At 29.2% G+C, this 57,671-nt stretch carries 57 protein-coding genes, 1 tRNA gene and 1 riboswitch (1 of these 59 only partly in view); of the genes, 4 read left to right on the top strand and 54 right to left on the bottom strand.

The window, feature by feature from the left end; all coding sequences use genetic code 11:
- Window positions 1-225 carry the 3' portion of a tyrosine-type recombinase/integrase gene (locus tag KGF46_RS00535; RefSeq protein WP_227434090.1) on the top strand. It extends 342 nt beyond the left edge of the window, so the window shows 225 of its 567 coding nt (coding positions 343-567); its start codon lies off the left edge, out of view; it ends in the stop codon at window positions 223-225.
- A 130-nt stretch (window positions 226-355) separates the two neighbouring features.
- Here KGF46_RS00535 and KGF46_RS00530 read toward each other — a convergent pair whose 3' ends face one another.
- The 9 genes from KGF46_RS00530 to KGF46_RS00490 all read right to left on the bottom strand — a co-directional run bounded on the left by KGF46_RS00530 (window position 356) and on the right by KGF46_RS00490 (window position 8,681).
- Window positions 356-1,558 (bottom strand): homoserine dehydrogenase, encoded by a 1,203-nt coding sequence (locus KGF46_RS00530; protein WP_227827081.1) that lies wholly within the window; start codon window positions 1,556-1,558, stop codon window positions 356-358.
- Between the two features lie 103 nt (window positions 1,559-1,661).
- Window positions 1,662-1,768: riboswitch (SAM riboswitch) on the bottom strand.
- Between the two features lie 93 nt (window positions 1,769-1,861).
- Entirely contained in the window at window positions 1,862-2,230 is a 369-nt protein-coding gene (locus tag KGF46_RS00525) for a YhbY family RNA-binding protein (RefSeq protein ID WP_227434088.1), read from the bottom strand.
- Between the two features lie 29 nt (window positions 2,231-2,259).
- A complete protein-coding gene (gene obgE, locus KGF46_RS00520) occupies window positions 2,260-3,537 on the bottom strand; it encodes a GTPase ObgE (protein ID WP_227827472.1) in 1,278 nt (425 codons plus the stop codon).
- Between the two features lie 110 nt (window positions 3,538-3,647).
- On the bottom strand, window positions 3,648-3,938 hold the full coding sequence (rpmA, locus tag KGF46_RS00515; protein WP_003419086.1) for a 50S ribosomal protein L27: 291 nt from the start codon (window positions 3,936-3,938) through the stop codon (window positions 3,648-3,650).
- A 13-nt stretch (window positions 3,939-3,951) separates the two neighbouring features.
- Window positions 3,952-4,269 carry a ribosomal-processing cysteine protease Prp gene (locus KGF46_RS00510; protein ID WP_227839894.1) on the bottom strand — a complete coding sequence of 106 codons (318 nt, stop codon included), beginning with the start codon at window positions 4,267-4,269 and terminating at the stop codon, window positions 3,952-3,954.
- A gap of 14 nt (window positions 4,270-4,283) precedes the next feature.
- Complete coding sequence (rplU, locus tag KGF46_RS00505; protein WP_003419082.1) at window positions 4,284-4,595, bottom strand: 50S ribosomal protein L21; 312 nt, start codon at window positions 4,593-4,595, stop codon at window positions 4,284-4,286.
- A 100-nt stretch (window positions 4,596-4,695) separates the two neighbouring features.
- A complete protein-coding gene (locus KGF46_RS00500) occupies window positions 4,696-6,117 on the bottom strand; it encodes an Rne/Rng family ribonuclease (protein WP_227854594.1) in 1,422 nt (473 codons plus the stop codon).
- A 19-nt stretch (window positions 6,118-6,136) separates the two neighbouring features.
- Window positions 6,137-6,835 (bottom strand): TIGR03936 family radical SAM-associated protein, encoded by a 699-nt coding sequence (locus KGF46_RS00495; protein WP_227827078.1) that lies wholly within the window; start codon window positions 6,833-6,835, stop codon window positions 6,137-6,139.
- A gap of 1 nt (window position 6,836) precedes the next feature.
- Complete coding sequence (locus KGF46_RS00490) at window positions 6,837-8,681, bottom strand: TIGR03960 family B12-binding radical SAM protein (RefSeq protein WP_227827077.1); 1,845 nt, start codon at window positions 8,679-8,681, stop codon at window positions 6,837-6,839.
- Between the two features lie 317 nt (window positions 8,682-8,998).
- Between KGF46_RS00490 and KGF46_RS00485 the strand changes: the two genes are divergently transcribed.
- A complete protein-coding gene (locus KGF46_RS00485; protein ID WP_227861748.1) occupies window positions 8,999-10,192 on the top strand; it encodes an FprA family A-type flavoprotein in 1,194 nt (397 codons plus the stop codon).
- Between the two features lie 143 nt (window positions 10,193-10,335).
- On the opposite strand, the gene KGF46_RS00480 is transcribed toward KGF46_RS00485, so the two are convergent.
- The 26 genes from KGF46_RS00480 to polA form a co-directional block, all read right to left on the bottom strand.
- Window positions 10,336-10,749: a methylglyoxal synthase gene (locus KGF46_RS00480; RefSeq protein WP_227827075.1), complete on the bottom strand. Its 414-nt coding sequence runs from the start codon at window positions 10,747-10,749 to the stop codon at window positions 10,336-10,338.
- A gap of 40 nt (window positions 10,750-10,789) precedes the next feature.
- Window positions 10,790-11,920, bottom strand: coding sequence for a rod shape-determining protein RodA (gene rodA, locus KGF46_RS00475; RefSeq protein WP_227827074.1), 1,131 nt, complete (start codon window positions 11,918-11,920; stop codon window positions 10,790-10,792).
- A gap of 84 nt (window positions 11,921-12,004) precedes the next feature.
- Complete coding sequence (gene minE / locus KGF46_RS00470; RefSeq protein ID WP_054273171.1) at window positions 12,005-12,289, bottom strand: cell division topological specificity factor MinE; 285 nt, start codon at window positions 12,287-12,289, stop codon at window positions 12,005-12,007.
- 17 nt (window positions 12,290-12,306) lie between these two features.
- Window positions 12,307-13,104, bottom strand: coding sequence for a septum site-determining protein MinD (gene minD, locus KGF46_RS00465; RefSeq protein ID WP_227434079.1), 798 nt, complete (start codon window positions 13,102-13,104; stop codon window positions 12,307-12,309).
- Between the two features lie 23 nt (window positions 13,105-13,127).
- Window positions 13,128-13,811 carry a septum site-determining protein MinC gene (gene minC, locus KGF46_RS00460; RefSeq protein WP_227827073.1) on the bottom strand — a complete coding sequence of 228 codons (684 nt, stop codon included), beginning with the start codon at window positions 13,809-13,811 and terminating at the stop codon, window positions 13,128-13,130.
- A 98-nt stretch (window positions 13,812-13,909) separates the two neighbouring features.
- Complete coding sequence (locus KGF46_RS00455; protein ID WP_227827072.1) at window positions 13,910-16,888, bottom strand: penicillin-binding transpeptidase domain-containing protein; 2,979 nt, start codon at window positions 16,886-16,888, stop codon at window positions 13,910-13,912.
- Between the two features lie 11 nt (window positions 16,889-16,899).
- Complete coding sequence (gene mreD, locus KGF46_RS00450; protein WP_227434076.1) at window positions 16,900-17,388, bottom strand: rod shape-determining protein MreD; 489 nt, start codon at window positions 17,386-17,388, stop codon at window positions 16,900-16,902.
- Between the two features lie 15 nt (window positions 17,389-17,403).
- Entirely contained in the window at window positions 17,404-18,297 is an 894-nt protein-coding gene (gene mreC, locus KGF46_RS00445; protein ID WP_227827071.1) for a rod shape-determining protein MreC, read from the bottom strand.
- 9 nt (window positions 18,298-18,306) lie between these two features.
- Window positions 18,307-19,368 carry a rod shape-determining protein gene (locus KGF46_RS00440; RefSeq protein WP_285891643.1) on the bottom strand — a complete coding sequence of 354 codons (1,062 nt, stop codon included), beginning with the start codon at window positions 19,366-19,368 and terminating at the stop codon, window positions 18,307-18,309.
- A 70-nt stretch (window positions 19,369-19,438) separates the two neighbouring features.
- Window positions 19,439-20,098: a RadC family protein gene (gene radC / locus KGF46_RS00435; RefSeq protein WP_227827470.1), complete on the bottom strand. Its 660-nt coding sequence runs from the start codon at window positions 20,096-20,098 to the stop codon at window positions 19,439-19,441.
- 44 nt (window positions 20,099-20,142) lie between these two features.
- Window positions 20,143-20,727 carry a Maf family protein gene (locus KGF46_RS00430; protein WP_227827070.1) on the bottom strand — a complete coding sequence of 195 codons (585 nt, stop codon included), beginning with the start codon at window positions 20,725-20,727 and terminating at the stop codon, window positions 20,143-20,145.
- 219 nt (window positions 20,728-20,946) lie between these two features.
- Window positions 20,947-21,918 carry an RnfABCDGE type electron transport complex subunit B gene (locus KGF46_RS00425; RefSeq protein WP_227827469.1) on the bottom strand — a complete coding sequence of 324 codons (972 nt, stop codon included), beginning with the start codon at window positions 21,916-21,918 and terminating at the stop codon, window positions 20,947-20,949.
- A gap of 15 nt (window positions 21,919-21,933) precedes the next feature.
- Window positions 21,934-22,509 carry an electron transport complex subunit RsxA gene (gene rsxA / locus KGF46_RS00420; RefSeq protein WP_054269663.1) on the bottom strand — a complete coding sequence of 192 codons (576 nt, stop codon included), beginning with the start codon at window positions 22,507-22,509 and terminating at the stop codon, window positions 21,934-21,936.
- A gap of 14 nt (window positions 22,510-22,523) precedes the next feature.
- On the bottom strand, window positions 22,524-23,117 hold the full coding sequence (gene rsxE / locus KGF46_RS00415) for an electron transport complex subunit RsxE (protein ID WP_227827069.1): 594 nt from the start codon (window positions 23,115-23,117) through the stop codon (window positions 22,524-22,526).
- A 12-nt stretch (window positions 23,118-23,129) separates the two neighbouring features.
- Window positions 23,130-23,699, bottom strand: a complete 570-nt coding sequence (locus KGF46_RS00410) for an RnfABCDGE type electron transport complex subunit G (protein WP_227434072.1) — start codon at window positions 23,697-23,699, stop codon at window positions 23,130-23,132.
- A complete protein-coding gene (locus KGF46_RS00405) occupies window positions 23,699-24,676 on the bottom strand; it encodes an RnfABCDGE type electron transport complex subunit D (protein ID WP_227827068.1) in 978 nt (325 codons plus the stop codon). The genes KGF46_RS00410 and KGF46_RS00405 overlap by 1 nt, the downstream gene beginning before the upstream one ends.
- Window positions 24,677-24,698: 22 nt before the next feature.
- Entirely contained in the window at window positions 24,699-26,036 is a 1,338-nt protein-coding gene (gene rsxC / locus KGF46_RS00400; protein ID WP_227827067.1) for an electron transport complex subunit RsxC, read from the bottom strand.
- A gap of 215 nt (window positions 26,037-26,251) precedes the next feature.
- Window positions 26,252-27,196 carry a hypothetical protein gene (locus KGF46_RS00395; protein WP_227827066.1) on the bottom strand — a complete coding sequence of 315 codons (945 nt, stop codon included), beginning with the start codon at window positions 27,194-27,196 and terminating at the stop codon, window positions 26,252-26,254.
- Window positions 27,197-27,305: 109 nt separating this feature from the next.
- Window positions 27,306-28,589 (bottom strand): C40 family peptidase, encoded by a 1,284-nt coding sequence (locus tag KGF46_RS00390; protein ID WP_227827065.1) that lies wholly within the window; start codon window positions 28,587-28,589, stop codon window positions 27,306-27,308.
- A gap of 131 nt (window positions 28,590-28,720) precedes the next feature.
- Window positions 28,721-29,092 carry a VOC family protein gene (locus tag KGF46_RS00385; protein ID WP_227434067.1) on the bottom strand — a complete coding sequence of 124 codons (372 nt, stop codon included), beginning with the start codon at window positions 29,090-29,092 and terminating at the stop codon, window positions 28,721-28,723.
- 233 nt (window positions 29,093-29,325) lie between these two features.
- Window positions 29,326-29,925, bottom strand: a complete 600-nt coding sequence (locus KGF46_RS00380; protein ID WP_227841990.1) for a hypothetical protein — start codon at window positions 29,923-29,925, stop codon at window positions 29,326-29,328.
- A 201-nt stretch (window positions 29,926-30,126) separates the two neighbouring features.
- Window positions 30,127-30,339 (bottom strand): heavy-metal-associated domain-containing protein, encoded by a 213-nt coding sequence (locus KGF46_RS00375; protein WP_227434065.1) that lies wholly within the window; start codon window positions 30,337-30,339, stop codon window positions 30,127-30,129.
- Window positions 30,340-30,417: 78 nt separating this feature from the next.
- Window positions 30,418-32,136 (bottom strand): ABC transporter substrate-binding protein, encoded by a 1,719-nt coding sequence (locus KGF46_RS00370; protein WP_227827062.1) that lies wholly within the window; start codon window positions 32,134-32,136, stop codon window positions 30,418-30,420.
- Window positions 32,136-32,690: a lytic transglycosylase domain-containing protein gene (locus KGF46_RS00365; protein ID WP_227827061.1), complete on the bottom strand. Its 555-nt coding sequence runs from the start codon at window positions 32,688-32,690 to the stop codon at window positions 32,136-32,138. Before KGF46_RS00365 ends, KGF46_RS00370 begins: the two co-directional genes overlap by 1 nt.
- A complete protein-coding gene (gene coaE, locus KGF46_RS00360; RefSeq protein WP_227827060.1) occupies window positions 32,683-33,285 on the bottom strand; it encodes a dephospho-CoA kinase in 603 nt (200 codons plus the stop codon). The genes KGF46_RS00365 and coaE overlap by 8 nt, the downstream gene beginning before the upstream one ends.
- An 8-nt stretch (window positions 33,286-33,293) precedes the next feature.
- Entirely contained in the window at window positions 33,294-35,942 is a 2,649-nt protein-coding gene (polA, locus tag KGF46_RS00355; protein ID WP_227827059.1) for a DNA polymerase I, read from the bottom strand.
- A 339-nt stretch (window positions 35,943-36,281) separates the two neighbouring features.
- Here polA and KGF46_RS00350 point away from each other — a divergent pair.
- Window positions 36,282-36,364, top strand: a tRNA-Leu gene (locus KGF46_RS00350).
- Window positions 36,365-36,595: 231 nt separating this feature from the next.
- Here KGF46_RS00350 and KGF46_RS00345 read toward each other — a convergent pair.
- A complete protein-coding gene (locus KGF46_RS00345) occupies window positions 36,596-37,471 on the bottom strand; it encodes a LysR family transcriptional regulator (protein WP_227827058.1) in 876 nt (291 codons plus the stop codon).
- 136 nt (window positions 37,472-37,607) lie between these two features.
- Here KGF46_RS00345 and KGF46_RS00340 point away from each other — a divergent pair, with 136 nt between their 5' ends.
- Entirely contained in the window at window positions 37,608-37,955 is a 348-nt protein-coding gene (locus KGF46_RS00340; protein WP_227827057.1) for a cupin domain-containing protein, read from the top strand.
- Window positions 37,956-38,175: 220 nt separating this feature from the next.
- On the opposite strand, the gene KGF46_RS00335 is transcribed toward KGF46_RS00340, so the two are convergent.
- The 18 genes from KGF46_RS00335 to KGF46_RS00250 form a co-directional block, all read right to left on the bottom strand.
- Window positions 38,176-38,619 carry a hypothetical protein gene (locus KGF46_RS00335; RefSeq protein ID WP_227841991.1) on the bottom strand — a complete coding sequence of 148 codons (444 nt, stop codon included), beginning with the start codon at window positions 38,617-38,619 and terminating at the stop codon, window positions 38,176-38,178.
- A gap of 2 nt (window positions 38,620-38,621) precedes the next feature.
- Window positions 38,622-38,819 carry a helix-turn-helix transcriptional regulator gene (locus KGF46_RS00330; protein WP_227434059.1) on the bottom strand — a complete coding sequence of 66 codons (198 nt, stop codon included), beginning with the start codon at window positions 38,817-38,819 and terminating at the stop codon, window positions 38,622-38,624.
- A 150-nt stretch (window positions 38,820-38,969) separates the two neighbouring features.
- Complete coding sequence (locus KGF46_RS00325; RefSeq protein ID WP_227827055.1) at window positions 38,970-39,842, bottom strand: AraC family transcriptional regulator; 873 nt, start codon at window positions 39,840-39,842, stop codon at window positions 38,970-38,972.
- Between the two features lie 333 nt (window positions 39,843-40,175).
- Window positions 40,176-41,045: a nitroreductase family protein gene (locus KGF46_RS00320; RefSeq protein WP_227827054.1), complete on the bottom strand. Its 870-nt coding sequence runs from the start codon at window positions 41,043-41,045 to the stop codon at window positions 40,176-40,178.
- Window positions 41,046-41,555: 510 nt separating this feature from the next.
- Window positions 41,556-41,777 carry a hypothetical protein gene (locus KGF46_RS00315; RefSeq protein ID WP_227827053.1) on the bottom strand — a complete coding sequence of 74 codons (222 nt, stop codon included), beginning with the start codon at window positions 41,775-41,777 and terminating at the stop codon, window positions 41,556-41,558.
- A 506-nt stretch (window positions 41,778-42,283) separates the two neighbouring features.
- Window positions 42,284-43,264, bottom strand: coding sequence for an SPASM domain-containing protein (locus tag KGF46_RS00310; protein ID WP_227827052.1), 981 nt, complete (start codon window positions 43,262-43,264; stop codon window positions 42,284-42,286).
- Window positions 43,265-43,427: 163 nt separating this feature from the next.
- Window positions 43,428-44,300, bottom strand: coding sequence for a metallophosphoesterase (locus KGF46_RS00305; RefSeq protein ID WP_227854598.1), 873 nt, complete (start codon window positions 44,298-44,300; stop codon window positions 43,428-43,430).
- Between the two features lie 163 nt (window positions 44,301-44,463).
- Window positions 44,464-45,015 carry a helix-turn-helix domain-containing protein gene (locus KGF46_RS00300; RefSeq protein WP_227854599.1) on the bottom strand — a complete coding sequence of 184 codons (552 nt, stop codon included), beginning with the start codon at window positions 45,013-45,015 and terminating at the stop codon, window positions 44,464-44,466.
- Window positions 45,016-45,035: 20 nt separating this feature from the next.
- A complete protein-coding gene (locus tag KGF46_RS00295) occupies window positions 45,036-45,938 on the bottom strand; it encodes a glycyl-radical enzyme activating protein (protein WP_227827049.1) in 903 nt (300 codons plus the stop codon).
- Window positions 45,939-45,952: 14 nt separating this feature from the next.
- On the bottom strand, window positions 45,953-48,325 hold the full coding sequence (locus KGF46_RS00290) for a glycyl radical protein (RefSeq protein ID WP_227827048.1): 2,373 nt from the start codon (window positions 48,323-48,325) through the stop codon (window positions 45,953-45,955).
- Window positions 48,326-48,540: 215 nt separating this feature from the next.
- On the bottom strand, window positions 48,541-49,164 hold the full coding sequence (locus KGF46_RS00285; protein WP_227827047.1) for a hypothetical protein: 624 nt from the start codon (window positions 49,162-49,164) through the stop codon (window positions 48,541-48,543).
- Complete coding sequence (locus tag KGF46_RS00280) at window positions 49,142-50,524, bottom strand: ATP-binding protein (RefSeq protein ID WP_227861747.1); 1,383 nt, start codon at window positions 50,522-50,524, stop codon at window positions 49,142-49,144. The genes KGF46_RS00285 and KGF46_RS00280 overlap by 23 nt, the downstream gene beginning before the upstream one ends.
- Window positions 50,518-51,231, bottom strand: a complete 714-nt coding sequence (locus KGF46_RS00275) for a LytR/AlgR family response regulator transcription factor (RefSeq protein WP_227861746.1) — start codon at window positions 51,229-51,231, stop codon at window positions 50,518-50,520. Before KGF46_RS00275 ends, KGF46_RS00280 begins: the two co-directional genes overlap by 7 nt.
- A 243-nt stretch (window positions 51,232-51,474) precedes the next feature.
- The gene (locus KGF46_RS00270; RefSeq protein WP_227850132.1) at window positions 51,475-52,029 is read right to left on the bottom strand and encodes a DUF2812 domain-containing protein; all 555 of its coding nucleotides are present in this window, start codon (window positions 52,027-52,029) and stop codon (window positions 51,475-51,477) included.
- Between the two features lie 101 nt (window positions 52,030-52,130).
- Entirely contained in the window at window positions 52,131-52,922 is a 792-nt protein-coding gene (zupT, locus tag KGF46_RS00265) for a zinc transporter ZupT (RefSeq protein WP_413840768.1), read from the bottom strand.
- Between the two features lie 163 nt (window positions 52,923-53,085).
- Window positions 53,086-54,249, bottom strand: a complete 1,164-nt coding sequence (locus KGF46_RS00260) for a M20 family metallopeptidase (protein WP_227827042.1) — start codon at window positions 54,247-54,249, stop codon at window positions 53,086-53,088.
- A gap of 63 nt (window positions 54,250-54,312) precedes the next feature.
- Complete coding sequence (locus KGF46_RS00255; RefSeq protein WP_227827041.1) at window positions 54,313-55,500, bottom strand: hypothetical protein; 1,188 nt, start codon at window positions 55,498-55,500, stop codon at window positions 54,313-54,315.
- Between the two features lie 336 nt (window positions 55,501-55,836).
- Window positions 55,837-57,537 (bottom strand): ABC transporter ATP-binding protein, encoded by a 1,701-nt coding sequence (locus KGF46_RS00250; protein ID WP_227841996.1) that lies wholly within the window; start codon window positions 57,535-57,537, stop codon window positions 55,837-55,839.
- Window positions 57,538-57,671: the final 134 nt, after the last annotated feature.

The raw sequence follows: 57,671 nt of genomic DNA, 5'->3' as shown, positions 1-57,671 counted from the left end.
ATCCAGAAACAATTGAGGATAATTTGTAAATACTTAAATTTGTATAACATAAGCACACATAGCTTCAGAAAGCTCTATGCTACTACTCAATTTGAAAAGAGTAACAATAACTTAGAATTAGTTAAAGAACTCTTAAACCATAGTTCTGTAGCCACTACACAGCGATATATAAGGGTAACCCAGCAAGCTATTAACGAGGCTAGTGAAAATTTTTTTATTGAATAAGTAAAATGTTATAATCTATCTATTTTTCTATTATCTTATTAAGTCACCAGATGTTAAAAAGGTGAAGAAAAACAAAATAAACGTTTGTTTTTCTTCACCTTTAAATTTTTACAATCATTACATAGATGTTTTAATCTACTTTTAATAGTTTTTTAACTGACTTACTATAGTCATTTCTTTTTACATCTTCTAAGAACCTGTCAATTTCATGCTCTGATTTTGCATTTACAAAAATAGCAAGCTCCTCTTCATCTATAATATTATAGCTATCTACATACTTATCTAAACATTTTAAAATGCCCTCTCTATTATATTCACTAAATCTGACTACCGCACTACATTCATCTTCTATAAGACCACTCAAATCCAATTTACCTTTTGAAAAAGACTTTATATTTGAACTCCTATTATCTATTATATCTATGATATCAGCATAAACAGCACTTCCTGTTGCACCTCTTCCAGCACCCTTACCTACAAAAGAAAGTTCTCCTACTGAGTCTCCCACTATAATTACTACATTAAATTCATTATCTATTTTAGACAGCATATTATCATTATCCACCAATGCTGGTCTAACAAATCCACTTACTTCACCCAATTCATATTTACTTCTAGCAACTAATTTTATCTTACAATTTAATTTCTTAGCATATTCTATATCCTTTTCATCTATTGAAGTTATTCCTTCTAATAATAAATCTTTCCAATATACTATTTTCCCATAAGATAAAGTAGATAATATAGATAATTTTCTAGCACTATCATATCCTAAAACATCTGCATCTGGATTAACTTCTGCAAAGCCTAGCTCTTGTGCTTGTTTTAAAGCTACATCATATGGTAAATTTTCATCATACATCTTTGATAATATAAAGTTGCATGTTCCATTTAAAATAGCATTTATACTTTTTATACTATTACCTTCTAATGATTCTATTAATGGCTTTAAAACTGGAATACCACCTGCTACTGATGCTTCAAATTTAATGCTAACATCATTTAAGTTAGCCAGCTCTATAAGGTCACTACCTCTTTCAGCTAATAAATCTTTATTTGCTGTTACTACATGTATTTTTTTATTTAGAGCTCTTGTTACATAATCAAGAGCTGGATTTAGTCCTCCAATTACTTCGACTAATATATCAATATCTTTGTTAAATATATCTTCTATATCTGTTGTTACCTTATCAAAATATCTCTTTGATTTATGCTTCTCTTTATTTTTAACTAAAATTCCAACTATTTCTATTTCTCTTTTTGAAGTATTATTCTCTATTAAATCTATTAATCCACTTCCTACTGTTCCATACCCTAATATTCCTATCTTCACTGTTACATACCCCCATCATCTTTGATTATATTAATTTATTTATATATATAAATATGCCAATTAAAAAAGCTTGAGTATAAACTCAAGCCATATGACGGGTTTATACTCATCTTTCAGCGTAATTGCTGCAGGATTTAGCACCAATGTATATTAAAATATACTGGTTGCCGGGCTTCATAGGGCCAGTCCCTCTGCCTCTCTTGATAAGATTGCTAATTTAAATTTATTGTTAATAGTATAATACAATTTTTTCTAATTGTCACTATATTTTTTAACTTATTATTTCTAAAATAATCTAATTAATTATCTAACTGCTCTTTTAGTTGGTTTACCTTTTTTTGTAACATTGTTATTTTTAACCTTAGCTTTTGCCTGTTCATGCCCTGGGAAAAGTATCTTAGGCTCATCAATATTTCTCTTGTAAATAGTAAATTTAAAACCAATAGCTTGAACAAACTCTGCTCTTAAAGCTTCACATACTGCATTAGCAGTTTCTTTAGCATCAAGACCTGCATTTTCTAGTATAGTAACCTTTACTAGTTCTCTAACTCTTAGCATATCCTCTAATTGCTCTAAAAAGCTTTCTGTAACGCCTTCCTTACCAATTTGTGTAGTAGGCTTTAAAGTATTTGCTAAAGATCTTAAATATGCTCTTTGCTTTCCTTTTAACATATTATCACCTCTATAATTCTATATCAAAATTAATTGTAAAATTCAAATTCTAATTCGTAAATTCTAACTACATCCCCATCTTCAATTCCCATCGCTCTAAGCCTGTCAAATACACCTTGACCTTCCATAGCTTTTTGGAAATATTGAAGTGATTCCATATCATCAAAATTCACAGAATACATTATTCTTCTAAGTGCCTTACCTGTAACTACATATACACCATCTTCAACATCTATGTTTAATTCTTCCTCTGTTCCAATATCAAGTTCTGGTCTATACATTTCTTCTTCTGAAACTAATTCCACATCTTCTACTTCTTTTAACATTTTAGAAACATAGGCAATTACATCATCTATTCCTTGACGAGTTGCTGCAGACATCTTAAATACTGTATATCCTCTACCTTCTAATTCATCCTTAAATTTTTCAAATTGGCTTTCATCTTCCAATATATCAAATTTATTTGCAACTACAACCTGAGGTCTTGTTGAAAGCTTCTCATTATATAATTTAAGCTCATCATTTATTTTGTCAAAATCCTCAATCGGGTCTCTACCTTCTAGTCCAGATATATCTACAATATGTATCAATACCTTAGTTCTTTCAACATGTCTTAAGAATTCATGACCTAATCCTATACCTTCAGAAGCACCCTCTATAATTCCAGGTATATCTGCCAATACAAAACTATCTCCAAACTTAGTTTGAACAACACCTAAATTTGGTGTCAATGTTGTAAAATGATAGTTTGCAATTTTTGGCTTAGCTTTAGTTACAACTGATAAAAATGTTGACTTACCTACATTTGGAAATCCTAAAAGACCTACATCTGCTATCATTTTAAGTTCAAGAGTTATCCATCTTTCTTCTCCATCTGTACCAGACTTTGCAAAAGCCGGAGCTTGTCTTACTGCATTTGCAAAGTGTTGATTACCTTTACCACCTATACCACCTTTTGCAACTACTGCTGTATCTCCTTCTTTCTTTAAATCTGCTAATACAAGACCTGTCGCTTCATCTCTTATTACTGTACCTGCTGGTACTTTTAATATTAAGCTTTCTCCATTTTTACCAGCTCTTTTACCTTTGCTACCGTCGCCACCATGTTGAGCTTGATATTTTTTCTGGTATTTAAAGTCCATTAATGTTCTAAGACCTAAATCAACTTCAAATATGATGCTCGCTCCACGACCACCATCTCCACCATCTGGCCCACCAGCTGGAACATATTTTTCTTTTCTAAATGCTACCGAACCATTTCCACCATTTCCAGCTTTAATAAATATTCTCGCTTTATCTATAAACAAATTCTTCACCTACTTAATTAAAAACTTTTAATTAGCATTACCAAAAATACTATTATAAATTCATCAGTATTATAAGAAAAAGGAGTGCCTCAACACTCCTTTTATGTATATTACTCAGCTATTGCTACTGGATATATACTAACTTTTTTTCTCTTCTTGTCTTTTCTTTCGAATTTAACAGTACCATCAACTAATGCAAATAAAGTATCATCGCTACCTTTTCCAACATTAGTTCCTGGATGTATTTTAGTTCCTCTTTGTCTAACTATTATACTTCCAGCAGTTACTAATTGCCCATCGAATCTCTTAACACCTAATCTTTTAGATATAGAATCTCTACCATTTTTAGAAGAACCTACCCCTTTTTTAGATGCTAATAATTGTAAATTCATGTTTAACATATGGAGTCACCCCCTACTTTTTTAAAATTTTTATATTTTTTGGGTATTCCCGTTTAATTTCTTCAACCGCTAATTGAAAGTGATTTAGTAATAACTGTGCATCTTTTAGATATGTATCTTTAACTATACATTCGATATGCCCCTCTTCTCCTACTACTTTTTCAAATTCAATCTTTTGTAACTTGTCTAAAGAGTTTATAACTGCAATAGCATTAGACGTAACTGCAGCACAGACTATATCATAGCCTATTTCAGCAAAATCAGCATGTCCCTTTAAACAAAAACCTTGCAACAAGAAATCATCATTATAATAATATTTAACCTTTATCATAACTAGTCCAATAACTAAGCGTTGATTTTTTCTACAACTATCTTAGTGTATGATTGACGATGTCCTTGTTTTCTTCTGTAATCTTTTTTTGCTTTATACTTGAAAACTATAACTTTCTTAGCTTTACCTTGCTCAACAACTTTTGCTTGAACAGATGCTCCTTCTACTACTGGAGAACCTAATTTTAATTCTCCATCTTTAGAGCAAGCTAATACTTCGTTTAAAGTAACAACATCACCTGCGTTAGCTTCTAACTTTTCAACGAATAATACATCACCTTCAGAAACTTTATATTGCTTTCCACCAGTCTTTACTATAGCGTACATTAAATACACCTCCTCGGCCTCAAACTCGCCAGTACAAGGTACTTCATTAGAAGATTTAGACCTTTACTGTGCGGCATTACAATTATTAATTATAAAATATTTACATTTTATTGTCAACTACTTTATCAAAAATAACATTTGTTTTGTTGTGTTTTAATGCACTGTTTGCGTTTAAAGAAATTTTTATATTATATTTTTCACCAATTTTATCAATTATATCCATATAATCTTCTTTTATTTGTTTAAAAACAAAATCATTGAATTCTATTATTATGTTTTTGTAAACTGTATGCTCACTTATTCTCATAATTTCTTTTTCGACACTATCTACTATATGATGTATAGATTTTATAGTTTTCATTCCATCACAGCATGGGCAAGCCATTAAATAATACTTATCAACAGACTCTTTTTCTCTTCGTCTTGCAACTTCCACTAAGCCAAGTTTTGTCATTCCTAACACTTCAGCTTTTCTCTTATCTTTACTAAACTCTTCCTCTAATATGTGTAATACCTCATTTTGATATTTCTTTTTATACATATCAATAAAATCAATTATTATTATTCCAGCTATATCTCTAATTCTAAGTTGTCTTACAATTTCCTTTGCAGCTTCAATATTTGTTTTATAAACAGTCTCATCAAGTTTACCAGTTCCAACAAACTTACCTGTATTTACATCTATAACTGTAAGAGCTTCTGTCTTTTCTATTATTAAATAACCACCACTCTTTAACCATACTTTTTCATTTAATAATTTTTCTATTTGAGATTCTATTCTATATAAATCAAATACATCTTTATTTTCTTCAAGGCATAATTTATCAATATAATCATTATTTATAAGCTTCAAAGTAGGTTTTAATTCACAATATTTATCATAATTATTGGTAATTATAGACTCAATCTCATCATTTACATTGTCTTTTACATATTTAGTTGCAAAATCTAAGGACTTATATAATAACTTTGGTCCTATACCAAGTTTATATTCTTTTAAAATATTATCATACTTCAACTTCAACTCTTCTATATCTTTTTTTATTTCATCATGAGTACATCCTTGAGCTTCAGTTCTTATTATTAACCCCAAATTTTCTTTATTCACTGCTTTGGTAATTTTTTTTAATCTAAATCTTTCTCTTTCATCAGTAATTTTATTTGATATCGTCGTTCTGTCGTTGGAAGGTATATAAACAATATACCTTCCAGATATACTAATTTCAGTATTTAATTTTGCACCCTTAGTACCAATTTCTTCTTTATTTACTTGAACCAAAATATCTTGACCAGATTTTATGGTACTTTCTTTTTTTAACTGTAAATAAGCAAGTTTCTTAAATCCAATATCTACAAAACATGCTTCTATTCCTGGTATAACTTTTTTTACAATTCCACGATATATATTGGATACAGTTTTTTTATTTAAATTATCTTCAACAAAAAGTTCTACTAACTTTCCATCTTCAAGCACTGCTGTTTTCTGAGACCCTATTAAGGACTCAATAACTATCTTCTTCACAACTTCACCTCTCACGAACTTACATAGGAGTCACTAATTCCCCATCTTCTAATACATATAAATCTCTTCTCAATATATCAACTTCTAATGGGTCAATATCCAGTTCAAACATCTCTAACATTTTAGGAATAAGTATATTAGTATTTAAATTAGTTTTTGAGCCTGTAGCTATAGTAGCCGTAAGAGTAATATGGTCATCTTCTAAATTTAAAACATCAAAAGTTCTTATCATAGGTCTTATATCAACTTCAACCATTTTTCCTTTTTTATTCTTTTTTGTTATGATTATTTCTTTATTATTCATAAAGTCAATTACTTTTCTTTTTACAAATTCTTTAGTCAAAGGTCTTTTTAAATCTATATTAAACAGATACTCTCCATAATCTATCACAGAAGAAAGAGAAGGTGTCTGTCTATCAATTTCCTTTGCTTTAATAAATTCTATCCCCTCTGGAAGTTGAACTGACACTTTACCTAAAAACTCATCTACCGATAAATCATCTTCTATCTCAATATCTACATACTCGCCTTGGCTTTCTGTTCCTAATGCTAAAGCATTACCATAACTCATCTTAGGATGAGGGTTAAACCCTTGAGAATGTGATAAATTTATTTCAGCTCTCCTAAATGCTCTTTGTAATAATCTTTGAAGGTCAAGGTGTGATATATATATCATATCACCTTCTTTTTTAAATTTGACTCTCATTATTTTACTCATATTAACAAAGCCCCCTTCCTATATCATGTATATTTATTCCACAACCATTACAATTATGTCTGCAATCAGAAGTGATTTTTTCTTTTTTAGCATTTTCATCTTCTCTAATCAAGAATTTTTTACTTACACCTACATCTATATGGTCCCAAGGGAATACCTCTTCATACCCTCTATTTCTATGTGCATAGAAATCTATAGAAAGATTATTTTTTTCCATAGCTTCCTTCCATATATCTAAACTGAAGTGTTCTGCCCAGCCATCAAATTTTGCACCTAATTTAAATGCGTCATATATAACTTTTCCTATCTTTCTATCTCCTCTAGCTACTACAGCTTCCATTAAGCTAGTCTTTGAATCATGGTAGTTATATTTTATATTGTTATTTCTCAATTTATTGACTAAATGTCTTTGCTTATCAACTACTTCTTCTGTCGTATCTTGACCATGCCACTGGAAAGGTGTAAATGGTTTTGGTACAAATGTAGATGTACTTACTGTAACACCAAAGCTTCTCTTTAGCTTTCCTCCATTTACATTTCTGTAAATATCAATAACTTTATAAGCTAATTTGGCTATTCCATCCAAATCGTCATAAGTCTCAGTTGGCAATCCAATCATAAAATATAGTTTAACACTATTCCATCCCATTTCAAAAGCTCTTTCTGTTGCATTTTCTAAGTCTTCTTCTGTAACACCTTTATTTATAACGTCTCTAAGTCTCTGAGTTCCTGCCTCTGGAGCAAAAGTAAGTCCAGACTTTCTTACTTGTTGTATTTTATCAGCAATCTCCATTGAGAAATTGTCTAATCTAAGTGATGGAAGTGAAATTCCTATATTATTAGATGCATATTCGTCTACTAAATAATCAGTAAGCTCAGACAACTTACTATAATCACTTGTACTAAGTGATGATAATGATATCTCATCATATCCAGTATTTTTAACTAATTTGTCAAGTATCTCTTTAAGTCTTTCAACACTCTTTTCTCTTATTGGTCTGTATATCATACCAGCTTGACAAAATCTACATCCTCTTGTACAACCTCTAAACAATTCTAACACTATTCTATCATGAACAGTATCTATATAAGGTACTATTAATTTTTCTGGATAATCTACAGTTTCAACATCTTTTATTATCCTCTTAGTAGGACTCTTAATAATCCCTTCTCTATTAGGAGTTACACTTTGAACTGTGCCATCTTCATTGTATTTAACATCATAAAAACTTGGTATGTATACTCCTTCTATACTTGATATTCTGTATAAAAAATCATCTCTAGTTGTTTTATTTTTCTTCCACTCTTTATACTCATTTACTACTTCTAAGTTAACTTCTTCACCTTCACCTAATATTACTACATCTACAAAATCTGCTAAAGGTTCAGAGTTATAAGCACAAGGACCACCAACCATTATAAATGGGTCTTCCAATTTTCTTTCTTCTTTTAATATTGGTATATTGGCTAAATCTAATATATTTAAGATATTAGTGTATGAAAGTTCATATTGAAGTGTAAAAGTAACAAAATCAAAGTTTGTTATAGGCTCTCTTGACTCTAATGCAAATAATGGTATATTTTTTTCTCTCATTATATTTTCCATGTCAACAGCAGGAGAATACACTCTCTCACAAGATACATCTTCACTTTTATTTATTACATCGTATAATATATGGCTCCCTAGATGACTCATACCAACTTCATACAGGTCTGGAAAGCAATGTGCATATCTTATCAATTCACTATTACTAGTATCTTTATGAATTGAATTTATTTCATTCCCAAGATATCTAGCAGGCTTTTCTACTTTTTTTAAGATTTTTTTCAAGTCTACTTTATTCATTTATTAAAATTCCTCCAAACAAGTTCTTTATTTTTATTCTTATTTATAAGTAATATTATACACGATAAAATATTTTCTATCAAAAATATAACTAAAATATTGAATTTAAAAGCTATATTATTCACAAAATAGGATATCTAAAAATATTTAATAATATTTTCTATTAAATTTTTATTAAAATACAGATTTTTTACTAAATATGATATATTATAAACATAAAACTATGTTTTTAGTGACTTATAATGACATCTTTTGTTTCACTAACCTCAAAATGGGGTATGTTATTTATATAATGATAATTTTTAGGAGGGTTAAAAATGAGTAAAGTTTTTGAAGTAAAAAAAGATATCTACTTTACTGGTGTAGTAGATGAAGGTTTAAAAGTATTTGATATAATAATGGAAACTGAGTTTGGGACAACTTATAATTCTTACTTAATAAAGGACGAAAAAACGGTTTTATTTGACACAGTAAAAGCAAATTTTAAGGATGAATTTTTAAGTAATTTATCAGAAGTTACTGATATAGCTAAAATTGACTATGTTGTAGTCCATCACACAGAGCCAGACCATGCTGGTAGTTTAAAATACTTATTAGATTTAAATCCTAATATAGAAGTTTATTGTACTAAAGCTGCTAAATTATACTTAGATGGTCAAATAAATAGACCTTTTAATTGTCATGTAATAAAAGATGGTGAAGTTTTAAATATTGGTAAGAGAAATCTTAAATTTATAACTGCTCCATTCTTACATTGGGTTGATACAATGTTTACTTACATTGAAGAGGACAAGACTCTTTTAACTTGTGATGCATTTGGTTGTCACTTTGCAAGTGTTGATGCAGAAGTGGTAAACAGTGAAGATTATCTAAAATCAGCTAAACATTACTATGATTGCATAGTTAAGCCATTTGCTAAGCACGTTTTAAGTGCTGTAGATAAGGTTGTAGGAATGAACATAGAATTTGATACTATATTGACTTCTCATGGTCCAATGCTTACTAAAGACCCAATGGCGGCTGTAAAGAGATATGTTGAGTGGTCTACAGAAGCTATTAATACAACTAATCAAAATCAAGTTTCTATATTCTACTTATCAGCTTATAGCAACACTTTAGAAATGGCTAAAAAGATAAAAGAAGGACTTGATAAAGAAGGTGCAAAAGCTGAATTATATGATTTAGAAAATATGACATTGACAGAGATGCATGATACATTAGTAGTATCAAAAGTAATACTGTTAGGTTCTCCAACTATAAACAAAACAATGGTTAAACCTATGTGGGATTTATTCTCTGTTATAGACCCAATGGCTAATCAAGGTAAGATAGCAGGAGTATTTGGTTCATTTGGTTGGAGTGGTGAAGGTATAACTATGGCTGAAACTTTACTTAAAGCTATGACATTCAAAATGCCTGTAGAATCTCTTAAGAAAAAATTCTTCCCTAGTGAAGAAACATTAAACGAATGTATGGAATTTGGTGCAAAATTTGCAAAATTAGTTGAATAGTTATTTTTATTTAAATGACATATATCTATAGTCCATCATTCAAATTATATAAAAAACTTATATTAGAGTTTTTATCTTATAGAACAAATTAAAATGAGGTAGCTATTTTAGCTACCTCTAATTTTATATACTATTTATTTTTATTAGACACGCTGACTTTTGTTCTTCCTAACTTCTCTCCATGATAGTTCTCCCCTATCAAGAGCTTTTATAAATATTTCCGCAGAAGCTAGATTTGTAGCTATTGGAACGTGGTACACATCACAAAGTCTTATCAAAGCTTGTATATCTGTTTCATGAGGTTGAGATGTAAGTGGGTCTCTCAAAAAAATAACTAAATCTATCTCTTGTGTCACTATTAAAGAACCTATTTGCTGGTCTCCGCCTAAAGGTCCAGATGCCAATCTAGTAATCTTTAATTCTGTTTCATCCATTATTCTTTTTCCTGTAGTTCCAGTTGCATATAGTCCATATTTTTTTAAAATCGCTTCATAACCTATACAAAATCCTACCATAGTATTTTTCATTTGGTCATGTGCTACTAATGCTATATTCATTCTACTCAATCTCCTCAATTTATGTTTAGAAGTCTTACACTTAGAAATTTATTTTCTTTCTTCTCATACAAACATTTAGTACTAATCCTAAATTGGCTAAAGATGTTAATAGTGAACTTCCTCCATAACTTACAAAAGGTAATGTTACTCCTGTTACTGGAATTAATGCAACAGTCATAGCAATATTTTGGATTATCTGGTAAGCAAACATACCCATAACACCAACTACAATGAGGGTTCCATAAAAATCCTTAGCATCTCTTGCAATTGCTAAAATCCGTAATAGAAATATTGCAAATAAGATTATAAGCACTGCCATTCCTATTACACCAAGTTCTTCACCCACAACAGCAAATATAAAGTCACTGTCTTGTACTGGTAAGAAATCTTCTTGGTTCTGACTTCCATTATATAGACCTTTTCCAGTCATACCACCAGAGCCTATTGCTATCAAAGATTGCATAACCTGATAATTTCCTTTTAAGGTTACATCTTCTGGATTTAGGAAGGCTTCTATTCTTACTTTTTGATGGTCTGCCATCATTAAATACATCAATGGCATCGATACCAATAGTATTATTATTCCTCTTTTTATTAGCTTAGAACTAAGACCTGCTGTAAACAGCATTGCAAATACCATACAACAAAATACAATTCCTGTTCCTAAGTCTGGTTGAGCAAGTAGTAATCCAATGAATGGAAGAGAATAAACTACAACAGGTATAACCTCTTTTAATGTATTTAATTTATCTTTTTTTGTCTCAAGTATCTTTGCATAACTAAGTACAAATGTTAATTTTACTATTTCAGAGGTCTGCAAATCAAGTGGACCTAAGTTAATCCAAGACCTCGCACCACCTTTTTCGGTACCAATTCCAGGTAATAAAACTACAGCTAATAAAACAAGGCTTATTATATAAAGAGCTTTGTAATACCTTCCTAGAAGATTATAATCAAAAAATAGTATGACTATAATCATTCCTATTCCAAGCACAAAAGCTAGTCCTTGCTTAACTAATTGATTATATGAACCTGTAGAATTAGCATGTGTTGCACTACTAAGTATAACAAGTCCAAAAATAAAGATAGCTAATACTGTAACTATAAGTTTCCAGTCTAACTGTTTTATCAACTTAATTGTCGACTTATAATTAATATTGATTTTTTTCAAAGAATCACCGTCTTTCTATCTTTAAACACATAATTAAATAAAAGGGGCATATACCAATAAGGATATCCCCCTTTTAAGCACTAATTACATACATCTATCTTTAATATTCTTTAATGGTATATTAGCAACTAATGCAGATACAGGTTTGTCATCATGTTCACCTCTGCATTTAGACATTTTTATTTCAAGGCCATCTTCTTCTATTTCTGCATAGTTGGCTATTACTTTTAAAATATCTGTTTTTATCATCTCTAAAAGTTGTGGTGAACAATCTACTCTATCATGAACTAAAACTAGTTTTAACCTCTCTTTAGCAACAGATTTACTAGTTTTAGCTTCGTTAGAAAAAACTCTAAATAAATCTAACACAGATGTATCCTCCTTTGCTACTTAGCCATGCTAAACATTTTTTTTAGTCTACCAAAGAATCCATCTTCAACTTCAAGTTCAAGTAGAGGAACTTCTTCATTTAGTATCCTTTTTGCGATATTTTTGTATGCTTGACCAGCAAGAGATTTTGAATCAAGTATTGCTGGTTCCCCTTTATTTGTTGATATAATTATACTCTCATCATCAGGAACAAGACCTAATAAATCTATTGCTAGTATTTCTATTATATCTTGTTTGTCCATCATGTCTCCACGCTTAACCATATCATTTCTAATTCTATTTATAACTAATCTTATTTCTTTTATTTCATTTGCTTCTAATAGACCTATTATTCTATCTGCATCTCTTACTGCTGATATCTCTGGATTTGTAACCACGATAGCTCTATCTGCACCTGCTATTGCATTTTTAAATCCTTGTTCAATACCTGCTGGGCAGTCTATTATTACATACTCGAAAGATTCTTTTAATTTTTCACATAGGTCAACCATTTGCTCAACTGATACAGCATTTTTATCTCTAGTTTGTGCTGCTGGTAATAAATATAGATTATCAAATCTTTTGTCTTTTATTAGAGCTTGCTTAAGCCTACAAGTTCCTTCAACAACATCTACTATGTCGTAAACTATTCGATTTTCAAGACCCATTACTACATCTAAATTTCTAAGTCCAATATCTGCATCTACAACTACAGTTTTTTTATTTTCTAGGCTTAGCGCAGTTCCTAAGTTTGCTGCGGTAGTAGTTTTTCCAACTCCACCTTTACCGGATGTTATAACTATAACTTCGCTCATAATACTACCCCCTATTTTTCTTTCTATTTGTCCAACTTTGACAAATAGCTTTCGATTACAATTCTTCCATTACTCACAAAGGCTATTTCTGGGCTAATTTCTGATTCAATTTCATAATTTTCTTCATCATCTGGAGCTTCTGCAATATTATCTGCTATTTGCAATATTTTTGGATTAAGATTTCCAGCAACAACATAGGCAAACTCATTACCCTCTGAACCTGCATGCACAAAACCTTCTATTTTACCCATTACAAAAACATTTCCTCCTGCTACAACCTTAGCGCCAGCATTTATATCTCCCATAACAACTGTATTTGATTTTGAAATGACCTTTGAACCAGGTCTCATATCATTTAATATGACTACATCACCTTCAAATTCAATATTTTCACCAGATCTTAGGGTATTGACATATTTTGTTTGAAAATTATTATCTTCTTCAATTTTTTGATCTTCAACAAATTCCACATCAAATCTAGAAGTAATTCCTTCTTTTAATTCTAGAATCTCCATGTCAGTCAAATAATCACTGTTAATTTTACTAATTTTAGCACCATTAAAAAAACCAACATATGCTTCCAATTTGTTTATTATATTTTCTTGTATTTCTTCAAATGGAGCTTCTCTTTTTATATTTACTATTATCCCTCTTTTATTACCCTTGAACTCTACTAGTTCTTGACTACAAATTTCTCTTAAAGACATAACAACCTCCAGAGTGATATATCATTTATATTCTTCAAATGCGCTTTAAACCCTTTTATTTTTTCTACATAAAGCTAAAGTTTATAAATGGATTTAGCTTATCTATTGATTTGTGACTCGAAATTTATATTTTCGTCAGAAGAATTATTAACATCATCCGTCTTGTTGTCTTTTTTGCCATTAGTTGGCTCTAATCCCATATATGTTCCAATAACTTCTCTAGTTGGTAAAAGTGAGAATACACTTGAATCCCCTTGAGGAATTACACATACAACAGCTATTTCTGGGTCATCTGCTGGTGCAAATGCAACAGTCCATGTAAAAGAACCATAATCTGCTTTAAACTTATCTATTTGGTCATCTGTTATTTTTGGATTTAATTCTTTTATAGCTTTTCTTAAATATGAAGAATTCACTTTATCAGTATCCTCTAATTTAACTTTTACTCCATCTTCTAATTCTTCTTCTAATTTCTTTCTTTCTTCGTCTTTTAAATCTTTATTTTCTAATTTTTTCTTTATTTCTTTTTCTTTAGCTAATGAAAGTTCTTTTTCTTTTTCTGCCTTCATCTTATCAGCCATTTTAATTGCATCATTTAGATTAACATTATAAGATGACATATGACTCTTTAAATATTCATATTCATTATCTGTAGGTATTTTACCACTTTTCTCAGCTGTACCAGTCTTTGCTGCTACATCTATTGGGAAATCAGCAAAAGCACTTTTTGCTGTACCTTGTCTAGCAACCAATTTCATACCTTTTGTTAGTTCCTTTAGATTATCAGGATTTTTGAAAGCTATTTTTTCCACTTTCTTTTGGTCATTGATTTTTACTGATGAATAATCACTTGAAACAGCTCTATCAACTACAGATAATTCTACTAAATTACCTCCATTTGCTATAGCAGCTACGTATCTTGATATTTGAGCTGGTGTATAGGCATTTTCACCTTGCCCTATAGCTAAGTTGAATGTATCAGCAGTACTCCATTTTGCAAAGTTAAAGTAACTAAATACTGCCATATCTGCTACATCTTCCACTCTATTTTCTTTAACGTCCAATTTTTTCAATCTATTCATTGTTTCTACTCTACCAGGAGTTTTCTTTTCAGCTGCCCAACTTACAATTTCATCGATTCTTTTTTCGTATTCTTTAGGATTTTTATCTCTAGTTATATCAACAAAGTCATTGGCCATTTCTCTATCTAAAGCTGATTTTAACAATGCTTGTGTTGATTTTAATTTATCCTCTGTACTAGGCACCTTACCTGCTCTTTCTTCTACTTCGTCTTCAAGCCCAGTATTTTCATCTAATCCAAATAATTTTGCATACTCAAGTATCTTATTTGCATTCATATCTATGCCAATACTTTTTCCATCTGGCCATGTCTTACCTGTACCAATAGTTGCCATGTATATGTTACAAGACTCTTGTATAGCTTTATATAAATTTGTCATACCATGATTTCCTCTACCATGGTTCCACACATAGTCCCCAAATGATTTTTTCCCTAGCATAATAACTCCAGGGTCATTTATAGTGAAATTTGGATTTAGGCCATTTTCTAAAGCTGCCATTGAGGTTACCATCTTAAATGAAGAACCTGGCTGGAATTCCCCTTGTGTAACCAAGTTTAATAGTGGACTTCCTGCTAGTAAGTCATTTGGATTCTTTGGTTGTAGTGCTTTATAGTCTTCTGTAGAAATACCTTTTGCAAATTTATTTGGGTCATAGTCAGGATAACTTGATGAAGCTAAAACTTCTCCATTTTTAACATCAATAGCTATAAGAGCTGCTGATTGTGCCTTTCCTGCATATGCACTAATTGGCTTATCCCCAAACTTACTTTTAAAAGTACCTCCTTTTGAAGCAACTTCTATTATCTGTTTCAATGCATTATCTGAAACCTCTTGTAAATCTTTATCTAATGTAAGGTATACAGTATCTCCTGATTTAGGTTTTTTAGATTCAATCTCTTTGCTGATTCTACCCAATGCATCAACTTTAACCATTTTATAACCATCAGTTCCTCTTAGCTTGCTTTCATTACTTTTTTCTACTCCTGCAAGACCTACCATATCTCCTGTTTTATATCCTTTTTGTAGATATGATTCTATTTGAGTTGATGGCATTTTTCCTACATACCCTAACATATGTGAAGCTAAAGTTCCATTAGGATAATATCTCACTGGTTCAACTGCTACTGAAACACCAACAAGGTCCATAGCACTTTCTTCAATCTGTGCAATGGTAGTTTCTCCTACATCTTTTGCAATTGTTACTGGATTATATTGAGAATATCCTTTTGATTTTATTAAGTCTCTTACAACCATTATTTTTCTTGCATCTTCATTACTTAAACTTTTATCAATCTTAAATGCATCACTATTTCTTACTTTTTCAAACGCTTTTTCAGCACTTAAATTAGTCTCTTTTATTTTATAACTGGCCAACCAATCTCTCTTATCTCTCTCTGCTGTAAACATCCATTTACTAACTAAAATAGGAGGATAGTATCCATTTTCATTTAGTTTTGCTTGTAATTTTGTTGCATCTAGCCTTTTATCTTCTTGAGACAAGATTCCTGCTGATATAAGTTTATCTACCAAGTAATAAAAACTCTCTTTAGCATTATAATCACTTGGTATTCCATTTTCTGATTTATATTCTCTAATCTCTCTGTCATATGTATAATAGTACTTTCCATTTTCTACATATATAGGAAATTCATCTACATATTCTTCACCATTTTTCTCAAGTAAATTTATAAGCTTCAATGATATTTCATTTGCTCTTGAACGCTTATTAGCATCTTTTTTATTAATATCGTTACCTGAAACCTGAACCGTAAATAAATTTTTATTTCCTGCTAGCAATCTTCCATATCTGTCTTTTATTTCTCCTCTTGGAGCTTCGATTGCCAATTTTTTATATGTTTTATTTTCAGCTAACTCATTGTAGTATTCATATTTAAATGTAGTCATGTAGACTATTTTTACTAAAATAGCTAAAAATATTAAACTTATGACTATTTTCATTATTTTCAATCTATCAACTTGTTTATTTTCTTCCATGAAATCACCAACTAATCTTCTTTAAGTTTTAAAACTGCTCTTTTAGACAAGCGATATATTATTAAACCAATTAAACTATTCACTATTGGTGCTACTAGTAGACCCTTTACTAAAAGTGTTGATATGCTATAGCTTTGATAGATTATACTAGATGTACCTATATTGACAATTGAATCAATTAAACTTCCTATTAAAACCAAAACGAAAGTAATAATATAGCTACCTTTATATAGTTGATCCCTCATGTGCCCAATCGCATATGCAATAACAAACAAAACTAATGCATTTACACCAAGAATTCCACCAATGGTTATGTCCTTAATAAGCCCTATTATGGCTGCTATAATTCCACCCTCTAATTCATCCAAATAAAGAGAAATTATAGTCACATATATAAGAACTAAATTAAAGCTTATACCAAAAATATTTATATAATTTGTTATACTATTCTCTATAGTCATAACCACAATACCCAATAGACAAAGTAAAACTTTTTTCATTGTTTTTTATCCCCTTTATCCTATATTTCTTGGTTCTATGACTACAACGTCATCTATATTCTTAAAATCAACATAAGGTTTTACAACTACATATTTTAGTGATTTATCTTTATCATCAATTACCTTTTCAACCTCACCAATTGGTATGCCTTCTGGGAAAAATCCAAGACCAGATGTTGTTACTATATCTCCTTGAATTACATTATATGATGAATCAAACATATAACCTTGTAAGTAGCCTTTACTATTATAACTATCCTTATTGTCTAAAGTAGTATTTTGAGTAATCGCGCCTTTAGCACTAGCATTTTTTGCTAATTTAAAACTTACAGATGATTTAGAATCTAATAGTGAAATTGCCTTACTATAATCGTTAGAAACTTCATAAACTATACCAACTAGACCACTGCCATTCATAACTATACTTTCTTTTTTTACACCTGAATTTTTTCCCGCACCTATTATAAAACTCTCATACCAATTTCCATCATTTTTACCTACAACACTTGTAGAGATACTTGTTGCTTTATATTTTTCCTCTACAAAGTTAAGTGTCTTCTTTAATTCTTCTAATGATTCTGTCTTATCTAATTTGGTATTCAAGGCTATAACATCTTTTTTAAGTTTTTCATTTTCTGATTCTAATTTTTTTACCTTCTCAGAGTTATCTCTATAATTTAAGATATCTTTAAAACCATTTTTTATAAATGAAAATCCATCATTTACTCCTTTTCCTACACTTGTAATAGCATCTGATGCTATTCCTAAATTTACTGGGCTTCCATTTGAAAACTTACCAATTGATATACCCACAATTCCAATTAAAGTGATAGCAACTACGCCCGTTGCTATCACTTTAACATTAATCCTTTTTTTCTCATTTTTATTCTTGTCAAATCTCAAGGCCATCACCAACTTCTAATTTTTAGCATTCATCATTAATACTTTTTCAAAAATTTCTTGGTCTTCAACAGATTTTCCTGTTCCAAGTGCAACACAATCAAGAGGAGCTTCTGCTATTTGAACAGACATTCCTGTCTCTTGTGTAATAAGTTTATCAAGGCCTCTAAGCATAGCTCCCCCTCCTGTTAGCATTATTCCGTTTTCCATTATGTCTGATGCTAATTCTGGTGGAGTTTTTTCTAATGTAGATTTTATAGCATCTACTATTGAACTCACAGGCTCTTTTAATGCTTCTCTAACTTCTGTAGAACATATTTCTATTGTTTTAGGTAATCCTGATATTAAATCTCTACCTCTTATTTGCATATTTATTTCTTCATCATCTTTAAATGTAGATCCTATGCTAATCTTAACATTTTCAGCAGTTCTTTCACCTATCATAAGATTATATTCTTTTTTTACATAGGCAACTATAGACTCATCAAATTCGTCTCCACCAATTCTTATAGATTTAGCAGTAACAATTCCTCCTAGAGATATTACAGCTATTTCTGAAGTACCTCCACCGATATCAACTACCATATTACCTTCTGGCTCTTCAACCTTTAATCCAGCTCCTATAGCCGCTGCCATTGGTTCTTCTATAAGGAACGCATCTTTAGCACCAGCTTGTCTTGCAGCCTCTTCTATAGCTCTCTTTTCAACTTCTGTAACTCCAAAAGGAACACATATAGCTATTCTTGGACTTACAACACCTTTTTTGTCAGCTGCTTTTTGTATAAAGTAACTAATCATTGATTGAGTTATATCAAAGTCAGCTATTACTCCATCTTTCATTGGTCTTATAGCCACTATATTTCCTGGTGTTCTACCTATCATTTTTTTAGCTTCTTCACCTACTGCTAAAACTTCTTTACTGTCATCTCTTATTGCAACAACTGAGGGTTCTCTAACAACAATACCTTGTCCTTTTATGTAAACTAATGTATTTGCAGTCCCTAAATCTATTCCCATATCCTTTGTCATCTTGTTAAAACTAAAAAAACCTCTTTTTTCTTTCTTTTTTTCCTTAGCCATGATTTTACTCCTTCCTACTAATTAAGAATCATGTTTAAAACATTCTCCTACTATTTTATCACATATAAAGTCAAATTATCATATTTTCTTTAAAGCTAAAGTATAATCCATCTCCAATTATTATATGGTCAATTATTTCAATCCCAATTATTTCTCCACATTTAATAAGTCTGGATGTAATATTTTTATCTTCCTTTGATGGTTCTACACTTCCTGAGGGGTGATTATGCATCACTATTATTTTACTTGCACTTCTCTTTATAGCTTCTTTAAAAACTTCTCTAGGATGGACTAATGATGAGTTTAAAGTCCCTACAGATACATCTACATCAGATATTATCTCATTTTTTGTATTTAAAAGAACTGCCTTAAAAACCTCTTTTTTCAAATACCTCAGACTATTCATATAATATTTATGTATATCCCAAGGATTTTTTATTTTATACTTCATAGGTTTAAAACTAGCTACTCTAAAGCCTAGTTCTAAAGCTGCTTTAATTTGGGCTGATTTTGACAATCCAATTCCATCTATATTACACAGCTCCTCTATTGTCATTTCTTCTAAATGTCTAATACCCTGAATATCTCTATTTATTATATAGTTAGCTAACTCGATGGCGTTTTTATGTTTGTTACCAGTTCTTAAAAGTATAGCCAACAATTCAGCATTTGATAAGCTTTTTACTCCTTCAGCAAGCATCTTTTCTCTGGGTCTTTCCTCTAGTGCCATTTCTTTTACCTTAATGGTTGAATTAAATGACTTTTTCAGATAAATCACACTCCATAAAAAAGATTTATATTAAAATGTTCCTTTAGCAAGTCACCTAACCTTGAAATTGGAAGTCCAACTATATTAAAATAATCTCCTCTAATTTCTTCAACTAGCAAGGCTCCATATCCTTGTATTCCATAAGCTCCTGCTTTGTCAAATGACTCTTTAGTTTTCAGATAATCCTCAATATCTTTTTCTGATAACGTTTTAAATTTTACATCGCTGATTACATAGTCAATTATTTTTTTATCTCTGCACAAGTTTATTAAGCTAATACCTGTTATGACTTGATGCTCTCTTCCAGATAGTCTCCTTAGCATGTCTCTTGCACAAGACTCATCTTTAGGCTTTCCTAAAATAGCATTATCTAAAACAACAACAGTATCAGCTCCAATAACAACATCTTCCTTATGTTTAGATGCTACAGACATACTTTTTTCAAAAGCTAATCTCATAACTAAATGTTTTGGTGCTTCACCTTCCAATATAATCTCATCAATTTCACTTTTAATTATATCAAATCTTACATTTGTATTCTCTAGAATTTCTTTCCTTCTTGGAGAGGCTGATGCCAAGATTATATTCATTTATTCACCTCATTTGTACGTAATTTGTACCTATTTAGTCTATCACTATATTGTAAAAAATTCAACAGAAATGTCGAACCTTTTTTGTTACACTATTGTTATATTTATTACCAATAAAATAAATATACATAAAATAGAGGTATGGAAATTATTCCATACCTCTGTTTTATGTACTCATTAGAGATATGGAAATTATTCCATATCTTTATTTTGTCCATATTACAAAATTTTAATAGCTTTCTTTGGACATTTTTCCATACATAAATGGCATCCTACACATTTGTCTGCATCTACCTTATGTTTTTCTTTTAATTCACCTTCTATTGCATCAAACTTACATTGTTTTTTGCACACTGTACATCCTACACAAAGTTCTTGGTCAATAGTAACTTTCTTTCTCTTAGCTATATCACCTGAAATTACTTTTGTAGGGCATTTTTCTACACATTGCATACAACCTACACACTTGCTAGGGTCTATTTTAGCTATTTTGTTTTCAAATATTATTGCATCAAATTGACAAGCTTTTACACACATTCCGCAACCAATACATCCAGCAGTACATTTTTCTTTAACAGCTTTACCAAATTCTTTGCTATTACATTCTACAACTATTGATTGGCTTTCTGGTTTTGTAATTATTATACCCTTAGGGCATGCTTCTTTACATTTTCCACAGTTAACACATTTTTCTTCATCTATTACTGCTACTCCATCAACTATAGAAATAGCATCAAATTTACAAACAGTCTTACATGTTCCAAGACCTAAACATCCAAACTTACACATTTTAGCTCCTGAATTTAAAACATTTGCTGCTCTACAATCAGATATTCCTTCATACACGTATTTATCTTTTGCGCTTGAACAAGTTCCTTTACAAATAACTTTTGCTACTTGTTTTTCACCTGCTTCAGCACTTACTCCCATTATTTCTCCAACTTTTACACCAACATCTGCTCCACCTACAGGACAACCATTAACTGGTGCTTTTCCTTCAACTATTGCACTTGCAAGACCTCCACATCCTGGAAATCCACAACCACCACAGTTAGCACCTGGAAGTACTCCTAGTATAGCTTCCACTCTTTCGTCTACTTCTACAGCAAACTTTTTAGAAGCAAAATCTAATACTATCCCGAAGATTAAGCCCATAATTCCTAAAACTACTACAGCCGTAAGTATCACTATTTTCACCCCTCTTTTTTATAGCTTTATAAGTCCTGTAAATCCTAAGAAAGCTATTGACATTAAACTTGCTGATATAAGTGTTATAGGGAAACCTTTAAACGCTTCTGGTATATCAGCTAATTCTAGTCTTTCTCTTATACCTGCGAATATTACTATTGCTAAAGTAAATCCTGCTCCTGCTCCAAATCCGTTTATTATTGTTTCTACTAAGTTATAACTTTTTTGAACATTAACTAGAGCTATACCAAGAACTGCACAGTTTGTAGTTATAAGAGGTAAGTAAACTCCTAATGCTTGATATAAAGATGGACTCATCTTTTGAATTACCATTTCAACGAACTGAACTATAGAAGCTATAACTAAAATAAAAGCTATTGTTTGTAAAAATTCAGTTCCAGTCTTTACTAATAAAATTTGTATAAAATAAGTTATAATTGAAGCTAGAGTTAGAACGAATGTAACTGCAACTCCCATCCCTACTGCTGTATCAACTTTCTTAGAAACTCCTAAGAAAGGACATATACCCAAGAACTGAGATGTTATAACGTTATTAACAAGAACGATACTTAAAAATAAAAGTATTAAATTCATTTATTACACCTCCACTACGCTTTTTTACTTCTTAATTTATTAAATCCTGCAAATAAGAATCCTAATGTTAAGAATGCACCTGGTGGTAATATAAATATTAATACTGGTTGGAAAGATGCTCCAAATAAAGTCATTCCAAATAAACTACCATTTCCAAGTAATTCTCTAACTGCACCTATTATTGTAAGTGCAACAGTAAATCCAAGACCTTGACCTACACCATCAACAATTGAAGCTAGTGGACCAGTTTTAAAAGCAAAACTTTCTGCACGAGCTAGTATTAAACAGTTAACAACTATTAATGGTATATATATACCAAGAGCCTTATCAAGAGCAGGAACATATGCTTTTAAAACCATTCCTACTATTGTAACAAATGTAGCTATAATTACTACAAATATAGGTATTCTTATCTTATCTGGTGTAATTTTTCTTATTAAAGATATAACTAGATTTGCACATATTAAAACTGCTGCTGTTGAAAGACCCATACCAATTCCATTTATTGCTGAAGTTGTAACGGCTAGTGTTGGACACATACCTATAACTTGCACAAATGTTGGGTTCTCATCTATTAGCCCATTTTTAAATACTTTAGCTAAATTCATAATTAACCCTCCTTATTTATTAAGAGCACTATTGAAAACATCTATTGCAGCATTTACTCCTGTAGTAACTGCTGTAGATGTAATAGTTGCACCTGATATTGCTAATATTTGATTCTCTGCTGTTGTGCTTCCTTTTGCTACTTCAAGAGGTTCAGCAGTTTTTCCTTTGTATTGACCTTTAAATGCATCATCCTTAGCTTTTGCTCCAAGTCCTGCTGTTTCTGACATATTACCAATATCAACGCCTGTAACTTGGCCATCAGCTGATATACCTACCATAACTTCAATTTCTCCACCATATCCACTTGGTTTAGCTTTTAAAGTATATCCTACTACCTCAGAACCATCTAACCCTTCATATACCTCAGCTATAAGGCCATCTCCAAGGTCTTTATAAGTACTTTCCTTCATTTCCTTAAACTCTTTTGCTTCTGGAAGTACTGCTTTTCTAAGTTCATTGTTTGCTTGTATGTTTCTTTGTTCTATTACTGGAGCTGTAACTTGATTTGTAGCTCCAAGTGCTAATGAGGCTATTGCACTTATAGCAAGTAAAGTTCCACCTAGTCTTACCATACTATTCATTATTTAGCCACCTCCCCAAACACTCTGTTTCTAACAAACTTATCTATAAGTGGTGCAAGACAGTTTACTAGTAGTATTGAGTAAGATACACCTTCTGGATATCCACCATACATTCTTATAACAGTTGTTATAAGACCTGCTAATACAGCATATATGATTTGACCTTTTTTAGTCATAGGCGAAGTTGTATAATCCGTAAGCATGAAGAATCCACCTAACATAAGTCCTCCAGCAAACAGTTGATATATTGCAAAATTTATATTAAATCCACCTAAAAGGAATGTTAATATAAATACAGTTGCTATGTAAAATACTGGGATAACATAATTTATTATGCCTTTATACATTAGGTATACTCCACCTAATAATAATAATATTGCTGATGTTTCACCTATACATCCACCAATATTACCAATCATCATATCAGCAAGGCTGATTCCATTACTAGAAAGGTCAGCTAATCCTGCTGCTCCATTTTTCAAAAAACTTAATGGTGTTGCTGTAGTAACTGCATCTAAATTTTTACCTATCCAATTAACACCTGGTTGAGTCCAAGCAGTCATTGCTACTGGAAATGATGCTAATAAAAATGCTCTTGCAGCAAGTGCTGGATTGACAAAGTTACATCCAATTCCACCAAATACCATTTTAACTACTAATATTGCAAATATTCCTCCTACTAGACACATCCACCAAGGAAGTGATGCTGGTACGTTAAATGCTAATAATAATCCTGTTACAACAGCTGAAAAATCTCCTATAGTACTTTTATGCTTCATAAATTTTTGATATAAAAATTCAGTACCTACTGTACCAAGTATACAAAAAAACATAGCACTCAATGCATTAAGTCTAAAGAAGTATACTCCTGCTACTGCTGCTGGAAGGAGTGCTATAATAACTTGTTTCATTATATATGAAGTATCTTCATTACTTCTCACATGAGGAGAAGATGATACTATCAACTTATTTTCCATCGTTTTTCCCCCTTAACTTTCTTTATTTCTGAGCAGCTTGCTTTCTTCTCTTTGCTCCTATTTCTCTTTTTGCTGATCTTATAGATTGAAGTAATGGTCTTCTTGCTGGACAAATAAATGAACAAGACCCACATTCTATACAATCCATAGCTCTATGATATTCAGCTGTGTCATAATCTTCCTTCAAAGAATATGCACTTATGAAAAGTGGTTGTAAGAATGATGGACATACATCTGTACATCTTCCACATCTTAAACAATTTTGAACATCTGGTGTACGTGATTCTTCTTCATCTAAACATAAAATTCCTGAAGAACCTTTATTAGTTGCTATTTCAATAGTATATTGAGTCATACCCATCATAGGTCCACCCATTATAACTTTACCAACTTTTTTACCTTCTTTAAAACCACCACATTGGTCTATTATTTCTGAAACTAATGTACCAACTTTTGTTATTAGGTTTTTAGGTTCTTTGATACAACTACCTGTTATTGTAGTAATTCTTTCTACCAAAGGCATACCTGTTTTAATAGATTTAGCTATTTGAGCTGCTGTGGCAACGTTGTCAACAACTGCACCTGCTGCTATTGGCAATCCGCCTGATGGAACTTCCTTACCTGTACACGCATAAATAAGTTGTTTTTCTGCTCCTTGTGGATATTTCACTTGAAGGCCAACAACTTCGATTTCACTATAATCTTTAGCTACATTTTGAATTGCTTCTATAGCATCTGGTTTATTTGTTTCAATTCCTATAAATCCTTTTTTAACATCTAATACTTTCATTAATGCTCTTAAACCAAATACAACATCTTCTGGGTTTTCCACCATTAATCTGTGGTCTGCAGTTAAATATGGCTCACATTCTGCCCCATTTAATATAACTACTTCTGCTTTACTATCTGGTGGAGGAGATACTTTTACATGGTTAGGGAATGTAGCTCCACCCATACCTACTATTCCTGCCTCTTTTATGATACCTACTATGTCTTCTTTGCTCAAATCCTCTAACTGACCTTTTGGTTGAACACTTTCATGTAATTCTTCCTTGAAGTCATTTTCTATAACTACACATTGAGCTGAACCACCTGGTACTTCATGTTGTTCAATAGCAATAACTTTACCTGATACTGAAGAATGAACGTTACATGAAACGAAACCTTGCTGTTCACCTATTTTTTGCCCAAACTTTACTTCATCACCAACTTCAACAATAGGTTTAGCTGGTGCCCCTATATGTTGTTGAAGAGGAATGTAAACTATCTTTGGAGCTTGAGCTTTTTCAAGTGCCTTTGTGTTAGAGTACTCTTTTCTATATGGAGGATGTATCCCTCCCTTAAAAGTTAAGAGTTTCATTGTTTTACCCCCTTATCTATAAAAAAACATTTTTTCTGCCTTCTATAAGTATACTATATATATTAAAAAATCTTAACAATTGTTAAAAAAATATCCCTATTTTTATAATTTATTTTATAAATCAATGCCTCTTTATTAAGTTAAAACGAGGAAAAGGATTGTCTTATTAAACAATCCTTTTCCTATAGCTTTCTAAAGTCTAAATTTTCTGTATTTTATTTTATAGAATTTATAAACAAAGAATACTCTTGCATAGATGATAAAAGTAGACTTTTACTTACACTATATTTTTCTTCATTTGCTGCTTTTGAGGCAGTATCAATTTTTTCGTTTATGTTGTTTACATAACCAATTAAATTATCTTTAAATAAACGCATTTCAGAATAATCAATCTTTTCCGCTTCTTTTGATATATTTTGTGATATTGCCTTTCTATTTGTCAAAATAGTATTATATTTTTCCATATCTACATTATTTTCATCATTCGACCAAAAACTTGATTCTTCTTTAAAGTTTGTTATTAATTTATTTAACTCTTTTGATATACTATCTATATAAGCATAATTACTTGTATATTCTAAAGATAGCATAGGTGCATCTAAATGAGATAAAAACGCATCTGGAAATACTTTTCTTATAGAACTCATATGTTTTCTAACTTCATTTTCATCAAAAGAAGAGTATGTTTGTATTTTTTTTACTCCATCTTTCTCCATAACTGAAAAAGGTATATCGCTACTAACTAATGATGTTTGTATTTTTTTCAAATCATCATCATTATCTATTGCAGCAACTTGGATAGTATATATATCCCATCCTTCAATAGTAGCTAATTTTACTTTTTCTGGTTCCTTAGTATTATTTACTGCTTTTTCTGAACTATTATTTTGATTATCCTTTGAATTGGTTTGCGATTTAGATTTTTTTCCATTTTTTATGGCATTTAATTCATCAGATATATCTTTATAAGTTATATCTGATGAACTATTTAGAAATGGTATTTTAGCTGATATATACTCTAACATCTTGCTATCTTTTATTTTTGTATAAGAATAATAGCCAATTAAACATAAACAAGCAATAGTTATTATATACTTACGCACATCTATCTTATGTCTATTATTATTAAATCCTCTGTATATCGTCTTTCTTCTATTCATTAGTTTGTCCCCTCCCAAAATTATATTATTAATAAAGTATATTTTTAAGAGTCTCAATTTATGAATAGAAAACTTATTTATTTTAATTTTTTAATAAAAATTATATCTACTAAGCAAATCTTCTTGCTCCAAGTAATGCTTTAGACCAATATGAAGTAGTCAAATTGTCCACTTTAACCTTATTAGGATTAGTTTGAGTTCCACTACAATGTATAAACTTACTATTGCCTACATATATACCGACATGGTTCGTTGCTCCATCTCCATCAGTATCAAAGTAAACTAAATCTCCTGGTGCATAGTTACCCATAGAAACTGCACTTCCAAATTGAGCTTGCTCTCTAGAAACTCTTGGGATAGAAAGTCCAACTGAGTGTTTAAAAACATACTGTGTAAATCCAGAACAATCAAACTTATCTGGACCTGATGCCCCCCATTGATATGGTATTCCAATAAGGGTATATGCAAAGTCTACTACTTTTGAACCATTCACAGTCGATTTATCTGAATTTCCAATAGATGAAGAGTTTGAATTACTATTAGATTGGGAATTACTATTAGACGATGAGCTAGAGTTTTCTTTTAATCCTTCATTAGTCTCAGAAATATAACTAGAACTTACCCATCCAGTTGTCCCATTTGATAATTTCACTTTATACCATCCATTATTTTTAGCTTTTAGCTCAACAACATCTCCACCACTTAATTTTCCTATTACAGAATAGCTTGTCCCAGGGCCGCTTCTTACATTTAAACTTACAGTAGATGTTACTTTCCCCTTCTTGCCTTCAAGCGATACTTCACTAGATTGATTTTTATCAGTGTCGTTATTATTGTTATTAGTATTACTTGAATTAGAATTATTCGTTCCAACATCTTCTGATGTTTTTGAGATATACTGACTACTAGCCCATCCAGTAACTCCATTTGATAGTTTTATTTTATACCATCCATTACTTTGTTCTAATAGCTTTACTACATCTCCATTATTTGCTTTACCAACTAATGAATAGTTTGTACCTGCACCACTTCTTATATTTAATCTAGAACTGACATTTACTTTTCCATTTCCACTAATAGATGTTCCACTTGATGTTGAATTATTTTGGTTTGAAGTGCTTCCAGATGAACCACTTGTCGATATGTATTTTGCACTTCCCCAGCCAACAACAGAACTTGATACTCTTACTTTATACCATCCATTAGATTTTTCTAAAATTTCTACAGTTTTTCCCTTGTATAACTTTGCTACTTTGTCACAATCAGCACTTGGCCCGCTTCTTATATTTAAAGCACTAGCTGTCACAACTCCCTTTTCAAGAGCACTTGCATGTATAGAACTAACAGATACTGCTACTGCTCCAATCCCTAAAGCCGTTATAGCTTTCTTCACTACTATCACTCCCCCCAACATATTTTTATAATCATAAAGTCATACCACTATTATCCATTTTTAAGAACTATATTTTAATAATAACTTATTCTATTATTAATTGTAAAGAAATTATAATTATATTCTTAAAATTAATGATTCTTAGGAAGTATTTCAATCCAATAATTATCTGGATCCGCTATAAAATAAATTCCCATACTTTCATTTTCAAAACATATACAATCTAAGTCTTTATGAAGTTTTTTTGCCTCATCAAACTCTTCAACTTCTAAAGCCAAATGGAACTCATTATCCCCTAAATTATATGGTCTATCCCAATCTCTAAGCCAAGTTAACTCTAATGTATGGCTAGTAATCCCATCTCCTAAATAAACTAGTATAAAACTTCCATCTTCTGCTTCTTTACGCTTTACTTCTTTTAGACCTAAAGCTTTATCATAAAAATTCAAACTTTTTTCTAAGTTAGTAACATTAAAATTGTTATGGCAAAAACTAAACTTCATTTTGAAATCACTCTCCAATTTTTACTTTTTTTATATTATATCATTATTATAACTTTATTTAAATCAAATTAAGTTAAAAATTTGAATAATGCTGTGTAATACCTAAGTAGCATTAAATTATTTAAAAGAATATGTCAAAAAAAGAATAAGTTCTATTAAACACATGAAAAAGTTGTACTCAAGTTATCTTGATTGTGTAAAATAATAGAACTTATTTTTTAAAATTTTTATATTTAATTTTTAATTTTTTCTTTTATAATATAGTTTATTACTTTTTTTCTAATATCTTCAGCACTATAATCTTCCTCTATTTCTATATCTAAAAGTTTTGCTATTGATTTCATATCTTCTCTAGTTTTTGACCTATAGCTTGATATCAATTCATCTTTTATTTTCTCAGGTTCTAAAAAATATTCTTCATCTCCTCTTTTGAAAGTAACGTATTTTTGAGCATATGAATTTCTATTATAGTATATATACCTTGATATTTTTCTTAAAATCTGATTATATGAAAGTCGCTTATTAACATTAAGCTTTAAGTACTCTGAAAAAGCAAATAGCTCTTTTTTTGATTTAAATAATGTTTCTTTTTTGATGGTTCTTGATATCGAAGTTACACTTTCTTGATATGCACACTTTTTTAACATTTTTAAATATACTCTATTAAGACCAATACTTTGATTGAATTTTTTTATATTATTATTAATAACTTTATCCAAATTACCTTCAAAGTATTTTTTTGCTCCTTTTTGTGATACATAACTCTCAAGTTCTTTGTGGGCCATATCAAGTATCATTTTTTTTAAATCTTCTTTATATCCTCTAGACTCCATGATACTCCCTCCCTTAGCTATTTATAGTATATTCAAAAAGTTTAAGAAATGTGAATCTTTCTCGAAATTTTTTACTTTTTATGTATATATTAATTTAAAAGGGGAGATAATAGTAATGTAAAATCAAACATACTCAATCTCCCCCATTTTTAGACCTCTATTACTCCCCCAATAGAGGTCTTTTTTTATTTTATTATTTTTTTATTCAATTCCTTTTAATTCAAAACCTAACTCTGCTATTACTTCTTTTAACTTATCAACTGACACATCATCTTTCATGTCTACAGATGCACATTTATTTTCTAAATCTACATCTAAAACTTCAACACCATCTATATCTTCTGTTAATGCAGTTTTAAGATGATTTACACAGTGTCCACAACTCATACCTTCTACTAATAGTTTCTTTTTCATATCAATTACCTCCTTATACCCTACAAGGGTATTTTATCATACAGTTTAAATTTTTTAAATATAAATTAATCATTTAATTTATTTTGATTCATTTGAGCTTATATCTAAGTTAGAGATTCCCTCATATACATCAAATTCATTTGGAGTAATTTTTCCTTTTAGTCTACTATTGCTTACAATATAGTTGTTTCTAATAGCTAAACTGATAAATGTTGCATTGTCTCTAACATACTTCTGTACAACTTTATATGCTTTCTTTGTTTCAATTTCAGATGCAGAACTTGTCAGTGCAGACATATATCCATTTAACTTATCATCAGTATATCCACTGCTTGCTATTATACTACTTACATCTGGTACGCTCGATAAATTCCACCCTACCAATGCTAAATCGTAATTTTTAGAATTAAGCGCACTTTCCATTTCTTTATCTGATAACTGATTTATTGTATTGTTTATTCCTATAGCTTTTAGGTTTTCACTTATTATATGTGATGTTTTTAGCCTCTCACTATTATCTTTATTTACTATTATTTTTAAATTCATTTCAGAAAGTCTTTTCTTTACTTCCTCTTTTTCTTTATTTTTTTTATCTTCAGCTTCTTTTTTTACTCTCTCAGCTTCTTCTTGTTCAGCCTTTTTTTGTTCTTCAGCAGTAAGTTTTTTTGTATTTTTTTTAGCTGATTTTTTTTGTTTTTTATCTACTTTATCATTTTTTGTATTCACTGCATTTATATTTGCATATTCTATTTTATTAAGATACTCAATTGCTTTATCTTTATTGTATTCTAAATCTTTCACATCACTGCTATAATATTTTGATTTTGAGTTAAGTGGAAAATTAACAGGAGTTGCATCATCCATATAACCTTCACTAATAATTCTATTTTTATTTATAGAATGTGCAATTGCTTTTCTAAAATTGACATCCTTAAAAAAAGAATTATTGTAATTAAATAATACACATTCATAATCCCTACCTTGATATTTTGTTATATTAAACTCTTTTTCTTGAAATTTGCTCAAATCATTCAGTGTAACATTTGTTATATCACTATCAAGAGCCATAACCATAGATGTTCTAGCATCTTCATTAGGAACCATTCCCACTTTTACATTTTTCATAGCTTTAGGAACTTCTTCATAGTAATCCTTGTTCACAGATAAAATCATTCCTTCTCTTTCTGTATATGATTCTATTTTATATTTCCCATTTCCTATCATATTATTATTTTTGTCATTTACATCTTTTGAATCTAAATGATTTTGAGATACTATTGGAAAAATTAAACTATCAATAGAAAAAGCATATTTAGCTTTAAATTTTATTGTAAAATCTTTATCTGATTTAATATTTACAGAAGCTATATTTTTTGTAAATTCATTATATGGACTTTCTGCACTTTTTTGAATTAAACCAATTGTATAGTTTACATCATTTGAAGTAACAGCTTTTCCATCATGCCATTTTGCATCGTTTAGCTTTATATCTATACTCATTCCATCTTGAGCTATATTGTACTCCTTCACTAACTGAGGAGTTACATTATAGTTTTCATCTATTGTAAACAAACCATCATAGATTAAGTTCATTATGTAGCCAACAGACTTATCAGTATTTGTTATAGGGTTTATAGTCTTAGGAGTCACCATCGTTAAGTTTATATATTTGGCATCTATAGAGCTTTGACTTTTAATACTTGATTCGCTACTACTTTGTTTTGTTTTTGTATTACTACAACCAACTATCATAAGAGTTATAGCTAAAATTACTGTTAAGACTTTTATTTTCTTCATTAGTTTTTCCCCTTCTCGCCATATATCTTATTATAATTTTTATAATTATTTTTTACTTTTTCTACATACTTTGAAGTTTGTTCAAAAGGTATATCATGTAGATTCTTTCCATCTTTACTATATTCGTTATTTTCTAACCATTTCTTTACATTACCTGAACCACCATTATACGCAGCTATTACTAAATCCAATGAACCAAATTCTTTATATAATTTATTTAAATACCAACAACCAATTCTTATGTTAGTTTCTGGGTCAAAAATATCGATATTTTCTAGATTCAGTTCTTCCGCTCCCCAATCTCTAGTCATGTCTAGTATTTGCATTAACCCTTTGGCCTCTTTTTTTGAAACAGCAGAGCTATTAAACTTACTTTCTGCTTTTATGACACTGTAAACTATATTTTCATCTAAATTAAATTCTTTAGAATATTTTTCTACATACTCTGAGTATTTTTTAGGATACAAAAACTTATGTATTATTTTACTTTCCATTAATAGTGCCCCAAATAAGATTATAAAAATAGATAGAATCAATACTTTCTTATTATTCACGCCAATTCTCCTTCATGTATTCAATAAATTTGTATACTTTATTCTCTAATTCAGTTATTGTTCCCGAATTATCTATTATATAATCACCATATTTGGATTTTTCTTCCTGACTCATTTGTGAATTTATTCTGCTAAGTGCTTCTTGTTTACTACAATTATCTCTCTTTTGTATTCGGCTAATTTGTACTTCTTGTTTACAAGTAACCACTAATAGCTTATCTACTATTTCCAAAAATCCACTTTCTACTAATATTGCTGCATCTAATATTACTATCTTTTCGCCTTTTTTTCTGGCTTCTTCTATATCACTTATTATTTTTTCTCTTATTATTGGATGTGTCAGATTATTTAACTCATTAAGTTTTTCTTCGTCATTAAAAACTATTTTCCCAAGAGCTTTTCTATCTAAAGTCCCATCATCCTTTTTTATATTTCGACCAAAATGTTTAAATACTGCTTCTAATAACAACTTATCATCAAATATTTGTCTAGATATAATATCTGCATCCACTATAGTAATGTTAAATTTTCTAAATATATTTGATAGGCTGCTTTTTCCACAGCCTATTCCTCCTGTAAGTCCTAATATCAACATAAAATCACCTACTTTGTCTCATACCACGAACTACCAACATTTAAATCTACATCTAAGTGAACATCCATATTTACAGCATTTTCCATTTCATCTTTTACAATTTTTTTAACTATATCTATTTCATCGTCAATTGCTTCAACTATCAATTCATCATGAACTTGTAGTATAAGTTTTGATTTCAAATTATTTTCTTCTAACTTTTTGTGAACATTTATCATAGCAATCTTTATTATATCTGCTGCACTTCCTTGTATTGGTGCATTCATTGCAAATCTCTTCCCTCTATTTCGCTCCATAAAATTGCTAGACTTTATTTCTGGTATATATCTCCTTCTGTTTAAGATAGTCACAGCATAACCATCTTCACTAGCCTTTTCTACTGTAGTGTCCATAAACTCTTTTATCTTATGATATTTAGCAAAATAACTTTCTATATACTCTTTTGCTTTTGGAACAGGTATATTTAAATCATCCGCCAATCCAAAATCACTTTTACCATATATAATACCAAAGTTTACTGCCTTAGCTGCACCTCTTAGCTCACTAGTTACATCTTCCATAGAAACATTAAAAACTTGTGAAGCTGTTTTAGTATGAATATCTTCATTATGTTTGAATGCTTCTATCATATTTTCATCTTGACTCATATGTGCAAGAACTCTAAGTTCTACTTGTGAGTAATCGGCGTCAACTAGCTTACAATTTTCATCTGCAATAAACACCTTTCTTATTTTTCTACCCATTTCCATTTTTATAGGTATATTTTGAAGATTTGGTTCTGTAGATGAAATTCTTCCAGTAGTTGTTATAGTTTGATTAAATGATGAATGAATTCTATTACTTTCTGGATTTATTATGTTTAGAAGACCTTCAACATAAGTAGAATTCAGCTTTACTATTTGTCTATACTCAGTTATTTTATCGATTATTGGATGTTTATCCCTTAATTTTTCTAAAACATCTGCATTAGTTGAGTATCCAGTCTTAGTTTTTTTGATTATTGGAAGTTCTAATTTTTCAAACAATATAACACCTAATTGTTTTGGTGAATTTATATTAAATGGCTCTCCTGATAATTCATAGATTTCCTTTTCTAGTGTAGAAATTATTTCTTTAAACTCAATGCTTAGGTCATCTAATATACTCTTATCTACTTTTATACCTTCATACTCCATATGTCCTAAAACTTCCACTAAAGGCATTTCTACATGATAAAAAAGACCATCCATACTCATATCGATTAAACTTCTTTCCATCATAGGAATTGTTTCTTTAACTGTGCATATTATTTGCCCCATATACTCAGCCAACTCTTCAAATTCTAAATCTTCGTAGTTCTTAGATTTAACACCTTTACCTAGTAATTCTTCTTTTGATTTAACTTTTTTTGATAAGTATTTCATAGCTATAGCACTACAGTCATATGAGGTAGATGAAGTAGAATCTATTAAATACTCAGCTATTGTTATATCAAAATTTATATTTTCCAAGTTTATATTATATGGCTTTAAAGATATATAATCATCCTTTAAATTATATCCAAATTTCTTGATTTCTTTATTTGAAAGTATACCATCTAATTTTGTCATCTCATCTGAATCTATATAATATATTTTTTCTCCATCTACACTTATAAAGATATATATTATATTTTTTTCAAGTATATTACCTTGTCCTCTAACAGTTTTTAAAATAACTTGTCCTTTTTTATTTACTTCGTCTATAAATTTATCTATATCTTTTAATTTTAATATTTCTATTTTTTCTTCTACTTGTTCAGTATCATCTGAGTCAACCAAATCAACTAATCTTGATAAAAGACTTGTAAATCCAAAATATCTAAACTTATCTAAAAGTTCATCTTTATCATAATCGCCAAAAATCATACTATCTAAATTTACTTCTATTGGTACATCCCTTATAATTGTTGCAAGTCTTTTACTTTGAATGGCTATTTCTTTATTTTCTTCTATCTTCTTTTTTACACTTCCTTTAAGTTTATCTGTATTTTCTATTAAATTCTCTATGCTAGAAAACTCTTTTATAAGTTTTATTCCTGTTTTTTCTCCTATTCCAGGTACTCCTGGTATGTTATCTGACTTATCTCCCATAAGCCCTTTTAAGTCAATAAACTGAGTTGGAGTCATTTCATATTTTTCAATTACAGAGTTAAAGTCATATTCTTCAACTTCTCCTACACCCTTTTTTGTTATAAGAGTAGTAGTCTTATCTGAAGCAAGTTGAATGGCATCTTTATCTCCAGTTACTATGTATACCTTATATCCATTATCCTCTGCTTTTTTAGAAACAGTTCCTATAATATCATCAGCTTCATAACCATCTATTTCTAATCTATTTATTTTAAATTTATCTAAAAGGTCTTTTAGTGGCTGTAATTGCTCCGCTAATTCATCTGGCATTCCCTTTCTTCCTGCTTTATACTCTTTATACTCTAAGTGTCTAAATGTAGGTGCTTTTCTATCAAAAGCTACACTTATATGTGTTGGTTTATATATATCTATTATTTTAAACAACATTGTCGTAAATCCGTATATAGCATTAGTTTTTAAGCCTTCTTTATTATTCATTTCTGGCAAAGCATAAAATGCTCTATTTATTATTGAATTTCCATCTATTATAATTAATTTTTTTTCCAAATTATATCACTCCTAAAGATTCTCTATTTTTGTAACATATATATTATATACCAATATGCTATTATTTAATATTCCCATAATAATAATAGTATATTAAAATTAAATATGTTGCAAACAATATATTTTTTTGCTATAATAATAAACATGACATGACCGAGTGATGGAATTGGTAGATGCAATTAACTCAAAATCAACTGTGTTGATTCATAAGTTTGCGTAAGAAAATGCTAGTATTTATGATATTTTGACAGTTTAATGAGTGTTTTGTATTCAATATTCCTCTTGCATGTTCTCAGAAAATCTGGTAGGATATACAAGTAGTTTGGATTTAAAATATAAGCCGCTGTGGCGGAACTGGCAGACGCATACGACTCAAAATCGTACGGGAAACCATATGGGTTCGAGTCCCATCAGCGGCACCAATAAATTAAAACTCTTTGGTTTAGACTAAAGAGCTTTTTTATTGCCATATTCCCTAAATATTCATTAAAACTTATTCTTTTACTTTCAATATTATGTATGGAAATAAATGATTTTTGATTTGTTTCTAGCTTTTATTCAGTAAGCTTCAACTTATCCAAAATATGCAATTATGACTGCTTTAAAGTAGTCTATATTTTCAATTCGTGTAACATAACCAATTTAAAAATACTCTAGTACATCTGTTTAACAATAGAAATAAAATCACAAAGATTCTTAGACATCCACTTATCTTTATGATAAATGAGTTGAGAAACAATGTTATAGTTTGTAGAATATGGAACCTTAATTAATTCATGCCTTTTTAATTCTTTCTCTACTGCAAGCTCTGGGAGAAGACACAATCCAAGACCACTAAGCACTGTTTGCTTAATTACCTGAATACTCCCTGTTTCAAGAACTATTTTAGGAACTACAGCTGATTCAGATAATTCTTTTTCAAATAGACTTCGATAACAACAGCCCTCCCCTGTTAAAATAAAAGGAATATCTTGAAAGTCTTGAATAGACACATTTTCTTTTAACACTAGTTTACTATCTGGAGCAGATAAAATACATATTGGCTCATCATTTTTCAATACAGAAACAACAGACTTATCAGTAACAGGAGAATCAAGGATAAACGCAACATCAATTGTATTGTCTGCAAGTAATGGAATAAAATCAGATGAATCCAAAGTCTTCAAAAACAAATCAACATCAGGATATTTCTCTTTATATATTTTAATAATTTCAGGTAGTTTAAAAATACAAATAGATTCTGAAGCCCCAATAACAATACGCCCTGAATCAGTGTGGTTTTCATACATATTTTTAATATCAGATGAAAGTAGAATCATTTTTTTTGCATAGGGAATTAACATTTCTCCTTCTCTAGTTAGTGTTACACTTTTTCCTATACGCTCAAAAAGACGTACATCTAATTCTTTTTCTAGTTGCTGTATCTGAGTCGTAATATTTGATTGTGCATAATTAAGATATTCAGCAGTTTTAGTAAAATTTTTGATTTTACTAAGTGTTAAAAAGGTCTTCAGATGTTTTAACTCCATATTTATGACACCTCCAGTATTATCTAAATTTAAGATTGATATAATCTAATCAATCTATTTAACAAATAGTCAAATAAATGTTAGCATATACATATACTAAAAGTCAAATAAAACCAATAATTACAGGAGGCTTATAATGTTAACAAAATCTAATATAATTAAAGAAGTAAATAATATCGAACAACTATACATCTATAAAAAAATAGGAATTATCAATAATAATGTACTAAGTGTTGTTCAAGTGGCAAATAGAAGCTTAGATTTTCATATTCATGAAAAATCAGATGAACTATTTTATGTAATCGAAGGAGAGTTTGAGTTAGAAACTCAAGAAGGATTAACAAAAGTTGAGGAAGGAGAATTTATTATTGTACCCAAAAATACACTACATAGACCTGTAGTTAAAAAACTTACAAAATTTCTAATGGTTGAATTGGATGGAACTCTTAATAAAGAAAACAGTGGCGATTTATATGAAGATTAATCCCTTTAAAAGCATATAGAAATTACTCTGAAATAAAGTACTACAATATTTTTCTTTAAAGCCTATATAATCTTTATCTATAAAAAAGCCACAAAATATAATATATACTTGTGGCTTTTTATAAATTTGTATATATAATTATTAAAGATATCATCTGAAATTATCTTAAAAATCTAAAACTTAAAACGTTAATATTTTTATTGTGATTTTTAATTTTTTATTACAACTTTTTATCCAATTTATTATATACAACTACGCTACAAATAAATTGAAATAAAAGAAGTAACCCAAGCCCAATTAAAACCCATTTACTTATTACCATTACTGAGAATACACTCAATATAGATACTATAAATATAATAATCACTAAAACATAAGACATAATTTGGTTGGTAATACGTCCAGATTTATCACATAACATAACTCTTCTCTCATCATTCATCTCTATTATTTGATTTTCTACCTTTTTCTCATATTCTTTAGCCCTTTCAGGTTTACTCCAATATATATACTGTAGTATCATACATATTCCAGGACCTAAAGATGCTCCAGCAAGTCCCCATATAAAAGCTTCAAATGAAAATTCTGTCAATGTAGCTAATAAAATAAATAAAACTCCAAAAACAAGATAAACAATACCTATATATAATCTGTTCTTTTTCATTTTTACTCCTCCTCATAAATAAATATTTCTTCAATACTCATATCGAAATATCTTGCTATTTTAAATGCTAAAATAATTGATGGGTTATATCTGCCATTTTCTAATGAACCAATAGTTTGTCTTGAGACTTGTAAGGCAATGGCAAGCTCTTCTTGCTTTATCCCTTTCTTTTTTCTTATTTCTTCTAATCTATTTTTCACATTTATCACCTTAAATCATTTCATTTTATGTAAAGTTTACTTTCCATAATTATACACCTATATACGTTTTATGTAAAGTTTACTTTCCATATTTCACAAAAAATAACAGACTATTTTTAGTCTGCTATTTTAAAATTTCATCTTATTTCTCTAGTTTTGAATTTGTTTCTTAATTGGAATCCAAACTTCTACTGTATAATCAGGAGCATTAATATCACCTTTAGGATAAAGTTCTATATCTGGTAAACTAGCATACTCATACCCAGAACTTGGTAGCCATTCAGTAATAATTCTTTTTTGCAATTCCTGTATAGCAGTAGCATTTGGCATTGGAGAAACACATTCAAATACTGCCCATGTACCTGATGGTATAAAATATTCATAAGTATTTTCTAAAGTATGTCTATCTGTTGGTGCAGCAATATAATAGTCTAAGTCCTTTCCATTCATACATGTACTGACTCCAAGTAATCCATAAGGTTCATGATTTATTAATTTCAAAAGTTTTTCAACCATTCCATTTTGTATAGATTTAGCCCATAACTTGGGAACCTTATCAAAACATTCCTCTACAATCATATTCATATGTTCTTTTACTCCAACAATACGAAATCCCTTTTTTTCCACAATACGATATTGCATTTCTACATTTCCCTTTACATAAATAGTTAAGGTTATCCTAGGATATGCTTTTAAAACAACGCCTTTCGCTCTAGCAGCAGATGGAGAAATATTATGTATGTTTTGAAAAGCCCTATTAAAAGATGTAGGCGAATCATAACCATATTTCTCAGACAGCTCTAAAATTTTGATATTACTGTTTTGTAGTTCAAGTGCTGCCTTAGTCATACGTCTACGTCTAATATATTCAGACAAAGGTACTTCTGCAATATATGAGAACATTCGTTGAAAATGGAAGGTGGAACAACATGCAATTTTTGCTGCTTCTGCATAATCCACTCCACTTTCAAGATTGTCTTCAATGTAAGTAATAGCTTGATTTAATTTATTTATCCATTCCATTTAACATTCCCTCCAAGCAAATTATACAGTTTAATAAAATAATATACCTCTCAATCTATGCACAAAATTGTAAGCTTTAAAATACTATTTCAAAAATAGATACAGATTCAGTTTAAAGTATAACATTTACTCATTTAGCTATCAATTTTATATTGGCTTTATATCAAGTCCAATAATTTACATTAATAGTCCTCTTTTACATAAAATTTGTCAACTAATAATGCTAAAATTAAATTATACAACAAAAGAGTTCAAAGACATTATTCTATATAATGTTATTGAACTCTTTATAGAAATTAATTTAAGTAAAACTAAATTAAATATTAAACTGTTTTATATATTACAATATCCAACTATTTTATATTCTTCTGGTATTTTATAATCTTTATCTGGAGTACCTAAATTCCATTTTAACTCAAACATAGTTGCACTTATTATTGTTGCAAAATAAAGCATAACTATACCAATATCTATTTTTTCTTCATATAAATTAGTATGACCATCTTTTCTAACTGCTAAAACTACAACTCCTCCATCAACTATAAATCTCCATGGCTGTCTGTTTAATGTAGATGGAGCTAATCTTGCATAATGGAATGCATCAAGAAGTGCTCTCTCTTCTAATATATTTGTATTTGCATTATTTCCCCACTCATCCATATAAACTACTTCTTCTACACCTAAACGAGAAGAACTATTGTCTGAAACAACTTGCATATCAGATTTTGAATAATTCTCACCAGTCTTTGTAGCATTTAGTACTTTAGTATTGCTTGCATTTTCTCCATATCCAATAGCAATAATTCCTGTTACCTCTTTGTCTGAGTCAATACCAAGTTTATCTAATACCTTTTTGCTATCCTCAAAAGTAACCCAACAAGAGCCTATTCCAAGGTCTGTTACCTTAAAAATTATATTTTCTCCTATGTATCCTGAATTTTCGATGTAATTATCTTTTACTTCAGATAATATTATAATATAACTTGGTGCATCTATCATATTTCCTTTATATCCTGCTATTTTATCTAAATTGTCAAAAACTTCACTTCTATTCATTACTCTTATATCAACTTCTATCTCTGGAACTAGTTTCTTACAAGATTCTGAGTATTTCTTAATCTCACTAAGATACTCTTCTTTAATATCTGTCTTTTTATATTCTCTAACAGACTTTCTATTTAATATGATTGTTTTATAATTCATAATTTTATCCTCCCCAAACTAGTATATTATTAATTATATACCCATTAATGTAATATTTTACGCATTTGCTTAATAAATAATAATTACAATTTTGTAATTATTATTTATTAATAATATTCCACTTTTACATTCATAATGACCAGTTGTGCAAAATCCATTGCCAACCTTCAAATAAAAACATATTATAAAGATAATATAAAATAAAATAAACAAACAAATCTTAACAAAAAATTAAACTTTTTTTACACGAAAGAAGGCTTCCCGTTGCCTTCTTTATTTTTTTACAAAAAAATAGACTGCTTCTAAAATGATTTTACATTTTTGAAACAGCCAAAGTATTTTATAATGACAACTATATTTGAGGATGTGAGGGAGAGTTGTCATTATAAATTTAGGGTAATTATATTATGTTTTAAGCTAGTTCTTTCTATATTTCTATAATACATTACATATATGAATTTGATATGATATTTGTATAAACGACATATGAAATTATATATTTTAATTATATTAAATCTTATTATTACATTTACTGCAACAATACTCATATGTCTCTACATTGTTTGGAATATTTACAAATACAAATTCTTTACAGTTGTCACAATACTTTAGTATAGATATAGTTCCACAAGTGTAACATTCAAATGTCACACACTCCTCACTCTCTTCTATTACTTCAAATTTTTTACTATGTTCACCACACTCTGGGCACTTGCGATTATTTACATTCATAAATACTCCTCCTTATTAGTATAGTTAAAAACATGTCAAAAACTTAATCAAATGTATTTTATATTACTTATTATATATTCTATAATAAATCATATTCCTAGATAATAAAACAAATTAAATAAAAAAAAACCATAAATTTTAAATTTATGGATTAATTCTTGTAATGATAACTCTATTTGAGGATGTGAGGGAGGGTTATCATTACAATAGGGTATTATATTATGGTTTTTAAGCTAGTCTTTCTATACTCTATATAATACATCTGTTATATGAATTTTATATGATTTTTACATAAATATTTTATGAAGTTTAAAATTTTTGACTAATTTTGTCTCTGTAAAAAGTTCTCTAAAAATCCATAGCATCATAAAAAGCCAGCATTTAAGTAAAGTATCATAAAAAAATTTGTTCAACAATCTTAACAAGTTATATCACCTCATTAACAATTATTGACACAAAACTAAACAACCAATCTATAAATTATTCCTAAAACTTAATTTTGATAATTATTGATATACAATTTCTAGATTATCAATCTTATTTTGCATCTCTAAGAAAATTTCCTCAACTGAATTGTCAAATATATTGCCTAAATAAACTCTTTTATCTTTTTGAATGGAATAAGATTTTACACTGCCGTCAGAAGAAATGTATACATGGCTCCATTCTGCACCATATTTTGAAAATCTTTCTCTTATATCTTTAAACCTCATATCTTCTATTTTTATTGCTTTTCCTCTAGCTCCTCTTACTACTGTATGTCCTCTTTTTATTAAACTAGTTATTTTTATATCTTCTTTTAATTTAACATGTATGTTGTCATTCTCTGAATATACATTCCATATTACTTTATGACGATAATCATCTAATTCTCTTATCAAACTTCTTTCAATAGTAAAACTATCTTTAGTTACTATAATTAAATCAAAATGGTCTAGCATATATTGAAATACTACTTTCATATCTTTATTTTTTAGAATATCTTCACCAATAACTTCTATAAACCTACATCCTTTTTCATACATACACTTTAATAAGCTTATAACTTCAGAAAAATATTGAACCCTATTGTCATTACCATCTATCTCTATTGTAAAGTATAAAGGTGTAAGATATACTTTATTTCCTGTTATCTCAAAAACACTTGATAATGTTTGTGCCTCATCTTCAAAGGTTAAATACTCATTATCATAAAACATAAAAAATTCCATAACTTTATCTCTCATATCAGGGATATTTCTGTATCTGTTGGATAATATATCTAATACATCTTTAGTAGTATTTTTCCCATCACATTCTGCTAGTACAACAACTTGCTTCCAACTTAAACTATCCACACTCCCTATACTTTTTTCATATCCATTTGCCTCATCATAAATGGGACCAATTATGATATTTTCTTTTGGCCACATATGAACTCTAGTTCCATCTTTTAATTTTGGATATTTGTTTTTTACAGATTCATAAAATCTACTCATATCACCCATGATTTTTGACTACCCCCTATATTTTAAATATTACATGCTAAAAATAGCATTTTATTTGAATTAATCAAATAATTATTAAAAATTTATAATTGTATCTATTTGATATGGTTTTACATCAATTTTATATATATGTCATTGATGTTTATATACACAAAAAACCTTATTAATTAGACCTTAATGTAATCCTTACTACTTCTGGTTTACAATTAAGTCTAATAAGAACTTTTGAGCCTCCTAAGCCTTTATTTAAAACCATAGTGCTACTACCTTTTTCATATTTTCCCCAGTCATACTTAGGAAAAAACTCTCTATTTGGAGATAGTACACCTCCAACAAAAGGTATTCTTATTATACCGCCATGAACATGACCAGCCAGAACTAAATCAGCTCCCCATTTTACATATTTTTCAAAGAAGAACGGCGTATGAGCTAAAAGTATATTATACTCATTTTCGTTTATTTTACCTAACTTATCTTCTACGAAATTGTCACTCAATTCTAACTTTTTATTATTAACAAAAAAATATGGATAGCATCCCAATGGTATGATTAAACCATATAGATTAATATAACTATCTCCTTTATATATTCTTACAGATTCATTTTCCATATTTATTATTTTTTTTGAATACAATTCCTTAAAATAATCCTTATATAGATGTTTATATTTTTTTATTAAAGATTTTTGTTCATGATTTCCAACTATATGGTATACTTCATATTTTTTTACTAAATTATCAATTAAATCTAATGCAATTTGAAAATTTTTATTTTCTCCATCAACTAAATCTCCTGTTATAAATATAACATCTGGATTTAAGGATTCAATTTTATCTATCAATGTTTTGTTATTGTTTTTGTCAAATACCTTATTATGTAAATCACTTACTTGAACTATTTTAAAGCCGTTAAATTCCTTTGGAATTTTTTCATTAAATATGGTATATTCTGTTGTTTCTATATGTTGAGTTTCATACTTATACAGAATATATAAGATTGCTAATACTAATACTGTCAATAAAACTTTCATAATCATATATTCTTCCTCTTTATTATATTTTATTAATATTATTATAATGCTTTTATGTTTATTTTAAAACAATAATGTTAGTACATGTATACAAATCTTTTCGACATTACAAAAATAAGTTATCCATTTTGGTAATAAATATTTATTCCCAAAATGGATAACTATAAAATTATCTATAAACTTCTATATTATGAAATACAGTTTTTCCATTATTTAAATTTTTATATAAATGTTCTAGCGTCCCATCAAATCTAATTGAATGTCCAGACCCTAAAATATAAGTTTTTCCATCTACATTAAGCTCAAGTTTACCTTCTATTACAAGTACATACTCTTCCAGAACATGACTATGTGTAGATGAAACATGTGTACAATTTGCTTCAAGCTCAATTATAAAAAGTTCAAACCTTCTTTGAGGGCTAAAAGGATATATGGGATATAACTTCATATTGCCTTGCTGTTCAATAATAGGTTCCACATCCTCTTTTTTTATAACCTCATAAGTGTTTGTATTTTCATTTAATAGTGTTGTAAAATTTATTTTGAATCCAGATGAAATTTTCCATAAGGTAGATACAGTGGGGCTCGATTCACCTCTTTCAATCTGTCCCAGCATTGCTTTACTAACTCCTGTCATCTTTGAAGCTTTATCTAAACTTATGCCCATGTCTTGCCTTAATAACCTTAAATTTTCTCCTACATTAGGAAATTTATTATCCATGTTAAAATCCTCCTGATAGTCTATTTGTATTCTATGATTTTTACGCCTGTAAGTTCTACTATCTCTTTTAATTTTAACATATGGCTATTGCAAATTTCATCAAATTCATACATATAATCTTCAAGCCCTAATGCTTTATATTTATCAAGTCCAAATTTATGATATGGAAGTAATTCCATCTTTCCACCTAAAACATTTTGTTTTACAAATAATGCAGTGTTTCTTATATTTTCTTCACTATCATTCACTCCAGAAATAATTGGTACTCTTATAACCATAGATTTGTTTAATTTTGAAAGTCTACATATATTTTCTAATATTATCTCATTACTTACTCCTGTATATGCTCTGTGAACATTATCATCCATAGATTTTATATCTACAAATATATGGTCTATTTTTTCAAAGACATCTTTCACTTTATTCCACTCAAAATATCCACAAGTTTCAATTGCTATGTTTATACCTTTATTATAAAAAACATCAACTAATTCTCTTAAAAAATCAATTTGAAGTGTGGGTTCTCCTCCAGAAAAAGTTACTCCTCCGTTAGACTCAAAGAAAAATATAAAATCTTTTTCAACTTCCTTTACAATCTCTTCAACACTCATTTCTTCAGTCATTATACAGATAGCATCATTGAGACATGTTTTAACACATCTTCCACACAAATCACACTTATTATTTATTTGACTTCTATCAGATAATGAACTTATATTTTGAGGACAAACATCTATACACCTATTACAAGATATACACTTATCCTTCATAACTCCTAGCTTTACTATATTACTCCATGAGTCTGGATTAGAACACCACTTACATTTTAATTTACATCCTTCTAAAAATATAGTAGTTCTTATTCCATCACCATCATTTACTGAAAAATGTTGTACCTTTACAACTTTACCTTTTTTACTCATAATCTACCTCATAATTAAAATTTACTATGTGAGTTTCTAGCTATTATAGCATCTTGCATCTCTCTTGATAAATTAACAAATTGAGTACTATACCCAGCAACTCTCACTAATAAATCTTTATATTCTTCTGGATTTTCTTGAGCTTTTAATAAGACATCATTTGATATTGTATTAAATTGTACATGGAATCCACCTAGTGCAAAATACGATTTGACCATAGAAGCTAGGTTTCTAAGTCCTCTTTCTGTCTCAACCAAATCTTGATTAAATCTTAAATTTAGAAGTGTTCCTCCAGTGTGAACATCATGATTTATTTTTGATGCAGATTTCATAGCTGCTAATGGACTTGTTGTATCAGTTCCGACAAATGGAGAAACTCCTTCTGTCAAAGGTTTTGTGGCTTTTCTTCCACATGGAGTTGCACCTACTATTTTTCCAGTTGGAACATAGTTTGATATACCCATAAATGCACTATTAAATTTAGAGCCAAAAATATCCTTATATTTTCTAGTTTCACTATAATAAAAATCAGAAACTTCAATAGCCAATGAATCTACATAATCATTGTCATTTCCATATTTAGGAACATCTAAAGCAAGCTTTCTTAATTCTTCATAGCCTTCCCAATCATTATTTAATGCCTTTGTTAACTCTTCTAATGTAGTAACCTTATCTTCAAATACTAATTTTTTTATAGCTGCCAATGAGTTTGAAACTACACCTAATCCTATACCTGTTAAAACAGGTCCTATATTGTATTTTGCTCCACCTTTACTCAAATCAACACCTTTATCCAAACAACCATCTACACAAGTAGATAAAAATGGTCTCGGTACTATTTCTTTATGAATTTGTTGAGCAACAGTAGTTCCTATAACAGAATTTTTTATAAGATATGCTAGTTGCTTTAAAAACTCTTCTTTAACTTCTTCAAAAGATGCAAATTCGTTGATATTTTTTACATCTAATCCCATTTTTTCTCCAGTTAATCTACTCTTACCTTCATTCATAGCATATTCCAGTGCTGCTGCAAAATTAATATTTACTGCTGAAGTCCATTGACCTGTCTTTCTAAAGTGAGGAACAACACAACCACAATTGCTCCAATCTCTTGCATCTTCTGCATCATATCCATCTTGAAGTAACATTTGTGCTCCTGCACTATCACTGTGTATAGCAGGAAAACCAGTACCTTGTTTTACCAATTTCGCAACTGCCATAACAAAATCATCTGGTGCTCCCTGACTTATTCTAACACTTAAACCTGGTTGATGAGTTTTTACACTTTCTGTTGCCTTTAAACACATATATGAAATATCATTAGTTCCATCAGTTCCATTTCTCTTTTTGCCACCAACAGTAAGGTTTTGAAATTGGTTGTATCCTGCAAAATAATTTGCTGTATTTGCTGATATTGTCCATACCCACTCTGATAGCTTAATCCATAGAGCCTCTATCAACTCTTGAGCCTCTGATTTAGTTATATTCCCTTCTTTAGTATCTTTTTCATAATATGGATACATATATTGGTCAAATCTACCTAAGTTCAATGCTAATGGATTTTCAGATAAAACACCACCTAATTGCACAAACCATACAAATTGTATCGCTTCATAAAAACTAGTTGGAGGATTTGCTGGTACATTCTCACATACTTCTGATATTTTTATAAGTTCTAACTTTCTTTTTGAATCTTTCTCTGATTCACTCATTTCTTTTGCAAGTTTTGAATATCTATTTGCCAATGTCATGATACCATCTGCAACGATAGAAACAGACTTATAGAAATCTATTTTTTCAATATTTTCTGAAATTGAGATGTCTAGTTCTTTTATCTTCTTATCTGCTTCTTCCTTGATACCCTTATATCCTTTTACAAATAATATATCTTGATAATCTGGAGTTACTTCCCCTACTGCCTGTCTCCACTTAGAATCATTATCTATTATTCCTGTATCTACCAATATCTTAGCTGTATCTTCTGGAATTCTTGCTAAAAAAACTTCTTCCAAAGATTTACCCTTCCAATATGGAAATATCTCTTTTCTTATAAATTCTATTTGATCTTTTGATATTACATATGGGTCTTGAGTTCTTTCATCAAAAGTATCCATTTCCTTATCTACCCATTGCCAAGAAAATTCTGGTGTTAATATACCTGTTCTTCTGAATTTACCAGCTGTACCTACAATTAATTCATTCTCAAATATTTTTATAGGAAGTTCTTTACATGCATCTAAAAAAGCTTTTGCTCTTCTTATACATATGGCTTCTCCCTCAGTCTTTTTATGTGATTCTGTAAAAATTCTAGCCCTTTCACAACATATCATAGGTTTAGAATTAACATATTCTTGTCTAAATGCTTCTATTCTATCAGTTTGACTCATTTAAAATCCCCCTTTGGATAATATATATTAATTTTTGTATGTTATAACATACTTTAATTATATTATACTGTCCTTTAACATGAAATGGCAACCATAAATAATGTATTTTTGAATAAAAATACTTGCCTAAATATAAGACATGCACTTTATTTTCTAATTTAAATCACAAATTTCTCTATAATACATTTCTACAGTGCCATAATTTTTTTATTATATTAATGATTTGAAATATCAAACTCATATTCTAAACTTAGTTTTAAAACCTTAGTAGATTTTTTAACTTTGTTAACTTCAACATGTATATCATTCATATAAGGAAGCTCTACAGAGCCTACACCTTCATTAAATGTTTTTATAACTGCATCTGCAAATTCTTTCTCAGTTAAATTGGAACTAGTTAGTGACTTAAATATGTTGTATATAAAGTTAATATACTTATCCCTTTTATCTAACTTATCATTCTCAGGATATTCTTTGGCACATAGAATGTCTACCACTGCCTTTCCTTCTTTCTGATCTTCAGACATAGAGTAAAATAAACTTCTAATATCTTTTTCGGGTGGATTTTCAAATCCATTTATAGATACTACAAAACTACCATCTGAATTTGAATTAGCGATCTTATAACCACTATCTGTTATAACCTTTGAAAACTTTTGAGATAAATCTTTTTTAACTTCTTCCAATCCTTCTACAGTATTAGCTTTTTTTGAATAATCTTCAAACAGTTTAATAGAGTCATCTTTTTTATCTTCAATTGAGTTATTCGATGAATTTTCACTAGCTTGCTCTAATATATATGCCCCAACTAGTAACTTAATCGACCCAACTGTCAGCATCTTGATTCAATGGTATGTATATATTTAGTATAAATTTGTCTTTCTGATTTTCAAATAATAATTCTCCATTGTACTCTTCTAAAGACGATTTAATACTTTGAATTCCTATTCCATGTATAAATTTATCCATTTTGTCTGTTAACAATATATTTTTATTAGAAATAATATTATTTGCTTTACTATTCTCACATTTAAGTACAAAAAATGATTTTGTTATAGTTCCTTTAATTCTAATATATTTATCAATATTTTCATCTGATATTTTCTCACATGCTTCTATTGCATTATCTAAAATATTGGCAAATATACTTGATACATCTATAGGTTTTATAAAATCAACTTTTGAAAAGTTTATGTCACAAATAAATTTAATTCCCTTTTTTGTAGATATTGCACTCTTTTCATTTATTATAATGTCTAATATCATGTTTCCTGTATTATAAATAGATTTAAACTCTTTAATTTCATCTTTTAAATTATTTACATACTTATTAATTTCTTTACCATCACTTTTAAGATTATCTATACAACAAATATGATTGTTTATATCATGATAAAGCTTCTTAACTCTCATATGAGATTCTTGGATACTTAAATAATGAGCATATTGCATATCTAACTTATTTTTTATTAATTCATTCTGAGATTTTAACTTATTATCTTTTATTATTTGCCTAAACAATAACATGAGAACAATGCTGCTGGCTCCTATTACCTTTGGATTTACAAAATTCTCAAAATAATATGGTTCTGAATGTAACCATCTAAACCGTTCTAATTTCCTTGATATATAGACTCCAATTATATTCATTGTGTTGGCTATTAAAGCAAATAATAAATATACATAATTTCTTTTATCTTGACTAAGCAATTTTAATCGATTATACAAAAAACTAAGTATCATATATACAAATATAATAAATAGATTCCTGTATATGTAAACTTTCATATTATCAGAATAAGATGCTAAAAGCCACTCTTTAGATGAAACAACATTACCTGTAACTACAAAAAATAAAATTCTATCTACAGCATCTTTAAAACAGTCATAATAAATATTAAATAGCAAAAAGAAAATTATGTATTTAATATATCCTATGTTGTAAAAATAATTATAATATATCCCCCAGACAATAAATACTATAACATCAATCAAATAATATATATTATTAATATAATTTTCTTGTATATTAAATAATATAGTTATTTTAACTACAATATAAATTATTCCCAATAAAGTATAAAATACAATTTGTTTGTCTTCTTTATTATCTTTTTTATAAATTAATATCCTTTTCATAATAATAAATCGTACACATATAGATACAATTAATAATAACTCAGACATAAAATTTAACATATTGTATCACCAAGAAATTTTAAAAATTTCTCCTTAACCTCTTTATACCTATATCTACTAATGGGTACTTCTTCGCCACTTTCTAAAATAGCAATATTTGGCTTTATGTTTTCTACATAACTTAGATTAACTATAAAGCTTTTATGACATCTTACAAATTTATCTAGTTTTAAATCTTTTTCTATTTTTCCTAGACTATACTTCACTCCAAAACCCTTATTTATTGTGTGTATTAACATATCTTTTTTTTGAATCTCTATATATTTTATTTCATTTAAATAAATCTTGTATGTATTAGACTTGTTCTTTATTACAACGTAATTACTTTTATTTGTTTCAATATCTTTAATACAAGTTAATATATGTTTTTTTAATTCCTCTAATTCTATGGGTTTTAGCAAATATCTATAAGCTCTTACTTCATACCCTTCTTGCACATAATCTATTAAAGAGGTTATAAATATTATCTCCATTTTATTATCCACTTCTCTAATCTTTCTTGCAGTATCCATTCCATTCATTTGCTCCATTAGTATATCAAGAAGCAGTATATCTATATCTCTTAAGCTTCCTTTAAGTAAATCTTCTCCAGAACTATATTTTTGTACTTCATATTCTATATTCATAGTTTTTAATAGATTATCAAGATATTCTTCTATTAAACATTGTGTTTCTTTTTCATCTTCACAAATTGCTATCCTAATCATAAGTTCCTCCTAATGCACTTTCTTATTACACACTATTAGAATTTTTTTATTGAGATATTTAAATATGATTTTAAATATCTGATACCTTAGAATAACATTTTTAAATTATTCTTATCAATACTCAAGATTCAAATAAAATCTAAAAGATTATAACTGATATGAATATATATAAAGAATAACAGTTATTGATAAAAAAAGTGTCTCAAAATAATTTTTCAAAATTATTTCGAGACACTTCTCCCTTTATTTATTTAATTTTTTAATCCTTAAGTAATACATTATTCTTCTATATAATTGTACCAAATACAAAGTTAATAACATAATTTGTAATGCGATAGTACAAATATCTACTCCATAACCATTAAATAAATTTCTTATTTCAGTGAACAATAAATATATAAAAATAACTACTAAAATAGTAAATAAAAATAAATTCATGAATAAAATTGATTTTACTTTATCTTTGTTATCTAAACCACTATATAATTTAGGAGGTACATCTTCATATGTTTTAGTCCATACATACCATGAAGATGTACCTATAAAACTACCAATACTTCTAAATATAAGGTTCCACCCTCTAGACTTATATTTATTAAAATAATCTTCCTCAGCATCATAATAATAATCAATAGCGTATTTTATTTTTCTTGGAGTTCCTTTATAAAAATAAAAGATTCCTCCAAGTTTACTTATCTTATATAGGTTATATCCTTGTTCTTCCATATCTTCTAACCATTCTTCTATCCTATCAGGTGAACTATACCAATCAAATTTAAACTTCATTTTCTTTTCCATAAGATTCACCTCCAAAATGATATTTTTGACATATAATAATCTATTTTAATAATTATATCATTTTGATATTAATTTTAGGTTACAATTAGATATCTAAAAATCTATTTAAATAGCAATAAACTAATAGCCATGACAATCATTCCTGCAATTAATCCATAAATTGATAAATGATGTTCACCATATTCTCTAGCTGATGGTAGTAGTTCATCAAGGGATATAAATACCATAATACCTCCAACAATGGCAAACACAATTCCAAGTGTAGTATCATTTAGAAAATTTCTAAGAAGTACATATCCAATAATTGCCCCTAAAGGTTCTGACATTCCAGATAAAAAAGAATAATAGAAAGCTTTCTTTTTATCTCCTGTAGCATAATACACTGGTACAGATACAGAGATTCCTTCTGGTATATTGTGTATAGCAATTGCTATAGCTATTGGTATTGCTATTGTAGCATCATCAAGTGCTGATATAAATGTAGCTAATCCTTCTGGAAAATTATGAATTGCTATAGCCATTGCTGTAAATATCCCAGTTCTTAAGAGAGATTTATTTTTTTGTATATTTTTTTCATCCACATTTTCCATTTTCTTTATCTCATGAGGATTTTCTTCTTGAGGAATTAACTTATCAATAATTGCAATGATAGCCATTCCTGCAAAAAAAGCTATTACAGTTGACCAGCTTCCTAATTTTTCTCCCATAGACTTCGTTAAAGCATCTTGTGCCTTAGGAAATATTTCTATCATAGATACATAAATCATAACACCAGCAGAAAATCCTAAACTTACAGAAAGAAATTTAGTATTGGTCTTTTTAGCAAAAAACGCTATACAACTTCCTATTCCAGTAGACAAACCAGCAAACAAAGTTATTAAAAACGCAAACATTATATTACTCAATTAAATCACCTTCTTTTTTAATTGATATTGATTATCATTTTCTTTTATAGTATCATATCTTTTTTTTATAGTCAACATTTATAGTAATTATAGACAATAAAAAAGCAGAGTATAAACTTAGTCTCTGCTTTTTCTTTATAGTATATTAAAATTATTTATTTAAAAAGTCTACTGCATATTGAACATATAAAGCAGTTCCAATCTCTAAGGCATCTTCATCTATATTAAAACACCCATGATGATGAGGATAACAAGCTCCTTTGGCTTCATTTCTAGCGCCTACAAATGCCAATGCACCAGGTGCAATATTCATAAACTCAGCAAAATCCTCTGCTCCTGTTACTTTTTCAAATAGTGCTATACTTTCTTTTCCAAATAGCTTAATTACTGCATCTGTAGCTATCTTTGAACATTCCTTGTCATTTATAACAGCTGGTGTTAAATATCCATACTCTAACTCCGCTTCTGCTCTATATGCTTCTGCTGTAGATTTTGATATACGTTCTAAAATTGTAGGAATTTGTTTTCTAAGTTCTGGATTAAATAATCTTATTGTGCCTTCTAGAACAGCTTCACTTGCTATTACATTAAATCTTGTTCCAGAATTTAAAACTCCAACACTTACAACTAGTGGCTCTAAAGGACTTACTTCTCTACTAACCATGGATTGTAGGTTCATAACTAATGCAGAACTTGCAAGTACTGCATCAACACCTTGATGAGGAAGTGAACCATGGCCACCCTTACCTTTTACAGTAATTTTGAAGAAATCAGCAGAAGCCATTCTTGGACCTTCTTCAACTGATACAGTCCCACACTCCACATCACTCCAAAGATGAATTCCAAATACACCATCTACACCTTCCATAGCACCATCTTTAATCATAGCTCTTGCACCTTTACCTACTTCTTCTCCTGGTTGAAAAAATAATTTCACAGTTCCCTTAATATCATCTTTAATATCATTCAAAACCTTAGCTGCTCCTAAAAGCATTGATGTGTGACCATCATGTGCACAAGCATGCATAAGCCCCTCATTTTTTGATTTGTATTCTACGCCCGTACATTCAACAACTTGAAGTGCATCCATATCTCCTCTAAGTGCTACAGTTTTTCCTGGATTAGCTCCTTTTATAGTTGCAATTACACCTGTGCCTCCAGCTGATACATATGGTACTCCTATCTTATCAAGTTCTTCTTTAATTCTCTTTGATGTTCTAAATTCTTCCATACTTTTTTCAGGATTTTCATGAAATTCTCTTCTAAGTTTGATTACATAATCTTTATATCCATTTGTTATTTCTTTAATATTCATTCCAGACCTCCAAGTGTAACATATTCTTCTTATTATTTAAATGCCTTATTTATTAGTTAAAATTTATATAAGATTTACAAAAATACCTGCTATTACTACAGAAGCTATTGTTACTGTAGTAAATCCACCAACAAGCATCTTTGGAAGCATTTTATCCATCAAAAATTCTTTTTCTTCTGGAGTTTCAGCCAAGGCCTTTACTGCTTCTTCAGTTAATATATAATTTGGTGGGAAACCATAAAGTGCTGTAAGTGAAACTGAAAATGCCATTTCCTTACTTTCACCTAAAAGCTTACCTACTATAATAGAGAATATCCCCATACCTATTACACCAAAAATTATAATTCCTACAAGAGGAACAGCCATTTCAGCAAGCATTGCTGGTGTAGCTTTTGCTAATCCTGCAAATATGAAAGCCATCAATGATGTCATTAACCACCCAAATGAACCTGATTTATTAAGTGGTTTTCTGTCAACTATTCCAAGTTCTGATGCTATTACACCAAATATTAAACAGATAACATATCTTGATACAACTTCATGTGTAAGATTTGTAAATTGCACTGCTAACCATGCTACAAGTCCTAATCTAAGTATTATCATATATGTAGTATCATACTTTTCAGGTAAATCTGGAATTATCTTAAACTTACTCTTTTGCTCAGGTACTTTTTTAGTTTCTTCTTCAACTTTAGTTACAGTCACTTTTCCACTTCTAAAATCTGATAAAAGTCTTTTTCCTTCTTTTTTAAGCATTAATGCTGTGATAGGATAACCTGCAAACCCTTGTGCCACATACATTAAAATTGCTAGAACTGCTAAGCTTGCAAGACCTTTTGCTGTAGCAGCATCTGCCATCATTATAGATGCAACTAATCCTCCAGTAAGAGGAGGTGTAGCTATTACTGCCGTATCCCATCCAAACACTAGAGTTCCTAATGCTAAAGCTCCTACACATACTCCTACTATCCCTGCTAGTGCTATTACTATTGTCTTCCATTGACCTGCTAGCTCTTTAATACTCATCATAGTTCCCATATGAGTTATTAATAAAAGCATACCTAACTGTGCCAATGGTGTTCCTAGAGCTGCTAGGTCCACGATATTTTCTGGGAAAAAAGTCCAAAATCCTACTATAAATATAATTGCTGATACAAAAACTGATGGAACAAAAGCTTTAGTTTTTGCTGAAACTACATCTCCTATCGTCAGTGATACTAAAACTAGACAAAAAGCTGTTATTGCTTCCATACAAAATCCCCCCTCATAAATAAATATATTTGTATACAATGTATGTATAGTTATCCATTATTTTACTACTTTTGAAAAACATTTCAAGTCAAAATTCGATTTTTTTCATAAAATTCTATAAATTCTATTAATTAAAGTTAGTTTTCTAAATTATTCTTTTTGTAAAAACGTTATCCTATACATTGGCTATTTTACAGTACTCTTATAAAGATAATTGAGCATAATTTGCAAAAAATAAAACATAGAATACATTTTTCATAAAACATCTCATTAATATAAAATGAATTTGCTTTATGAATCTTAATATATTCTATGTTTATAAATTTAATTTATATGTTAGTTATTGTGTAATCTACTATATACGCCATTTTTGTTTACTAACTCTTCATGAGTACCTCTTTCTTCAATTCCTTTATCTGTCAGTACTATGATTTCATCAGCATTTTTTATAGTAGTCAATCTATGTGCAACAACTAAATTTGTTCTATCTTTGCTTAATTCTTCTAAAGACTCTTGAATTTCTCTTTCTGTTACATTATCTAAAGCGGAAGTAGCTTCATCCAATATTATTATTGGAGGATTCTTTAAAAAGATTCTCGAAATTGAAATTCTTTGTTTTTGCCCACCAGATAATTTTACTCCTCTTTCTCCTATATAAGTGTCATATCCATCTGGCAGAGTTTTTACAAAATCGTGTATTCTAGCTTTTTTTGCAGCATCAATCATCTCTTCATCTGTAGCACTAGGATTTCCACAAAGAATATTATCTCTTATAGTCCCTGTAAATAAAAATACATCCTGTTGTACTATACCTATATTTTTTCTCAATGATTTTAAGCTTACATCCCTTATACTCTTTCCATCAATTTTTATATCACCTTTATCAAATTCATAAAATCTTGGCAATAAATTGCATAATGTAGTCTTTCCTCCACCAGAAGGTCCAACTAGAGCTATAGTTTTACCAGCTTCTATAGACAGACTCAGATTATCTAATACTTGAGTATCATCTTCATATGTAAAAGATATATTTTCTATCTCGATATTACCTTTTACATGTTCAAGCTCAACAGGGTTTTTAGCTTCTTTTTGATGGTCTTGTTCCATTATCTCTATGAATCTTTTAAAACCTGTCATACCATTTTGATATTGTTCTGTAAAGTTTATCAATTTCTTCATAGGTTGTATAAACATTTTTACATATAATATATATGCAGCAAAATCACCTAAAGTAATTTTTCCAAGATAAGTAAAGTATCCACCAGCTATGACAACTACCCATTCCAAAATATCCATATATAAGTTCATACCAGAATAGTATTCTGCCATTACTTTATAAGAATCTTGTCGTGCTCTCCTAAATAATTTATTGCTTCTTACAAACTTGTTTAATTCTTCCTTTTCAGTACAAAAAGACTTAGTTACTTTCATTCCAGCTATGCTATTTTCTAAAGTTGCATTTACATCACCTATAGTAACTCTACTTTTCATAAAAGCTATATTCATCTTATCTTTTTTTGTTATCGCAAACCAAATTATAAATGGCAATATAGCAAATATTATAAGAGTAAGAGGAATATTTATATCTATAAGTATAAAGAATGAACCAACTAACATTACTATAGAAATGAATAAATCTTCAGGACCATGATGTGCAAGTTCTGTTATATCCATTAAGTCATTTACTATTCTAGACATAGTTACACCAGATTTATTATTATCAAAATAAGTATTTGGAAGCCTCTGTAAGTGTGTAAATACCTCATTTCTCATATCAGCTTGCATATCTACACCAATGACATGTCCCCAATATTGCATAAAATAATTAAGTCCTGCTTTTGCTATAAATATAAGTATAAGTACAACTGCAAAAACTACTAGCATTCTTAAATTTTTATTTGGAACAATGTCATCCATTATATTTCTAGTTATCATAGGATAAACTAAATCACATAAAGAAAATAAGAATGCTGCTATAAGGTCTAATGTAAAGATTTTCTTATATGGTTTATAATATTTGACAAATTGTTTTATCATAAGTTTTAAATCCTCCTTTATCAATACGTCTAAAAAATACCCTTAAATTAGTATAACATAACACTAATTTTAAATCTTTTATAAAATTGAATATTTGTTTTATATAATTACATATTTAAAATACACCTAAAAAG

The sequence above is a fragment of the Clostridioides sp. ZZV14-6153 genome (genome assembly GCF_020657855.1).
Lineage (GTDB): Bacteria > Bacillota > Clostridia > Peptostreptococcales > Peptostreptococcaceae > Clostridioides.
The sequence above is the reverse complement of the archived record's forward strand: the minus strand, read 5'-3'. Positions and strand labels throughout refer to the sequence as shown.

What these genes read in the sequence shown, in the direction of transcription:
- KGF46_RS00255 (WP_227827041.1), bottom strand. Translation starts at nt 55,500, where the DNA reads ATGGAAGCAATAACAGCTTTTTGTCTAGTTTTAGTATCACTGACGATA.
- KGF46_RS00485 (WP_227861748.1), top strand. Translation starts at nt 8,999, where the DNA reads ATGAGTAAAGTTTTTGAAGTAAAAAAAGATATCTACTTTACTGGTGTA.
- KGF46_RS00495 (WP_227827078.1), bottom strand. Translation starts at nt 6,835, where the DNA reads ATGAGTAAAATAATGAGAGTCAAATTTAAAAAAGAAGGTGATATGATA.
- coaE (WP_227827060.1), bottom strand. Translation starts at nt 33,285, where the DNA reads ATGTTGATATTAGGACTTACAGGAGGAATAGGCTGTGGAAAAAGCAGC.
- KGF46_RS00300 (WP_227854599.1), bottom strand. Translation starts at nt 45,015, where the DNA reads ATGGATAATAAATTTCCTAATGTAGGAGAAAATTTAAGGTTATTAAGG.
- rpmA (WP_003419086.1), bottom strand. Translation starts at nt 3,938, where the DNA reads ATGTTAAACATGAATTTACAATTATTAGCATCTAAAAAAGGGGTAGGT.
- KGF46_RS00395 (WP_227827066.1), bottom strand. Translation starts at nt 27,196, where the DNA reads ATGAATAGAAGAAAGACGATATACAGAGGATTTAATAATAATAGACAT.
- minD (WP_227434079.1), bottom strand. Translation starts at nt 13,104, where the DNA reads ATGAGCGAAGTTATAGTTATAACATCCGGTAAAGGTGGAGTTGGAAAA.
- KGF46_RS00370 (WP_227827062.1), bottom strand. Translation starts at nt 32,136, where the DNA reads ATGAAGAAAATAAAAGTCTTAACAGTAATTTTAGCTATAACTCTTATG.
- KGF46_RS00295 (WP_227827049.1), bottom strand. Translation starts at nt 45,938, where the DNA reads ATGAGTAAAAAAGGTAAAGTTGTAAAGGTACAACATTTTTCAGTAAAT.
- KGF46_RS00405 (WP_227827068.1), bottom strand. Translation starts at nt 24,676, where the DNA reads ATGGAAAATAAGTTGATAGTATCATCTTCTCCTCATGTGAGAAGTAAT.
- KGF46_RS00490 (WP_227827077.1), bottom strand. Translation starts at nt 8,681, where the DNA reads ATGAATAAAGTAGACTTGAAAAAAATCTTAAAAAAAGTAGAAAAGCCT.
- KGF46_RS00385 (WP_227434067.1), bottom strand. Translation starts at nt 29,092, where the DNA reads ATGAAGTTTAGTTTTTGCCATAACAATTTTAATGTTACTAACTTAGAA.
- rplU (WP_003419082.1), bottom strand. Translation starts at nt 4,595, where the DNA reads ATGTACGCTATAGTAAAGACTGGTGGAAAGCAATATAAAGTTTCTGAA.
- KGF46_RS00275 (WP_227861746.1), bottom strand. Translation starts at nt 51,231, where the DNA reads ATGATTAGGATAGCAATTTGTGAAGATGAAAAAGAAACACAATGTTTA.
- zupT (WP_413840768.1), bottom strand. Translation starts at nt 52,922, where the DNA reads ATGTTTGCGTTTTTAATAACTTTGTTTGCTGGTTTGTCTACTGGAATA.
- KGF46_RS00335 (WP_227841991.1), bottom strand. Translation starts at nt 38,619, where the DNA reads ATGAAAAAGAACAGATTATATATAGGTATTGTTTATCTTGTTTTTGGA.
- rsxE (WP_227827069.1), bottom strand. Translation starts at nt 23,117, where the DNA reads ATGAATTTAGCTAAAGTATTTAAAAATGGGCTAATAGATGAGAACCCA.
- KGF46_RS00320 (WP_227827054.1), bottom strand. Translation starts at nt 41,045, where the DNA reads ATGAATTATAAAACAATCATATTAAATAGAAAGTCTGTTAGAGAATAT.
- mreC (WP_227827071.1), bottom strand. Translation starts at nt 18,297, where the DNA reads ATGGCCTTGAGATTTGACAAGAATAAAAATGAGAAAAAAAGGATTAAT.
- KGF46_RS00345 (WP_227827058.1), bottom strand. Translation starts at nt 37,471, where the DNA reads ATGGAGTTAAAACATCTGAAGACCTTTTTAACACTTAGTAAAATCAAA.
- minC (WP_227827073.1), bottom strand. Translation starts at nt 13,811, where the DNA reads ATGTCTTTAAGAGAAATTTGTAGTCAAGAACTAGTAGAGTTCAAGGGT.
- KGF46_RS00310 (WP_227827052.1), bottom strand. Translation starts at nt 43,264, where the DNA reads ATGGGTGATATGAGTAGATTTTATGAATCTGTAAAAAACAAATATCCA.
- KGF46_RS00410 (WP_227434072.1), bottom strand. Translation starts at nt 23,699, where the DNA reads ATGAATAGTATGGTAAGACTAGGTGGAACTTTACTTGCTATAAGTGCA.
- radC (WP_227827470.1), bottom strand. Translation starts at nt 20,098, where the DNA reads ATGGCACTAGAGGAAAGACCCAGAGAAAAGATGCTTGCTGAAGGAGTA.
- KGF46_RS00525 (WP_227434088.1), bottom strand. Translation starts at nt 2,230, where the DNA reads ATGTTAAAAGGAAAGCAAAGAGCATATTTAAGATCTTTAGCAAATACT.
- KGF46_RS00280 (WP_227861747.1), bottom strand. Translation starts at nt 50,524, where the DNA reads ATGTTAAATTTTATGTCTGAGTTATTATTAATTGTATCTATATGTGTA.
- KGF46_RS00340 (WP_227827057.1), top strand. Translation starts at nt 37,608, where the DNA reads ATGTTAACAAAATCTAATATAATTAAAGAAGTAAATAATATCGAACAA.
- KGF46_RS00285 (WP_227827047.1), bottom strand. Translation starts at nt 49,164, where the DNA reads ATGCTGACAGTTGGGTCGATTAAGTTACTAGTTGGGGCATATATATTA.
- KGF46_RS00510 (WP_227839894.1), bottom strand. Translation starts at nt 4,269, where the DNA reads ATGATAAAGGTTAAATATTATTATAATGATGATTTCTTGTTGCAAGGT.
- KGF46_RS00455 (WP_227827072.1), bottom strand. Translation starts at nt 16,888, where the DNA reads ATGGAAGAAAATAAACAAGTTGATAGATTGAAAATAATGAAAATAGTC.
- KGF46_RS00260 (WP_227827042.1), bottom strand. Translation starts at nt 54,249, where the DNA reads ATGAATATTAAAGAAATAACAAATGGATATAAAGATTATGTAATCAAA.
- KGF46_RS00375 (WP_227434065.1), bottom strand. Translation starts at nt 30,339, where the DNA reads ATGAAAAAGAAACTATTAGTAGAAGGTATGAGTTGTGGACACTGTGTA.
- KGF46_RS00480 (WP_227827075.1), bottom strand. Translation starts at nt 10,749, where the DNA reads ATGAATATAGCATTAGTAGCACATGACCAAATGAAAAATACTATGGTA.
- KGF46_RS00380 (WP_227841990.1), bottom strand. Translation starts at nt 29,925, where the DNA reads ATGGAGTCTAGAGGATATAAAGAAGATTTAAAAAAAATGATACTTGAT.
- KGF46_RS00270 (WP_227850132.1), bottom strand. Translation starts at nt 52,029, where the DNA reads ATGGAAAAGAAAATGAAGTTTAAATTTGATTGGTATAGTTCACCTGAT.
- KGF46_RS00305 (WP_227854598.1), bottom strand. Translation starts at nt 44,300, where the DNA reads ATGATTATGAAAGTTTTATTGACAGTATTAGTATTAGCAATCTTATAT.
- KGF46_RS00440 (WP_285891643.1), bottom strand. Translation starts at nt 19,368, where the DNA reads ATGGCTAAGGAAAAAAAGAAAGAAAAAAGAGGTTTTTTTAGTTTTAAC.
- rsxA (WP_054269663.1), bottom strand. Translation starts at nt 22,509, where the DNA reads ATGAATTTAATACTTTTATTTTTAAGTATCGTTCTTGTTAATAACGTT.
- KGF46_RS00315 (WP_227827053.1), bottom strand. Translation starts at nt 41,777, where the DNA reads ATGAATGTAAATAATCGCAAGTGCCCAGAGTGTGGTGAACATAGTAAA.
- KGF46_RS00325 (WP_227827055.1), bottom strand. Translation starts at nt 39,842, where the DNA reads ATGGAATGGATAAATAAATTAAATCAAGCTATTACTTACATTGAAGAC.
- mreD (WP_227434076.1), bottom strand. Translation starts at nt 17,388, where the DNA reads ATGAAAAAAGTTTTACTTTGTCTATTGGGTATTGTGGTTATGACTATA.
- KGF46_RS00290 (WP_227827048.1), bottom strand. Translation starts at nt 48,325, where the DNA reads ATGAGTCAAACTGATAGAATAGAAGCATTTAGACAAGAATATGTTAAT.
- KGF46_RS00430 (WP_227827070.1), bottom strand. Translation starts at nt 20,727, where the DNA reads ATGAATATAATCTTGGCATCAGCCTCTCCAAGAAGGAAAGAAATTCTA.
- KGF46_RS00250 (WP_227841996.1), bottom strand. Translation starts at nt 57,537, where the DNA reads ATGATAAAACAATTTGTCAAATATTATAAACCATATAAGAAAATCTTT.
- rsxC (WP_227827067.1), bottom strand. Translation starts at nt 26,036, where the DNA reads ATGAAACTCTTAACTTTTAAGGGAGGGATACATCCTCCATATAGAAAA.